The organism is Mammaliicoccus sp. J-M40, assembly GCF_022386395.1.
GTDB classification, from domain to species: Bacteria; Bacillota; Bacilli; order Staphylococcales; family Staphylococcaceae; genus Mammaliicoccus; species Mammaliicoccus lentus.
In genome coordinates this window covers 1-48,611 of the sequence record NZ_JAJNIQ010000015.1, presented here as the reverse complement: position 1 = coordinate 48,611, position 48,611 = coordinate 1, and the positions used below count along the sequence as shown (strand labels likewise).

The window sequence follows — 48,611 nt, the reverse complement described above, 5'->3', positions numbered from 1 at the left end:
CCTTGTTAAATTGTTTATATCTGAAATAGTTCATACAGAAGACTCCTTTTTGTTAAAATTATACTATAAATTCAACTTTGCAACAGAACCGATTTAATTATAGTAGATGAGATTGATCGTCTTAAAGTGCAACATTTAGAGCAATTAAGAGCTATTTATGATGAACATAATTTAGCAATGATATTTATTGGTATGCCAGGTATTGAGAAGAAATTATCTCGTTATCCTCAATTATATTCGCGCATAGGTTTTGCGCATGAATTTGATAATCTAAGCAAAGATGAAACGCATCATATATTAGAATATAAGTGGCAAGATTTAGGATTTGATTTAAAACTCGAAGATTTTACTGATTATGAGGCAATAACAACGATTATTAAAATTACAAAAGGGAATTTTAGGCTGATTCATCGTTTATTTGCGCAGATAGATAGAGTTATGGATATCAATGGCTTAGATAAAATCAGTACAGAAGTGGTAGAAACAGCTAGAGATAGTTTAGTCATAGGTATTCGTTAATAGAAAAAGCAATGTACTATATTAAAGTACATTGCTTTTTCTCATTTATTAGGTGAAATCAATCTCATATATCAAGTAAAGTGACAAAGAGGATTTTCTTTGTAATCTGAGTATCATAACTTGTATTATAATCAATGTGTCTTAAAAATTGAAGTTCATGAGTTTTTAGACTTGAATAAGACGTATCATTTGCCTCGAGAAGTATATTGTATGGATAAGATGTCATAAAACCATCCAAAAGGAGGAAATGAAATGGCGAAAATTGGTTATGCACGTGTATCAACACTAGATCAAAGTCTGGATGGACGAATTGATACACTTGAGGAATATGGTTGTGAACGTATCTTTAGCGAAAAAGCGAGTGGTCGCAAAAATATACGAACGGAACTTGATAAATGCTTAGATTATTTACGTGAAGGAGATATTTTAGTTATATACAACTAGATCGTCTTGGACGTACAACAAAACAGTTAATTGAACTATCGCAATGGTTAGATGAAAACGGCATTGATTTTCATATTATTGATATGAATGTATCAACCAAAGATGCAATGGGCAAGATGTTCTTTACAATGATGAGTGCATTCGCTGAACTTGAAGCTAACTTGTTAAGTGAACGAACTAAAAAAGGTTTGGAAGCTGTAAGAGCAAGAGGTCGAAAAGGTGGACATCCTTCATTACCTGATCATAAGAAAAGAGAGATTAAATTTTTATATGATGAGCAGAATCTCACAGGTGAAGAGATTGCGAAAAAAACAGGGGTTAGTCGTTCTACTGTATATAGAATAATAAAAATGAAGTAGTAAAAACAAATAATCACAGCAAGAAAACTAATAAAAGGAGAATCTCTAATTTGAAGATTCTCCTTTCATTAGTTTTTATAACCTTTATTATAATTTAACGAGAATTTTTGCTTGTGATTTATCGTTTACAAGTTGTTCAAATCCTGACTCTACAATATCATTTAACTCAATTTCATCAGTAACGACGTCTTTGACTTTTAAATTACCTTCGTTAATTAAGTCTATTGTTTGTTGAAATGTAGTAGGTGTATAAGCAATCGTCGAAGTAAGTTTTACACCTGTATTAGTTAATTGCATTGGATTCCATTCAATAGGATGACCGAATATAGAAACTATAACAACAATACCTCTTGCTTTAGTAACATCTATTGCAGATTTAAGTGTTGGCGCTACACCAGCTACCTCAAATGCTACATCAACGCCATTATCAGTGTATTTACTAATAACATCACTTGGATTTGATTCCCCAGAATTTATGTAATCAAAATAGACACACCCTTGTTGGATTATCTACTTCATTAATCCAACACATAACCCGAAGCATATATAAATAAAAGCTCCTAACCCGTTAGTTCAATAAACTAGGGGTTAGGAGCTTTATTTTGAGTTAATGGTTTATACCACGCGCTCTATTATTTATCTGAGTCTGAATCTTTAGTCCATTCTTTAACTTTATCTTGGTTGTCATCTACCCATTTAGCTGCTGCTTTTTTAGGTGATGTACCTTCTTGGATGTCTAACATAACTTCTTCCATGTCTTTTGTCTTCCAGTTAAAGTTGTCTAAAATTTCATAAGCTTTTGGACTATCTTTCTTCAAGTCTTTACGAGCCATTGTATTAATATGTTCTGCTTCACCGAATGAACCTTTAGGGTCTTTCAAGTATTTTAGATCATATTTTTGGAATTTCCAGTGTGGAGACCAACCAGTAACTACAATGTCGTCTTTTTTCTTCATTGCTTGACCTAATGTAGTAGCCATTGCACCTGAAGATGAAGTTTCAACTTCCCATCCATCTAAGTTGTAATCTTTAACTGCTTTTTCAGATGCTTTAACAACACCAGCACCTGGTTCAATTCCTACAATTTTCTTACCAGCTTGATCTTTCAAGTCTTCGATTGAATCACCATCGAAGTCTTCAGGAACTACTAAACCAATTTTAGCTCCTTTAAGGTTTGCACCTAAGTTATCAAGATCTTTTTTATGTTTTTTGTATAAATCACCATGAGTTCCTGGTAACCACGCACTAACTGTTGCGTCAGTTTCACCTGATGCTACAGATTCCCACATTACTGCGTTATCTAAAGGTGTAGCTTCTACGTTATAACCTTCATCTTCTAAAACTTTTTGTATTACATGTGTTGAGGCAACTTCTGAATCCCACTCAACGTAAGATAATTTAATATCTTTTTTACCTAAGTCTCCATCTTCACTTGAGCCGCCATTCCCGCAAGCCGCTAATACAAGTGCTAATGATAGCATAAGAACGAGTACACGCCATTTGTTATTCATTCTGAATCCTCCTAAGTTTATTTGTTTTTAGATGATTGAGTGAAGCGGTCAATGATGATAGCAAGAATAACGATACTTAGTCCTGCTACAAATCCTGTTCCTACTTCTGCACGTTGTAGAGAACTTAATACGTCTCTACCTAAACCTGGTGCCCCAATCATTGATGCTATAACAACCATTGATAAAGCTAACATGACAGTTTGGTTAACACCGGCCATGATTGATGCTTTAGCAAGAGGGAGTTGTACCTTAATTAATTTTTGCATTGAAGTCGTACCGAATGAGTCACTTGCTTCAATTAGTTCTGCAGATATTTGTCTAATACCTAAGTTTGTTAAACGGATAGTAGGTGGTGTCGCAAAAATAATAGAAGCGAATACACCTGGAACCATACCTATACCGAAAAATGCTACTGCTGGAATTAAATAAACAAATGCAGGCATTGTTTGCATAAAGTCTAATATTGGTTTCATAATTGCTTGGAAACGATCACTTCTAGACATTAGAATACCAAGTGGAACACCAATAATAACTGATAATAAACTACTGATAATAACTAACGTCATTGTATTCAGTAACTGATCCCATAATTCTTGGTTATAAATAAAGAGCAAGCCGATACCTACAAGAATAGGTGAGACGATTTTCTTATTCATAATGAAGTAAGCTAATATCATAACAATGATGATAAATACGAATGGATGTAACAAATCTAATAATGAAATGATGAACTGCATGAAGTTTCCTAAATACGTTTTAATAGGATCAAAAATAAAACTAAACGTATCAGTTAACCATTCAACAAACGAATCTGCCCATTCACCAAGAGGTAAGATAGGTAATAGATTAAGCATGATCCATCACCTCATTCCCTTGAGCTAACACATCGAATACTTCTTTGAAGTTTAATTTACCAACAATTTTGTCGTTCTCTTTAATCCAAAGTTCATGTGTTCCCGTTCTGAAATGTGGAAATGTTTCAAACAGTAGTGATTCTGCATCTATGAAAGTCTTATCGTCTGTCATTTCAACATTTTCTACTGAATCCATAATATGTTTAACTTTTAATACTTTAGAACGATCGATGTCTTTAACGAAATCTTTAACATAGTCGTTACCAGGGTTGATAACGATTTCTTCTGGTGTACCAACCTGAGCGATAGCACCATCTTTCATTAATGCGATACGATCCCCGATATGTAGTGCTTCGTCTAGGTCGTGTGTAATGAAAACAATTGTTTTTTTCATATCTTGTTGTAATTGTAATAGTTCATTCTGCATTTCTTTACGAATTAATGGGTCTAATGCTGAGAAAGCTTCATCCATTAATAGGATATCTGTGTCATTAGCTAAAGCTCTAGCTAAACCAACACGTTGTTGCATACCACCAGATAATTGATTTGGATATTGGTCTTTGTAACCATCAAGTCCAACCAATTTTAATGATTCTTCAGCTTTTGTTAATCGTTCTTTTTTCGGAACATCTTTAACTTCTAAACCAAAAGCAACATTCTCTACAACAGTTTTGAAGGGGAATAATGCGAAGCTTTGGAATACCATGCTTAAGTTATCTCTTCTGAAGTTTCTTAAATCTTCTTTGTTAAGAGAAGAAATATTATTTGAATTGATTAAGATATCGCCATCAGTTGGGTCTATTAATCGGTTAATCAAGCGAATTAGCGTTGATTTACCGCTCCCGGAAAGCCCCATGACTACGAATACCTCACCATCTTCAATAGTAAAGTTAGCGTTTTTAACGGCTACAGTAGAACCAGTTTCTTTAAGGATTTCGTCTTTTGACTTATTTTCCTTTAATAGTGATTTAACTTGGTCATTGTAATCGCCGAAAACTTTTGTAACGTCTTTGATTTGTATATTGCTCAAAATAACCAGTCCTTATCTATTTAATCGACTTATATTACACTAGCACAGTAAAATTTTATAGTCAAATTGATATTGCACAATTTATAACGTATTAAACTTAAATTCTTACGTGCAAAAATCATAAAAAGTTAATTAATTTTATAAGATATTAAATGCTCAAACCAGTATTAATAACAATAAAGAAAGCGCTTAATTTTTAGACATAAAGACGTGTTTCTTCATATTTAAAATAAGCGCTTTGAAAAAAGAATTTTTTTCTTTAAATTTTTTAAAAATTCAGTGTAATTATTAAGTTGTCATGAAGTCTCCACCGTTTACATGAATTACTTGTCCTGTTACATAAGTGGAATCTTGTGATGCTAAATATACATAGGCAGGTGCGTTTTCACTTGGCTGTCCTCTTCGACCTAGTGGCGTATCAGATCCAGCATTCTCAACTTTACTTTCATCGAATGTAGCTGGAATTAATGGTGTGTATATCGGACCAGGTGCAACAGCGTTCACTCGGATACCCTTATCAGCTAGTGTAGTTGCAAGCGATCTTGTGAATGATACGATAGCACCTTTAGTAGCTGAATAGTCAATAAGGTGAGCCGAACCTCGATATGCTGTTACGCTCGTTGTATTAACGATAGCATCACCTTTATTAAGGTGCGGTAAGACTGCCTGGGATAAATAGAACATTCCGAAAAAGTTTGTTTCGAATGTTTCTTGTAATTGTGATTTAGAAATATCCTCAAAATTATTTTGTGGATATTGAATACCACCGTTGTTAACGAGGATATTAATTTTGCCAAAGTCTTGTATCACATTATTTACTAATTCTTCTGCATGATTGTCTTTTTTTAGATCGTGTGAATAAGCTTTAGCTTTCGCACCGATTTCTTGTAATCTTTTTATAGCGTATTGCGCATCAGTATCTTCGTCATAATAAGATATCGCAACATCAGCGCCTTCTTTAGCAAATAAAATAGCTGTAGCTTCTCCAATGCCAGAATCTCCGCCGGTCACTAAAGCAACTTTACCTTTTAATTTGCCGCCAGCTTTATAATCTTCATCTTCTATAATAGGCTTCGGTTCCATTTCATGTTCAACGCCTGGTTGTACATCTTGTGTGTAACCTTCGATTTCTTCATGTTTCTTTTCAAATTTATCTTTCATGTAAAAATCATCACCTTTTCATTTAATGGTTATTATTTAACATACCCCGTCAATGAAAAATAAAACAGCTTAGACTTCTGGCTGAAATGTATTTAATATTGCATAACAGTTTTCTATTAGAGGTGTTGAAAGTTGATGTTTTTTACTTTGTTCTAGCAAATAACCTTGAATATATTCAATTTCAAGTGATTTATGATTGATGACATCATAGTACATACTTGTACCCATATCATCTGGGTATCCTGCATAAATATTCATGATACTGTCAATTAATTGCTCGTTAAAATGAATACCTTCAGCAGAAGCAATTCGTCTTCCTTCTATTAAAAGGTTACGACAAAGATTTTCTATACCATCTGATTTGAGTACTTTTGCTGTTTGGCGAGTTATAGCTGTTACAGTGTTAATACCTAAATTGACGAGTAGTTTATACCAGACTTGTTCGTAGTAGTCTTCGATACATTCAATATTTAAAATGCTATCTTTAGTTAAACTCTTTAGTAACAAAGTATCATTATTGATAGGTAACTTTAATGTCCAATCTCTAAAATGGGTAACTTGTTGATCTGTTTTTTGACCACTAATGTAAACAACCGCTTGATATACATGAGAATGGTTAATCTGTTTAAGCTGACCATAACCGTTCTGAGTTAGTATAATAACTGTTTTATCATGTGTGATATTTATTAAATGAGGTGTGATTTGATCGAGTTGAGTAGTCTTAACAGCTATAAATAAAATATCAAATGTTTCTGTTGAGGATTTAAGTGACGCTACGGGCAATGTATGAATTGCTTGCTCATTGTAATCTTGAAATTGAACTTCTGAATTTTCTCTGCCTAATAATGTAACATCAAGAGCGTTTTCTCGTAAGGCAAAAGCAATTGCTGTACCAACTGCACCTGGACCAATTATTCCAAACTTTTTCATTTATTATTTTCCTTTCGGTGTTATTATATATATAATAACAAAAATTTAAGGGTGGTACGGGATGAAAACAATTAAAGAATTGTTAGTCATGAAAGAACAAACAGAAAAAATTTCAATGATTACTGCGTATGATTATCCAAGTGCTAAGCAAGCAGAATCAGCACAAATTGATACGATATTAGTCGGTGATTCATTAGGCATGGTTGTACTAGGATACGATAGTACAGTTGAAGTAACGATGGACGATATGATTCATCATGCTAAGGCAGTAAGAAGAGGTGCACCAAATACTTTTGTAGTAGTTGATGTTCCATTTGGCGCTATCGGAATAGACGATGCAACAGATATCAAAAATGCTATTGATTTATACAAAGAAACAAAAGGGAATGCCGTCAAAATAGAAGGCATGCACACAAATTTAATCGAACGTTGCACGCAAATCGGCGTACCAGTCGTTTCCCATTTAGGATTAACACCACAAAGTGTTGGCATAACAGGATATAAGTTACAAGCAAGTTCTAAAGAAGATGCAGAACAGTTAATTAAACATGCACAAGAAGTAGAAGCTGCAGGAGCAGTTATGCTTGTATTAGAAGCAATACCGAGTGACTTAGCAGAAGTCATTAGTGAAAAGCTGACTATCCCTGTCATCGGTATCGGAGCAGGTAAAGGAACAGATGGCCAAGTATTGGTATATCACGATTTATTAAACTACGGTTCAGAACATGTTGCTAAGTTCGTTAAACAATATGGAAACTTTTCAACTGGAGTAGATGCGTTGAATAATTATCATAAAGAAGTTAAGAGTGGCGCTTTCCCTTCAGAAGAATTTACGTATAAAAAGAAAGTGATGGGAGAGACAGGTAAGTGACTCAAGTAATTGAATATATAAAAGAAATGATGAATATTTCTTCAAAATATAAAGTACAAAATAAGACTATTGGACTTGTACCAACGATGGGTGCTTTACATGACGGTCATTTAAAAATGATGAAACAATCTATTCAAGAAAATGACATAACAGTCGTGAGTATATTCGTAAATCCATTACAATTTGGGCCAAACGAAGACTTTGACGATTATCCAAGACCTTTTGAAGAAGACTTAAATAAACTGAAACAAATAGGTGTAGATTTTGTTTTTCATCCAACAGTAGAAGAGATGTATCCAGGAGAATTAAGTTTGTCTATTACAGTAGGATATTTAGCTACTGTGTTGGAAGGTAAGAAACGACCAGGACATTTTGACGGTGTAGTAACAGTTGTTAATAAATTATTTAATATAATAGAACCAACAAAAGCATACTTCGGGAAAAAAGATGCACAACAATTAGCCATTATCGAAAAAATGGTCCAAGACTTTAATCATAATATAGAAATTGTACCTATTGATATAGTCAGAGAAGAAGACGGTTTAGCCAAAAGCTCAAGAAATGTATATTTAACAGAAGAAGAAAGAACAGAAGCGGTACATTTATCTAAAAGCTTACAAAAAGCTAAAGAATTATATGAAGCAGGCGAAAGAAATAGCAAAGTGTTAATAGAAGCTATTACAACATATTTAGAAAAAAATGTGAGCGGAGAGATAGTAGAAGTCGCAGTATATAGCTACCCCGAACTCATAGAACAACAAACCATTAAGGGACAAATCTTCATATCATTAGCCGTTAAATTCTCACAAGCACGATTGATAGATAATGTGATTATATAAAATCTTAGTGGAGATAAGTATATAGGAAAATGAAAAGCAGTAGAAAATCATGGTCAAAACCATATTTCTACTGCTTTTTTGTATTTGCGGTTCGATAATTATATTTTATCGACCTGTATTTTGCATATATGGAAATATAATGACGAAAATACGTCCTTATTTATCAATAGCATGACTCAAATACAAAAAAGCTACATCCAACAAATCAACTTTTAGAGCGCACAACAATTTTTTAATAAAGAAAATGTTCATTTCATTAATGGTATCGGTGTTAATTTAAGTGAATATAATGCTGTTAATATTGATAATCATACGAGTATTAGAGAGGAATTAGGCTTAGATTCAAATGATATCATCATCAGTTACGTGGCAGAAATGAGTAAAAGAAAAAATCAGCTATACTTACTTAAAAATTGGAAAAAGATTATGTATAAATGTCCACGTGCAAAGTTAGTGCTCATCGGTAGTGGGGAAATGGGAGAAGTATATAAAGAATATGTGGCGAATCACAACCTTGAAGGCGTTATATTTGCAGGATATAGACAAGATATTAAAGAAATAATCTATCAGTCAGACATCGTTGCTTTATTATCAACTCAAGAAGGATTACCGAGATGTGTATTAGAAGGCATGGCATTGCATAAGCCATTAATAGTAAGTCATATACGTGGTAATACGGATTTAGTACAAAACGGAATTAATGGTTTCACAATCGAATTAGATAATGACGAAGAATTAATAGATAAGTTTATAACGTTAATTCAGAACAAAAAATTACGTCATAATATGGGCTTGAATAATGAACAAATAAAAGAAAGATATTCCGAAACTACTGTGCTAGAACAAATGAAATGTATATACGATAAAGTATTATCAAAATAAACAAAGGCGTGATTCAATGTTAAAAAGAACATTAGATATAACGGTCTCATTCTCTGCTTTAATAGTTTCAGCTCCTGTTATTTTAGGAACTGCAATAGTAATCAACAAAAAGATTGGCAAACCTATATTTTTTAAGCAAACGAGACCAGGTAAAGATGAAAAGCCATTTGAGATTTTAAAATTTAGAACAATGACAGATGAAAGAGACCTAAATGGTGAGCTATTACCTGATAAAGATAGAATGACAAAGACAGGGGATTTCATTCGTAAAACGAGTATAGACGAACTACCACAATTAATTAATGTATTAAAAGGTGATTTAAGTCTAGTAGGGCCAAGACCACTCTTGATGGACTACTTACCGTTATATACAGAAGAACAAAGAAAGCGACATCTCGTAAAACCTGGTATAACAGGATGGGCACAGGTGAATGGCCGTAACACTATATCTTGGGAAGAAAAATTCAAATTAGATGTGTGGTATGTGGAAAATCAATCATTTAAGTTAGATATGTTTATCTTATATAAGACGATTATGAATGTCATCAAAAGAAAAGATATTACAGCTGCTAACCATGTAACAATGGAGAAATTTAGAGGTAATCCACTATGAAACCTATACTGTTAATAGGAAATGGCGGCCAGGCGAAAGTAGTTAAAGAAATAATTGATTTAAGTGATGAATATGAGCTTAAAGGCTATTTAACGGATGACATAACAGAATATCACAAAGAAGAAAATTTAATATACGATAATCTGAAAAATATTCATTTATATAAAGCGGAATATGTATTCCATATTGCTATAGGTAATAATTATATAAGAAAGAGATTGTTTAATAGACTAGCAATTTCAATTGAACAATTTCCTGTTCTGACACATCCATCAGCGATTGTTAGTTCATCAGCGAAAATAGAGAACGGGACAGTCGTGATGGCAAATAGTGTTATAAACGCAGAAACATCAATTGGTAAACATAACATTATCAACACAGGATCCATCATCGAGCATGATAACGTCATTAAAGACTATGTCCATATCTCACCGAATTCAACGCTAACAGGAGGCGTAGAAGTTGGAGAAGCATCACAAATAGGTGCTAGCGCTACAGTATTACCAGCATTAAAAATTGGCGACGACGCAATTGTTGGGGCTGGCGCTACAGTGGTAAATCATGTCGAAAATCATCAAATAGTAGTTGGGACACCTGCAAAGCCTATTAGGAGGTAGGTAGAATGAATCAAACAATATATTTATCATCGCCTCACATGGGAGGAAATGAACAAAAATATATAGACAGTGCTTTCAAACAAAATTGGATTGCACCGCTTGGAGAAAATGTAACTGAATTCGAGAACACTGTTAAAAATTATGTCCAAGTAGAACATGCTTTAGCAGTTGGAAGCGGGACATTCGCTTTACATTTAGCATTAATAGAATGTGGAGTAAGTGAAGGAGATATTGTGCTTTGTTCTTCTTTAACATTTTGCGCAACTTCTAATCCTATTTTATATCAAAAAGCGACACCAGTATTTATCGACTCTGAAATGGATACATGGAATATGTCGCCACGTGCTTTACGCAAAGCTTTAGAAAAATATACTGAGGTAGGTAAACGACCTAAAGCTGTTATAGTTGTGAATTTATACGGACAGTCAGCCAAAATGGATGAAATTCAAGCGTTGTGTGACGAATACAACGTAAAGTTAATAGAAGACGCAGCAGAGTCGTTAGGGTCAGAATATAAAGGTAAGAAAAGTGGAAGTTTCGGAGATTACGCGATATTTTCATTCAACGGGAATAAAATTATTACAACGAGCGGTGGAGGTATGCTTGTCTCAAGCAATGGAGAGAGTATAGAACATGCATTATATTTAGCGACTCAAGCACGGGATAAAGCCATTCATTATCAACATAGTGAGTTAGGTTATAATTATCGACTAAGTAATATTTCAGCAGGTATAGGTAGAGGCCAAATGGAAGTATTAGAAGAACGTGTAAATCAAAGAAGAGCTATATTTGATACTTATTACGACGTATTAAATAAAATAGAAGGATTTCAATTCCAACCAGAATTAGAGAACAGTAAATCTAATAGATGGCTAACAGCTTTAACGATAGACTCAGAAAAGACAGGATTTACTGCTAAAACGTTAATAGAATACCTACATCAACATAATATTGAGGCGAGGCCAGTGTGGAAACCGATGCACTTGCAACCATTGTATGAGGGGTATGACTACATATTTGAAAAAGAAGATAGTTCGAAAAAACTATTTGAAACAGGGGTATGTCTTCCGTCAGGCTCAAATATGACAGAAGAACAATTGAATATTGTTATTGAACATATAAATAAACTTGCAAAACAATATAACTAAAAAGTAAAAGAGGAAGGGAAAATGAAAGTTTTAGTTCTAGGTGGTGCAGGATATATTGGATCTCATGCAGTAGATCAATTAATTGAGGAAGGGTTTGATGTAGTAGTAGTCGATAATTTAGAAACAGGACATAAAGAAGCCATACATCATAAAGCTAAATTTTATGAAGGGGACTGTAGAAATATAGCGTTTATGGAAAATGTATTTAAAAACGAGAAAGTTCATGCAGTCATGCACTTCTGTGCATACTCACTAGTTGGCGAATCTATGAAAAAGCCACTTAAATATTTTAATAATAATATGTATGGTATGCAGGTGTTACTCGAAACAATGAAAAAATACTCAATCGACAAATTAATATTTTCATCAACTGCAGCAGTGTATGGCGAAGTAGAGCAAGTACCTATTAAAGAAGAAACGATATTACAACCAACAAATCCATACGGTGAATCAAAATTAGTAATGGAAAAGATGGTTAAATGGGCAAACAAAGCATATGGATTAAATTATATAGCATTAAGATACTTTAACGTAGCCGGTGCAAAAGCTGGCGCAACAATAGGCGAAGACCATAACCCAGAAACACATTTAATACCGATAATATTAGAAGTAGCATTAGGAAAAAGAAAAGAAATTGCTATATACGGAAATGACTACCCAACAAAAGACGGAACATGTATAAGAGACTACTTACACGTATCAGACTTGGTGGACGCACATATAAAAGCGTTGAAATACTTAAATGATAGTGGCGAGAGCCAATCAATAAATTTAGGCAGTTCAAAAGGGTATTCCGTTCTAGAAATTATTGAAGCAGCAAGAAAAGTAACAGGTCATAACATTCCATGCAAAGTAGAACAAAGAAGAGCAGGCGATCCAAGTATACTTATTGCTTCAACAGAAAAAGCAGTCGAAAAATTAAACTTCAAACCAAAATATACAGATATAGAAGAAATTATAAAAACAGCATGGGCATTTCATAAGAAGTATCCAGAAGGGTATTTATAAACAAAAAAATTGTAGAGATGTAACATAAAATTAAAAAGTAAGAATTTAGTAAAATACAGAATTCTTACTTTTAATTCGTATATTATTAACTTATATTTTTATATTCCAAATTGTTTAATCATATGTTTCATTATTCTATCGCAGGCTTTTTTATCTTTAAATTTATACAAATGTGCTAAATCTAAATCACTATCTGCTTTAATATTTTTTAATTCATTAATAAGTTCATGGTCATTTTTAACAACTTTACCTGGTAACTCAATATTATTAATAGATTTTAATTGTTTTTCCATGATTTGTGGTGGCTGATAATATAATACTTTTTTGCCCATAATTGCAAAATCAAGTCCGACACTAGAATAGTCAGTGACAAGAACATTACTATTATATAATAAATCTTTAATGTCATGCTCTTCATTACTTAAAGTATTTACTATATTAGATTTAAATAAATGATTGTATTTTTGAAAATTACGATGTAAAAATAAATTAACTATATAATTATTTGAATTCACCATTTTTTTAAAATCACTATTATTAATAAGGTTATTAAATGTTTTATAAAAGTCAGTTTTCATAAAATCATCGTCAGATAAAACATCTTGTGCTGGGCGCCAAGTGGGCATTAATAGTATACTCTTCTTTTTTTTCAACTTTTTAATAATATTTCTTTTCTCTTTAATTAACATATCAAATCTTGGTAATCCCGTTAGAATTGCTTCATCATTAGAAAAACCATAACCATTTACAATTATTTTTTTTTCTCTCTCTGAAGATACAACAAACAAATCAGTAAATCTTTCATGTGGTTTTCTAGCATACATTCCACGTAAATTCCTAACACCAATAATCCCGTGTTGTAAAAATACTCTCTTTTTAGTTGATAATTCTCTCTCTAACTCATTTGCTCTAAAAGGTAAAGTGTAATAAGAAGTATGAGTATGACATATAACATCTGCTTCATATAATACTTTTAAATTGTCTGGTGATTTATAATACACTACATTATCTTTATATTTTTCTAAATTTTTTAAATCACTACTATTTTGATTAATTATATAGTAGATATTATATTTTTTAGAGTAATTCTTCATAAGATATTCAAAAAACACTAAGCCATTATCTTGTGCACTTGATGGATATTCTATACAAACTATAGTAGTTTTATTATTTTTTATATTTTTCTTTTTTATTTCATTTATATAATACAAATAAGTATCTTTTGGTAAAATAGTTATTTTAAATGATAAGTAACCATGAAAAGTCCGATAGAATCTAACTAACATTTGATTATCATTATCAAATGTTATCCAATTTTCATCATTATAATAAAGTTTATCTTTTTCAAAAAACTTTATCTTTGGAGTCAAATTGGTTAAAGGAAATTCATTTATTTTATAATTGAAGAACACATCATATACATTAAAATCATAATTTAATATATCGGCATCTTCACCTAATAATTTTGTAATATTCTGTACATCCAAAATTATAGTAGCATAAATTCTATATCTATTATTACTTTCTTTAAAACAGTCGAAATTATCCACTGGAATATTTATTTGTTTTTTTGTCTTTCTGATAACAATTGTAGATGACATAGATGTAGGTAAGAAGTATTTAGAGACGAATTCAAAATATAAATGGATTTCTTCACCAATAACTTTTGTCCCTTTATACTCAGCATCTCTATTATAAAGGTGATTTAAAGAGGGCTTCTTATTATAAATCAAAGATAAATTATTTCTAGAATTAATATAGATGTAATATCTATTTTTACCATTTTTTAGAAGTGAATTCTTCCCAAAATTCACTTCTTCTTGGTCAATGTCAATATTTATTATTTTATCGTTTTCATTATAGAGTAATAGTTGTTCATTGGGATCTGTTAAAAACTCTTGTAAGTCATTGTAAGATAATATAAATTTGTCATTTTCCTTTTTGAAATTGAGTTTATTATTTTTATGATAAACATAAATATTTTTATATTCAACATCACTCAAAATAAACTCATTGTTAATAACTCTTAATTTCATTTTATAACCCCGTTTTTATTATTATGCTAATAATTATATCAATCCTATAATTATATTCAATATACTTTTTAAAATATTTAATATTTTTTGTATTGTAATTTAAAGTTAAGTAATTTTTGGTTTTATGTTACTAGAATGTGATATTTATTAAAAAATCATGATTTCATTCAAAGAAGCTCTCTATAGTTGTATATCAATATTTTGTAGTTTAATATTAATGATAATAGAAACTAGAGAAAGAGGTATACAAATGAAAAATCTGATACCAGTTATATTAGTCATATGTTTCACAATATTTACGGGTTATTTAATGATAACGGGGGAAATGGGTACCGATGAAAAAGATGATAAAGCTACAGAACAAAAGAAAGATGCTAAATCATCTAAAGAAAAGAAAGAGAAAACGGAAGAAAAACAAGATTCAGAAATGAAAATAAATAATCAACAAGACTTAGCTGAAATTATCTATAGCAAAAAAGATGAAAAAACAAAAATGGATGCATATAACCAAGCAGTCGAAAAGAAAATATTACCGCGCAGTAATAATTACCAAGAAGCGGTGTACGCATATGAAGAATCAGTGCAAATTAAAGAAAGTAAAAGTGAATAGAAGGAATATTAAAAGCCCTACACACGCATTCAGAATAGAAGCGTGTGCAGGGCTTTTGTGTTGTGTTTAATCAACTATCTCCATATAATTCTTTTTTAATTTGAGTTGTTGAAATGCCTTCTGTTCGATTTAAATATATAACTTCGCATAGGTCTTTAAGGAAATCAAACTCACCTTCCCAATCATGACCCATTAAAAATGTATCTACATTGTATTCTTTAACGTCTTTTACTTTTTGTTCCCATTCATTTTCAGGAATAACAAGATCAACGAATTGAATAGATTCTAACATCATCTTTCTTTGTTCATAACTATAATAAGATTTTTTGTCTTTTAATTTATTAAAATTGTCAGTAGAAAGTGCCACAATCAAATAATCGCCATATTCTTTAGCTCTTCTAAGTAATTCTATATGTCCGTAATGTAGCAAATCATATGTACCATAAGTAATGACTCTTTTCATAATGAACCTCCTTATAACATTATATAAATGTTAATATATTGCAAACGTAATGTAAACGATTATCTAACAGAAAGTAAAAATAACAATTTTAAAAGCTCTGACCATTTTAAGGTTAGAGTTTTTTTATTAAGAAGTAGATGCCATTACATATTAAAAATATATAATTATTTTTAAATATAGATGAACCGAAAATATAATTGTAAATTAATAGTAAATATGTATAATTAAGTTAAGTTATTTGGATTATAAAGACATACACAACATGAAAAAACTATTATAGGATGGTTAATTAATGTGAAAGATGATTTAAAAATTTCAATTATAGTTACGGTATACAATGCTGAGGATACGATAAGAAACACAATTGAAAGTATTTTAAAGAGTTGTGAGAACGAACGTTCTGAGCTTGTTATTGTAAATGATGGTAGTACAGACCGTACAAAGGATATTTTAGATCGTTATGGAAAGTTAGATAATGTTATTGTTATTCACCAAGAAAATAAGGGTGTTAGTGTTGCTAGAAATAAAGGATTAGATTCTATTGATAAAGATACAGATTTGATTACTTTTATTGATGACTCTGATTTAATTAGCGAAAATTTTGTCAAAGTTGCTAAGCATTTCTTTAGTGAACATAGAGACATTAAAGTAGCTATTACACCAATTAAGGTTATGAGAAATGAACAGACATATGATCATGTACTGAATTATAGGTTTCAGAGGTCGCAGAACTTTATTGATATTATGCGAGATTATAAGTGTATTCATTTCCATATTGGTGGGATTGTTTTTAGTTCGGAGTTGTATGAGAGTGGTCAGTTAAAGTTTAATGAAACCTTATCTTATTGGGAAGATGCAGACATGTTTAACTCTATTATTTTAAGCGAGCTAAAGTATGGGGTGTTAAAGGACAGTCATTATTATTATGACCGTAATAATGAGACTTCGCTAAGTCGCAAAATATGGTCTTCAGAAAAGCGTTACACGTATCATATTAAAGAAAGTTATTTTTCTTTAATTAAAAAATCAATTGCTATACATGGTCGTGTAATACCATATATTCAATATTTAATTGCATTACATTATTTAGATTATTTAGTAGAGCATAATCAGAAATATATTAACGAAATGCACACAAATATTGATAGGTCTTTTGAATTTTATTCAAAAAAAGTGTTTAAGTATATAGATTTGAAAATAATAGATAATTTAAGCTGTTTGAATGTTTATAAAGCCTATTTATATTCTTTGAAAGGTGTGAAGTTTCCTTATTTTAACCATTATAAGGATATTCAATTAGTTATCAATGAATATAATTGGAGAACTCAAAGAATGGTATTTTCTTTCTCTAAAAACATGTGTGGTTTAGATTACCGGTCTTGTGTTTCCGTTTGTTTTGGTAAGAAAAAAGTTACGACTGCAACTGTTAAAGAATTACGAGATGTTACATTATTAGGCCATCCTCTAGAAGATATATGCATGGCTAAATATATAGCTAAAGTTCCTTTGAAATGCTTATTGTTTGGATGCAGATTCAAAGTTGAAGATATCGAAACAAATACAATAATTTGGGTAAAAAATGATGCGCTAGTGAAAAGGTTATACAGAAGAATTATGAAAAAGGGAGCAAAGAAATGAAAATCTCAGTAATTTTACCAATTTACAACGTTGAGGATTATATAGAAGAATGTCTAGATTCTTTGTTATTCCAAACCATTGGTGAAGAAAATTTAGAAATCATATTAGTAGATGACTGTTCTACAGATAATACTGCTAACATAATACAGGAAAATAAACACAAGTTTACTAATTTAATATATTATAAACTACCTGTAAATCAAGGTTCTCCTGGAAAACCTAGAAATATTGGAGTAGAAATGGCTACGGGAGATTATATTCATTTTATGGATCCTGATGATACGATTGAGGAAAATACATATGAAGTATTGTTAAGTATTATGGATGAAAAAGATGATTTTGCTATGGGGAGAATGGTTTCTGTAAACGAAGATGGTTCAGAATTTCTTCATCCTACTTTCAGAGAACATAAGTTAATGAAAACTTATAAATCAACAAATTTATTAGATACACCATTTTTTGCACAAGTGAAAATTGGTGTTGTCCTTAAATTAATAAGAACGTCATTTTACTTAGATAACGAAATTAAGTTTGTAGAAGATATGAAAAATGGAGAAGACAAAATTGTAGATACTTTGCTGTATGCAAAAGCTCAATCTTTCTCATATACGCCAGATATCGTTTATAGATATAGAAATAGAGAAGAAGACGCTAATAAATCATTAACTCACCAAGCTATAAAGCCCTCTATATACAATGATATAGAGGCATATAATACTTGTCGCTCTTATTATAACGATGAATGTTTAGAGTTTTTTAAAATTAATGCTCTGAGATCAATATTTTGGAAAGTGCTAGATGAAGATTTTAAAGAATTAGATGAAAATACGAAAATTACTATATTTAAAGAAATAAGAAATATTATTTTGAATTATAATAAAGCAGTTTTTAAGATGTATCTACAAAATGAAATACCAATTATTAATTTAATTCAAAAAGAAGAGTACCAATTAGCAATATCATATGCACAACTATTAACATCAAGAAGAAAATATTTTTATGAAGGAAAAAATCTAGAGAGAAATTATAGAATATATAATCAGTTTAAAAAAAGTAAAAGTATAAAGTTGTATAGAATACTAAGTAAAATGAGAAAGTTTAAATAGGAGATCAACATGAAATTACTACAAGTATTATTTGATATTAAGAACAAAGACGTAGATTTATTTAATGAACAATTAAATCATGAGATTTTTGAAAAAAATATAATTGTAGATACTATTCAAGATGAATTTGAAATTTTTGATGACGTTGAGCATTATGATTATATCGTGTATACAAATCCTAATTTTTCTATATCAAAACAATTAATTACGACAACAATCAGTGAAATGAAAGAAAAAAATATAAAAATATCCCAATTTACTTTAAGGGATAAATACGATATTGAAGAATATGAATACAATTTAAGTAATTATAGAGATGTATTTTCAACATTGATTATTGAGAGCAGTCTAGTGAAAAATAATTCATTAGTAGACACTTATTTAAATACAAAAATGAATTTATTTAACCAAGATTATATATTAGTTGAATCGCAGTATATGGGTAAAAGTGTAAGAAACGATGATTATAAAGAAAATCTCTTGAATTTATACATGATGTTGATGAATCATGTGAAATATCAAGACGTATTAAATGCATTCGAAAGTGATTTAGAATTTACTGGTTTTATTGATTTTGCTATAGATAATAAATATTTTGAGCAGAATGTTGAAAAAGATATGCAAAAAGCTTATTTAGACACGTTACGTAAGTTTCTGAAAAATGATAGGCTATTTCAAAATGAAAACTATACGCCATATTCTTTCTTTTATCAGCTTGTCATGAAAGGATATGATGAAGCGGCATTAAACGCATTAGTCCTAATTAAAAGCGAACGTTATTGGAAAGAAAAAACTGCACAATATTTAGATCAACCAGTTGATTTAACACAAGATATTAAACAAACAAATGCTTGGAGACAAACACAAAAATTTAGAGACACCCGAATAAAACTTAAAGAACACCTATTTAACTTTGAGAAAAATTTACTTAAGGTCTGCGCCAAAGTGTATAAATTTAAAAATAAAAAAGAAGTATGGTTAATAAGTGAAAGGATTAATAGTGCCTCTGATAATTCATACTATTTATACAAATATATCCAGGAAAATAGAACAGACTTAGTTGCTTATTATTTAATAGATAAAAAAGCAACATCAGCAATAAAAAAATTAAGAAAGTATAAAAATTCGATATATCTTAAATCATTTAAACATAAAATATTAATGCTTGTAGCTGATAAATACATTACATCCTTTACCTTTGAAGAAACAATGGCACCATTTAATCAGAGCCTCTATAAGAAAATATATAAACAAGAACTAATGAATAAAAAAGTTATTTCGATCCAGCATGGTATGATTATTCACAATATATCGCCATACTTAAGTAAAAACTGTTATAAAGTTGATTATATTACTGCAAATAGCAAATATGAGAAAGAAATTATAATGGAAACATTAGGATATAATGATGATGAAGTCCTTATAACAGGAATGGCACGTCATGATAATTTACTTGAAACTTCTAAAATGAGTAATGAAATATTATTTATGCCTACTTGGCAAAGAGGGTTACAAAATTTAAGTCAATCTCAATTTTTACAGACAGAATATTACAAGAAGTTAAATCACTTTATTAATCACCCGTTACTTTATAATTACTTAAAAGATAATAATTTAACATTAAATGTATTAATGCATCCTCAGTTTGAAAAATACTCAGAACAGCTAACAGGTAATGATGAAAATGTGAAATTTCAAAGTACAACTAAAGTAGAAATACCTGATTTAATTGCTAAGAGTAAATTTCTTATTACAGACTTTTCATCTGTAGCTGTGGACTTTCTGTTTCAAAAAAAGAATGTTGTGTTTTATCAGTACAATAAATATGCTTCTCATCATGTACCTTCAAAACAAATTAGATATGAAGAAATAGGGGAAGTAGTGGCGAATTTAGAAGAATTATTTGCGACGCTAAACAAGTTTAAAGATAATCAATTCGCATTATTACCTAAATATGAAAACTCTTATGAAAGACTGTATGAAGTGAAACAAAATATAAGAGAAACTATTGTAAATAAAATTAAAGAAATATAAATTTACAGGCTAATATAAAAATGCTATTAAAAACATTCAATGCATAGTAGATATTAAAGACAAATATAATTGAAAAGGTTAGAATAGAGTTACTTACATAGTGTAGAAAGGCGGCGAGATTGTGAAACAAACATGGGAAGATAAGCTTTCTGAGAGTTTAGTTGAATCATTTCATAATGAACTCACTGAACAAGAAATAGAAGAAGGGTTTCAAGATACATTAGCCTTCGGTACAGCCGGTATTAGAAGTACTTTCGGTATTGGGCCAGGTAGGTTAAATAAATTTACGATACAAAAATTTGCTTTAGGTTTCGCAAATTACTTAAAGGATATCTCGGATGAACCAAAAGTGATAATCCACTTTGATACAAGATATTTATCAAAGGAATTTTCAGAAGAAATCGCTAAAGTTCTCGGAACTCATGGTGTGAAAGTGGTATTACCTGATACTTATAAATCGACACCAGAATTATCATTTGCAGTTCGTCATTTAAATACAACCGCAGGTATTATGATAACAGCGAGTCATAATCCTAAAAACTATAATGGCATTAAAGTATACGGAGCCGATGGTGGACAATTATTAACAGAACCATCATTAAAGCTCAGTGAATACATTGATCAAATAACTGACCCATTAAATATTAAAGTGAATGACTTAAAGACACTGAAAGAAAACAATATCGTTATACCATTTGAAAATGAGACGACAGAAGCTTATAAGAAAGCAGTATGCGATTTAGTCGGCGCATTCAAAACTCAAAACTCAAAAACTGTATTATCAAGTTTACACGGTACAAGCTTGCCAATACTTTCTGATATATTACATGATTTATCTTATAATCATTTTGTAATTGAAACATCTCAGTCAGAGCCAGACAGCGATTTTCCAACGGTTAATGTTGCCAACCCAGAAATGGAAGATACATTTGATTTAGGGAAAGAATTAGCTGATAAAGAGAGTGCGAATTTAATCGTAGCTACGGATCCAGATGCAGATAGGTTAGGTATTGTAGAACGATATGAAGATGGTACAACCCGTTACTTTAATGGTAATGAAATTGGAGTGTTACTTCTGAAATTAAGGCATGATGAATTACAAAGTACAAAATCAAATATGATTAAATCAGTTGTAACAAGTGCTTTAAGTGAGAAATTAGCAGAACATTTACATATAGATGTAATTAATGTCTTAACTGGATTTAAATATATATCAGAACAACTTAAAGCATTAGAAAATGATGAAACTAAACTTGTATTAGCTTTCGAAGAAAGTCATGGTTATTTATTAAATGATTTTTCTAGAGATAAAGATGCCATTCAAACCGCTGCCTTATTAATTAAATATAAAGAACAGCTAACACAAGAGAATCAAACGTTTAAAGATGTATTAGAAACAATATATGAAACGCTTGGCTATTATCAAGATAAGACTTTATCACCTACCTTCAAGGGTATGGAAGGCAAAGCACAAATTAAACAAATAATGGAATACTTTAATAACCTTACAACAATTGAAGTAGGAGGATTAAAGCCTTTATTTATAGAGAACTATATCAAGCAAGAAAGAACTGAGGTTGAAACTGGTAAACAAAGTCCAATCAATTTGCCTCAAGCAGATTTAATTAAATTCATATTTGAAGAAGGATTCATCGCAGTCAGACCATCAGGGACAGAACCAAAAATGAAATTGTATTTCTCGCTTGATGTAGAAGATTTTGATGGTGTAGTTGAAGAGTTTTTACGAAATTACAATTTGAAATAAAATATTTTGAAAAGCCACATTGGGTTAAAAAATCCAATGTGGCTTTTTTATTTGAATACTACCAACTATAGGAATTAAAAATTAGATTTTGTTAACTAGAAAACGAAAATGACCTGAAGATAAAAATCAATAAAATTTATAAACACCCATATAATAAACTTAAGGTTAATTATAAGACACTAAAACTTATAGAAACTCCTGTATTGACAGAGATAACTCGTATTATTATGATAGTGTTTCAAAAAATGTAGACATTTGTAAACTATTTGTTAATATTGTTAATATTGAATTAAAAATTATATGAAATTAAATAAATGGAATGATACACTTTATTTTATTGATTATTTACATTGAAAATAATAGATAGAATTATAAACATTGAGTTTTTAATAAAATTTTTGGTTAACGAATTTAGTATTAAAATTCAAATAATAAATGAGGTAAATTAATGAGTACTTTATATAAAATGAAAAATTTGCTTGTAAGAAGGTTTGACAGTGTTTTTGTAGAAGATAATACGGATAAAATTATTATTGAGTACCAGTATAAGAACTATTTGTTATTTAATAAGGAAAAATTTGAGATAAGAATTCAAAATAAAACTGTGCCTGTGACAGTTAAAAAATCAGGGACTAACAGAATAAAAGTTGAAATAAATAAAGAATTATTAGTGTTTGAACCAATGGAGACGTTCATAAAAATAAATTGTTTTTATAATGGAAAAAAGTTATGGGTAAGAAATAATATTAAAGAAAATTTGTATTTGGTTTTAAATAATAAACTATGTGAATTTGAATGCTCTAAAAGTATGTATATTAAAATATTAAATGAGGATTATTCATTTGTTAGTGAGAAAGTGAAATTAAAACCCTCTATCAAAGAAACTAAAATAATCTTTGAAGCTATCAATGATAATAAATTTACTAAAATATTATTAATAAACGGACAAAATAAATCCGAAATATCTTTAGCAAATAGTGGTTGTTCTAATTATACAGTTCCTATTGAAAAAATAGAATTATTAGCGATGGAAAAGTATCAAGTAATGTACTTAATAAGTGATGATAATGCTTATAAAATCGAGTTTGATGAGAAGTATAGTTTTAATTTGGATCATTATTATATAAAGATTAATAGGCATAATTTCTTCGTATATCATAAGATTTTTAAAGCAGAAACTGTTATTTTAAATGAGTCACCTGATAAATTAGGTTTTATTATAAATTTAAAGAGTAAAGAAAATAGTCATATAAAAGAATATCTAAATTTTGTAATAATGAATAGTGAAAATGAAATTATTGGAAAGTATCCAATAAAAATTTATAAGAATGTGATTACTTCAAAAATATCTTTTGATACTTTTGTTGAGAATAAGTCTAATAAAAATATGTATATAGAAGCAATTGAACAAAACACTAATCGCAGAGTTTTATATAGTATTTCTGAATATGCTAAAAAGAGGAAAATTTATGAAACTGCTATAAAAGTTAATAATCAATATTATTATATGAAGTTTATATCTGATAATGGTATTTTTATAAAATATAAAAAGCCATTTTTAAAAACAGGAGTTAATTATTTTAATGAAAATAAAATTAATTTCTTTGTAAAAGCAGACGACATATATAGACACTGTACTTTCAGTTTATCTTTTGAAGAACGCTATAGTAAAGAAGTAATTGAATATTATATTGAGCCTGGTGAAACTGACTTAAATCTTGAATACCATGAAATGGAGAAGATTATATCCAAGCCTAAAACGATTGTGGATTTATTTATAACTGTTAGAGAACAAAATCACATTGTGAGAAGAGAAAAAATTAGATATAGAACAGCTACATACAAAAAAGATACATATTTTTCAAAAAAAATTATTCACGACAATAATCAAGAAATATATTATCTCAGTACTATAACTCCATTTAAGAACATTAAATTAGAAAGGTTTTCTATTACAAACAACCAATTGAAAGCCATGAATAATACAACTAAAGATTCTAATGTATGGTTAATAGGTGAAAGATTTGATACTGCTCAAGATAATGGCATTGTTTTCTTTAATTGGTTGAGAGCAAATACATCTATAAATGCTTATTATGTAATAGATGAAACTGCATTAGATTATCAAAATATAAAACATAATAAAAATGTAATTAAATTCGGTTCTATAGATCACTTTAAAGTAGCAAGTAAAGCTAAAGTTTTAGTAAGCACTCATGATTTTGAAAATATACTTCCATATAAACCAGCAAAAGGGTTCTTTGGTTATGAAAATACGTTAAAAGTATTCTTACAACATGGTGTTTTAGGTAGAAAGAATGTTGAGTATCATAAAGAGTTTTATGAGCAGCCTTTTGATATTTTTAATGTGAGAAGTATGAGTGAAAAGTACGATGTTGTTGTGAATGAAATGGGATATGACAAAGATAATGTGTTTATTTCTGGACTATCACGTTTTGATAACTTACCTATAGAAAAAGATAATAAAAAGATTAAAAAAATTCTTATAATGCCTACTTGGCGTGATTGGTTGAACAGTGATTTTGCATTTGAAAATAGTGAGTATTTAGAAAGGTATTTAGGTCTAATAAAAAATAGAAAATTAAATCAGCTTATAGAGCAAGAAGAGATTGAAATAAATTTCTACCCTCACTATAGAGCTCAAAGTTATTTTAAATTATTTTTAATGAATAATGATATAAAAGTGCAGTACATTGAACTGGGTCAAAAGACTGTTCAATCACTATTGATTGAGCATGACTTGTTAATCACTGATTATAGTAGTGTCAGCTTTGATTTTACGTATATGAATAAACCTGTTATTTTTTATCATTTCGATGTAGATAGATTCTTTAGAAAAGGTATTTTAAGACCAATTCATGAAACGTTTCTTGGAGAAATAATTTACGATGAAAAGAAATTAGTTGATCAAATATCCGACTATGTCGTTAATGATTCATTTAAAAAAATTGAACTTGAAAAAGATAGTATCTTTAAGCATATTGATAAAAATAACAATCATAGAATTTATGAAAGTATTGTTAATAGTTTAAAAGAATAATAGCAGATATTGGATTTAAAAGGAGAAGTTTATGAATAAGTTTATACCGGTAGTTTTCTGGATGAGGGCGATTTCTTGTTTAGGAATAGTAATGATACACTCTATTTCTATAACGTTATCGAACAATCCAAACCTTGTGAAAAATGAGTGGCCAACATATTTACAAGTTTATTTAATGTTTGCAACGCCAATGTTTGTATTCATTACTGAGTTTTTAACAGCCTATAAATATGGTGATACTTTAAAAGAAGGTTTTTTCAAAAAGAGATTAATAATTTTAGGAATTCCATATGTATTGTTTAATATATTTTGGACTTTTAGCAAATATGATAGTGCCAATTTTGTAGAATTTATAAATAATTTCATGCATGTTTCCATCCGTGGATATTCAGTAACATACTTCATTGTTATTACATTCCAGTTTTATATTCTACATTATCTATTTGCAAAATATTTAAAGAATATTAAGCCTTTACCTATAATTATAGGTTCGATTATATTAACTTCAATTTATTGGTCTATTCGTTTAAGATTTCCACCACCTGATAACATGTTTGGCCAATTAGTTTGGGGTAAAGAAGGGCAAACTATATTCTTAGGATGGTTAACTTATTTCTTATTAGGTTATTATATCGGCAAAAACTATACAGCATTTAAAAATAGTGTACAAAAATATACTGTTCCAATTATTTCATTATTAGTATTTAGTATTATATTTGTTTATTATATTCATACAAGTGGATTTAATAGCGCAATAGGTTCAAAACGAATAGATACACCTATTTACACTACATCTATAATATTAGTATTCTTTTTATTGAGTAGCTGGTTTACATATGTACCTAAATTTATATTATTTATCAGTAATTTCTCGTTTAGTATTTATTTAATGCATTTAATATTTTTAAATAAAATGACAATGCTTAGTGAAATCGTTTATTTAGACATATTATATAAATTTATTGTCGCAGTCTGTTTATCAGTAGCTGTATCTTACTTGTTTAATTTAAGTAAATACGGAAAATATTTCGTAGGAAATGTAAATTCTTTAACTCATTATGAATTACACAAATATAGAAATACAAACAATTCTACCAATAAGACGCTTGATTCAGTAGGATCAAGTAGCATTTAAAAACGGAAATCAATATAAAAAGCTCCCTTTATAACTCATAAAGGGAGCTTTTTATAAATATCTTATTTTATAACTTCTATTCTTCCATACCTAACTCTTTCAATGCCATTTTCTCATACGCCGCTTCTCCTGATTCCATAGCAAACTCAGCGATAAACATTGGGAACACTGCATTGAGTTCTAATATATGTTCTTTCATTCGTGGCCATGTTTCTCCTCCAGCTTTATCGTATGCTGTTATAAGTTGCTCTAATCCTTCGTCGCCGAATACACGATGATGTCCCATAAAGTCCATTGAAGGATCGGAGTGGGTTGCTTCGGTCCAATCTATGAGTCCTGTGACGTTTGCTTCATTATCTACCATTATATGTCCTGGATGTAAGTCTCCATGTATCATGGTTGCATGTTGTGGCCAAAGTTCATCGTTTTCTAACCATTGTTGCCATCTGTTCCATAACTCATCTGCTACGCCATAAGTTTCTTTGACTTTATTCATCCTTCTTTGAAAGTCATTTCTTATTTCTTGTATAGTTTTGATATTTATATGATGTGCGGTAATGTTTTCTTCTGGTATGTTGTGCAAGTCTACGAGTGTTTCAGCTAATGTGTTAACAAAGTTTTCTGGTACTGGTTTGTGTTCAATTTCCCATACATAGTTTTGTATTTGCGGATCTATTGTTGCTGCAGGTTTACCGGTAAGTTTTGGATAAGCGATAAGGTCTTTTTCGTGTACTTTCCACTTTGGTACTTCAAATGAAACGTTCTTTTGTAAGAAATCTACCGTTTGTTTTTCAGGTTTTGTTCGCTTATAAACGTCAGGTCTTCTTGGTAGTCTTAAAACCCATTCTACGCCTTGTTCATCTTCTCCAAATGCAACTTGGAAATCTAGTCCTGATTCATTCAACGAGATTGTTTGAGGTTGGATATGCAATTGATATTTTTCTGCGCATTTAATAATTTCATTATGTTGAGTCATTTTATTGGCTCCTTATTTCTATTGTATTTTTCTTATGAAAGTATTTTGTTTTATCTTGATATAAATATAACTGATATGCAAACGATAACTGCAAGAGATTGTGCTATAACGTATGAAAGTATTTTATGTTATGATGTTATAAATGATAATATTTCTCAATTGATAATATTGAGAATGATAGGAGTGGATGGGTTTGCAAGAGGTACAAAAAATTTTATGGAATGGTCGTTTATTAACGATTGCTCTTCCTGAACATTATGAAGATAATAATTCTAATCCTGTGCCTTTTCACACTGTTATTGTACAGGATGGTTCATATCTTTTTGATAAGCTTGTCGAAGAATATCCAAGTAATGTCATGTTTGTTGGTGTTGAACCAGTAGAGCGTAATAGGGAATATACGCCTTGGATTGAGGATGTTAGTGGACAGCATTATGGTGGGGAAGCTGAGCAGTATTTAGATTTACTGGAATTTGAATTAATCCCTTACTTAAAGGAAAGGTATCATATTTTTGATGAGTCGGAGTATTTAATTATTGGTGGCGGTTCGTTTGGTGCGTTACTATCTATTTATGCTTTAGTTACAAGATCCCATTTGTTTGGTAAGTATTTAGTAATGTCTGCTTCAATGTGGTATCCGGGTTTTATTGATTTTCTTAAAAAGGCTGATAATATTGAATATCCTCGGGATGTTTATTGGTATGTCGGTGAGTTAGAGGGTGCTGAGTATCCAAATATATTAAAGAATATGGTTCCTTGTACTAAAGAGGGTGTAGAAATTCTTAAAGAGAAGTTAGTTAACCCTAATTCTCGTTTAACTTTTGTAACACATCCTGAAGGTATACATCGTCACCACTTTTTTGAAACGTATTTTGCAGAGGGTATTAATAAAATATTGTATTAATCGGCTAATGCCAATGTGATGAAACAAGCTGAGACAATTTTTATTTGTCTCAGCTTTTTTGTTTGTGTAAATAAGATAACGAATGTTGCAAGAGAAGGTCCACGTGCAACATAATCATCCAATCCACTACTGCCAATACAAAAATAGAGTCCGGAACAATTATTTATCTCTTGCTTTTTTATTGTTTCGACAAGATGACTAACCAACCTTTTATAAAAATTTCATAACTTTAAAATACTGATATAATGGGAATATTGCAGTATTATGAGAGTAAATATACATAAAATTGATTGACAAATAACATGGTAAGTATTATAGTTGATTACACAACTAATAAACCAATCATGTTATAGGATAAGGAGAATGAATATGAAACCTACATTGAATGATGAAACACCTATATTTTTGCAAATTGCAGATATGATTAAAGATGATTTAGTTGAAGGACTTTTGTCAGAAGGTGAACAAATACCTTCTACAACAGAACTTTCGAATTTTTATAATATCAATAGGGCGACGGCTCAAAAAGGTATTACACTGTTGGTTGATGAAGGTATTGTTGTTAAGAAGAGAGGTATTGGTGTATTTATAGCTGAAGACGCGCGCGACAAGCTCGTAAATACAAGAATGCAAGCATTCTCTAATTCTTATATCCAGAATATGGTTAAAGAAGCTAAAAGACTAAATATAAGTAAAGAAGAACTCATAAGAAGGGTGGAACAAGATTATGACAATCATTGATATTCAAGATATGTCATTTAAGTATAAGGATGAAAACATTCTAGAGCATTTATCACTCCAAGAAGACGAACCTATGATTGTTGGATTATGGGGACGTAATGGTTCTGGTAAAACAACTTTAATGAAATTAATTTCTGGGCAAGAGCGTCCTGACGCAGGTCATCTATCTGTATTGGATAAGAAGCCATTTAACAACACGAGTGCAACGGAAGAAATCACTTATTTGCGAGAGAATCATTATTTTGGGAAATCATGGACAGTAAATGAGGCGATGAAGTTTGCAGCGATGTTTAATACGAATTGGGATCAAGAAGAAGCGGATTATTTAATTGATTTATTTGAATTACCAAGAAAGAAGAAAATTAAGACTTTCTCTAAAGGTATGCAGTCTATGGTACAAGGTGTGATTGGTATTGCGAGCCATGCACCTGTGACAATGTTAGATGAACCTACGAATGGTTTAGATGCATATATGAGAAAGGTATTCGTTAAAGCATTAATAAAGTCATATGATGAAGACCCAAGATATATAATGATTGCTTCTCATCATATTAAAGAAATAGAAAAAATTTGTGAAAAGCTAATTATCATTTCTAATCGTGAGGTTAAGTTACATGAACCTATTGAGTATTTCCAATCAAGAGGTGCAGTATTACTTGGCAAATTAGAAGATATTAAACAAGTTGTATCAGACAAAGATATTATCGAACAATCTACAATACTCAGTCAGCATAAAGTAATGGTGGATGTTTCGTATAGTGATTCACTGATAGAGCAATGTAAAGCTTTAAATATTAAAGTGGATAAAGCGAATATACAAGATTATTTAGTTAATATAACGATGACGAAGGAGGCCCATCATGAATAATTTTAAAGGTTCATTTTCAATTGTATTTAGGGAACTGAAACTTCAACTTTATATATTCACGGTTGTGCTTATACTTCTAGCAGCGCTTTATGTGGCTATTGGTTATTTTGGAGAACCAGAAGACTTTAGACCACTATTATCAGGTCCTGTGTTTGGTATATTAGGATTCTTACCATTGTTCTTATTTCACGATCCGTTTAAAGCATCTATTGAACTAGGTGCAACGAGAAAACAATATATTTTTAGCGTATGGTCTAGTTACCTAATATTCATGGTTGCATTGCTTATCGTACAAGAAGTTGTTAGCTATATCGTTCGATTAATTACAGACTCTTCAAAAAGTACAGTAGTATTATTGAGAGCAGGTGACTTAGTACCAAATGCGAGTGTGTTAGATAACTTTTGGATTGATTTTCTAGCTATACTATTTATCGCAGGAGTATGTTTCTTACTAGCAGCTATTATGTATCGAATTGGTATGATTCCAACTGCATTAGGTGTATTTGCTCTTGGCGTAATTGTATTCATTTGGTCTGTTTTAGGTGATATTATGCCACTTGTAGAATGGATAATGAATCATATTTATGAAACATTTCATATATTAGGAGCAGTTGGTGTAATAGCAGCACTCTTGATATACCCTATAATGATAAAAGCTAGAATGAAAGAGTGAATATTTATAATAGTAGAAAATAAAAACTATGACGATTTTGTAAGGTGCTGATGACTAGGGAGAGCATGTACTTACAAAAATTCTGAAGAGCTTGGGACATAAATCCTGAGCTCTTTTTTTTGGGGATGGAACTGATGAAAAGTAAGAGTAGATACTGTTATTGGATTAATTATTACATAAACACACAAACTAACTTTTCTTCTGACCCAAATCTAAAAATAAAGCTGAGACATTTAAACATCTCAGGCTCCCTTAAGTAATTTCCATCATAATCTTCGTAATATATTCTTTTTCATTATTTTTAATCACTGAGTCGAATACATATTCTTCAAAAACGTATTGACCGATCTCTAAATTCAATTCTTCTATTTTGTTAAACATCTTTTGATAAGTTTCATAAATTGTTTGATCTAAACCGACATGATACCCGACTAAGTACTGTCCGTTTAGGGTAATGGTATTTGTATAGTCACTTTTATTTGATGGGATTTCAACATAAAGGTAGCTATATTGATTATATTGTTTATTTAAAATTTCATTTTTCTTTGTTACAACGCCTATTGGCTGACTAGAGAATAAATTGTGATGCTTGAGCTCATCTACAAATTGGTTTATTGACATTAGAAAATCTAGCTCGGAAACATTATTGATGTTGTCACTAATATAAAATGTAGTGTTTTCTATATCGTGAAGTTCAATTTTATCGAATTCTGTATGGATAGCATCTTTGATAGATTTGATTTTATCGTTTATTACGAGCTCATTAAAATTTAATTGTTGTTTCTGTGCTTGTATGACTTTCTTTTGTTGTTGCATGAGATCTAGGAAAAGTTCTGGTGATTTGTCTTGTGTATATTGTTTAATTTCTTTTAAGGACATACCTAATTCTTTCAATAATGTGATGACACTAATAAACTCGATTTGTTTAACTGAGTAATAACGATAGCCACTTTCATTTTTAAAATCCGGCTTAAATAAGCCTATTTTGTCATAGTAAATCAATGTTTGTCTGCTAACATTTGTTAGACTTGCAAACTCGCTTATAGGTATATGATTAATTTTTTGCATAAATTGAGTTCCTCCACTTGACTATATAGTTACTATACACTTTAAATTTAATATATTAAAGGTGTTTTTTGATATGAAAATGAAAACAAATAGATTAGAATATAGTGAAAATCACTTAATATTTAATAAAGTAATGAATAAGGAGGTCTAATATGAAGAATAAGTTAAACATTTTATATTTTAATATATTTCTTATGTTTTTAGGTATTAGTATTGTTATCCCAGTACTACCAACAATATTGTACGATTTAGATTTGAACGGTAGTGATTTAGGATTATTAGTAGCAGTGTTTGCGTTGTTTCAAATGATTGCTTCTCCATTTGGAGGAAGATTTGCAGATAAGTTTGGTAAGAAAATCATTATCATTATTGGACTTTTATTATTCTCCATATCAGAATTTATTTTTGCGGTAGGGAATACTTTTTCAATACTTTTATTATCAAGAGTGTTAGGTGGTATTAGTGCAGCGTTTGTAATGCCTGGTGTTAATGGTATGATCGGTGACTTATCAACCGCGGAAAATAGAGCAAGAAACTTTAGTTACATGTCAGCAGTTATTAACACAGGATTTATTATTGGACCAGGAGTGGGAGGATTCTTAGCAGAAATATCGCATAGAATGCCTTTTTATTTTGCCGGTGTATTAGGTATCATTGCGCTACTCTTCTCTATTATTTTGTTAAAAGAAGAAAAAGAAGTAGAAGATGTCGACAAACCGAAAGTAAAAGAACCATTCCCATATAAATTGTTCGTCGTTCCTGTCGTTGTGATGTTGATTTTATCTTACGGTTTATCTTCAACTGAGACGATGTTCTCATTATATACAGCAGAAAAAGTAGGATTCGAACCGAAAGATATTTCTATTGCGATTACAGGTGGAGCTATTGTAGGGGTTATATTCCAACTATTCCTATTTGAAAGAATCGTAGGAAGAATTGGAGAAATAAGACTTACATTGTTCTCACTTATATATTCAGTAATCGTGTTATTCGCATTTATTTTCGCTTCGAGTTATTTATCCGTTATGCTTGTAAGTTTTATTATATTTATAGGATTTGATTTAATAAGACCGTCAATGACGAATTACTTCTCGAAATTGGCCGGAAAAAATCAAGGAACAGCGGGTGGCTTAAACTCTGCCGCAACAAGCGTCGGTAACTTAGTTGGCCCGTTAGTAGCAGGGGTAGTGTTCGATATAGATATCAACTTCCCGATGTACGTTGCGATAGGTTTCTTCGTATTTGCGGCGGTTATATTAGTGTTCTATAGACCAGATAAATTAAAGTTTTAAAATAAGCGAAGTAGGACTAGGTATGAAAAAAGTTTGATATAAGTGCAACTTCATACCAGGCAGCTACTGCCATTATATTGAATCAGCCTGAGACGTGTACTATGTCTCAGGCTTTTATTTTTCATCATTTTTATACTTAGTATAATTAATATACTCAAAACTGTTGACTTACATCTAAAATCGCGTTACAATTATCTCGAAATCGAAATAATATGTGGATAGGTGATGACATGAATAGAACAGATGAATCTTTAAAGGCATTGGTCGGTATTAAACGCTCGAATGATACGATTGATCGTATTGTTAAGCAAGATATGAAGAACTATGGTTTGAATATTACTGAATTTGCCGTAATGGAACTGTTATTTCATAAAGGTGATCAGCCTATTCAAAAGGTTAAACAACGTATTTTAATAGCAAGTAGTAGTACAACATATGTCATTGATCAATTAGTTAAGAAAGGTTATGTGAGACGTCGTCAAGATACGAAAGATAAACGAATCACGTATGCAGTATTAACTGATGAAGGGCAAGAGTTAATAGAAAATATTTTTCCAAAGCATGCTGAAACAATTGCGAATGCTTTTTCTATCTTAGACGATGAAGAACTTGCTATATTAAGAAGAGCATTAAAAAAAATTAGCGCAATGTCTAATGAGTAAGTCGCGCAAATTTTTTTCAGTGTTATTATTTCGAATTCGAAATAAAAAATAAAGAAAGAAGGAATCTATAATGAGTAATAACGAACTTATCGGAATCCATCACGTAACTGCTATAACAGATGATGCAGTAAGAAACTATGAATTCTTTACAGAAGTATTAGGAATGCGTTTAGTTAAAAAAACAGTAAACCAAGATGATATATATACGTACCATACATTTTTCGCAGATGATCAAGGATCACCAGGGACAGACATGACATTCTTTGATTTCCCAAATAGTCCTAAAGGTCAAAGAGGTACAAATTCTATTAGCCGTGCAGGCTTCAGAGTCCCAAACGATGCAGCTTTAGAATATTATTTAGAGAGATTTGAAGAATTTGGTGTTAAAAATGACGGTATTCAAGAACTGTTTGGTAAAAAAGTTTTACCATTTGAAGAGAAAGACGGTCAAAGATATCAATTATTCTCAGATGAATTAAATAAAGGTGTTGAACCAGGCATACCATGGAAAAACGGACCAGTTCCTGAAGATAAAGCGATATATGGATTAGGACCAATTGAAATTACAGTTAGTTATTATGACGATTTCAAATCAGTATTGAAACAAATATATGGTATGAAACCAATTGTTGAAGAAGGAGATGTAACATTATTTGAAGTTGGCGAAGGTGGCAACGGTGGTCAAGTTATTTTAAGAAAAGATGACAAAACACCTGAAGCTAGGCAAGGGTACGGCGAAGTTCATCACGTATCATTTAGAGTGAAAGATCACGAAGCTATCAAAGCATGGGAAGAAAAATATAAAGAACTACGCATTGGTAACTCTGGAAATGTTAATCGTTTCTACTTTGAAGCATTATATGCCAGAATTGGACATATACTAATAGAAATTTCTACAGATGGTCCAGGATTTATGGGAGACGAGCCTTATGAAACATTAGGGGAAAGTCTTGCGTTACCACCATTCTTAGAGTCTCAGCGTGAATATATTGAATCTGAAATTAAACATTTTGATACGACAAGAAAGCATGACTAATTAAATAGAAAAGGAGTGGTTCTGATGAAAGTGTTACGTCCAGAACAATTAACGCAAAAAGAAAACTATAAATTATTAATAGGGTCTGTTATACCTAGACCAATTGCATTAGTTACGACACAATCTGAAGACGGTATATTAAACATTGCACCCTTTAGTTTCTTTAACGTTGTTTCTTCAGAACCTCCTATACTATCTATAGCGGTACAAAGAGTAAATGGAGAATCGAAAGACACGGCTCGAAATATATTGGAGCAAAAAGAAGCGGTCGTACACATTGTAGATACAGAAAATGTTGAAAATACAAATGAAACCGCTGCGCTTTTAAATAGAAATGAAAGTGAACTTACGCGTACAACATTTGATACTGTAGAATCGTTAAGTGTCTCAGTACCAGGATTGAAACAAAGTAAGGTACGCTTTGAAGCTGTATTACACGATACAATGGCTATTAAAAAAGATGATAAACCTGTATCTGATTTAATATTATTAGAAATAAAACATTATCATTTTGATGATGCTATTTATAACGATGGCTATATTAATAAAGATGAATTAAGTGCAGTAAGTAGATTAGCAGGTAATGATTACGCTGAAATAGGGCGCACATTTACAATAGAAAGACCATAAAGTGAATGGAGTTGACTAGAAGTGAAACATATATTTAAACAAGGTGAACAAGGCAAACCTGTATTTCTTTTATTACACGGAACAGGTGGAGACGAGAGAGATTTACTACCTTTAGCAGAAATGCTTGATCCAAGTTATAATGTGTTAAGTGTAAAAGGTGAAATATCCGAAAATGGTATGGCGCGTTACTTCAAGAGACGTGCAGAAGGCGATTATGACTTAGAAGATTTAGAGTATAGAGGTCAAGAATTATATGACTTTATTAAAGAATCATCAAAAGAATATGAATTTAATTTAGAAGACGTTATACCAGTAGGCTTTTCAAACGGGTCGAATATGGCGATTAACTTAATACTAAGAGAAAGTACACCTTTCCAAAAAGCGTTATTATTCGCACCATTATATCCTTTAGACTTACAAGATAATCAAAAAGATTTATCAAACTTTAAAGTATTCCTATCAATGGGTAAACAAGATCCAATCGTTACACAAGAACAAAGTGAACGAGTGATTGAAATATTTAAAGAACGCGATGCAGAAGTACATGAAACTTGGGTGAACAGTCATGAAATTACACAAGAAGCAGTACTAGCAGCAAAAGAAATATTATAAGGGAGTGGAACAGCAATATTATTTTGCTAAAAAGATTTCGTAGTCCCACTCGAGCAAGGATGACTAGAATTGAAAAGCTTGATATAAGCATATTTTCAGTCCAGTCAGCTACTGCCATACAAAAGTAGAGTCCAGGACAATTATCTATGTCCTGGACTCTTTCTTTGTTAATATACAATCTGTTGATTAATTATAATCGTGTTGATTATAATGATATTTAACAAATAAACTTTTCTATGGAAGGAATTAATGAAATGGCTGAAGACCGTCGAGTAAGAAAAAGTAAAGCGGCTATAAAGAAAGCTTTTATACAATTATTAGAAGATAGCCAAATAGAACGTATTACAATACGTCAGATTTCTGATAAAGCCGACATTAATAGAGGTACCTTTTACTTAAATTATGATGATAAATACGCACTCCTTGAAGAAATGGAAGACGAACAAATTGCAGATTTAAAAAAATTAGTCGACATCCGAAAAGTAAATCTTGCTCAAAAAACTGCAGAAGAATTCATTGAAATATTCTCTAATGAAGTTATTAAAAAAGTGATTATACACATTAGCGAAAATATAGAATTTTATCATGCTATTTTAAACTTAGATAGAACTAGTAAAATCGAAGAACGTATTACAGATATGATTCTCTCAAATATTAATTATTTAATTGGAGAAAATAACACAGTTTATGGTGTACCAGACGATTATTACTTAAGATATGTATCAGGTGCTTTAATGTCTATGGTTAAATATTGGGTGCACGACGAAAATCGTGTTTCTATAGAAGAACTTGTACAATATATCGTAACGATTTCAACTAGAGGGCCACTTTCCATTTTGAAACAATTGATAGATTCGAAGAAATAAGTTTATAAAATCTATAAAAATCTCTCCATCAGACTTAAACCTAATGGAGAGATTCTTATTTAATAACAATATATTTATTTATCGATTTCATCGCGTGATTTAATAATTTTATTGATAAAGCCGTAATCATAAGCTTCTTTTGTGCTTAACCAGTAGTCGCGCCCTGTATCTTTTTCGACTCTTTCCATAGGCTGTCCTGTTTCTTTCGCGATTAATTCATTGATTTTTTGACGTGTGCGTATAATTTCTTTAGCTGTAATTTCCATTTCTACAGATTGTCCTTGTACGCCACCTGAAGGTTGGTGAATCATGAATCTCGTGTTTGGCAGGCTATATCTGTTTTCTTTTTTACTAGCTAGATAAATAATTACGCCTGCGCTTACTACCCAACCAGAACCGATAATATTTACTTCTGGTTTCACGAAATTAATCATGTCATGAATATAATAACCTGAATCGACATGACCACCTTGACTGGAAATGAATAAAGTAATTGGTTCATCGCCCATTGCTTCTAGTAATAAAAGTTGGTTACCGACTTCTTTTGCAACTTTATCATTAATTTCACCAGTTATAATGATCGTACGTGTTTCTAATAGTTTTTCAGTTAGTATGTCTTTTTCTTGTTGTTTTTCTTCAGACATGAAATCACTCCTATCATAATATTTAACTTTATTGTGAATGATATATAAGTGCATTTCAAATAATTTGACCTTTATTGACCAAAAGTTTTTTATTATATATCAAATAAATCGTTAAATGCTTCGACCATAGTAGGATGCGTATAAATATTATCTCTTAATCTTGTATAAGGCACATCCATATCCATAGCGAGTTTAAGAACGTTAATAATTTCTTCAGATCCTGTGCCGTACAAACTAGCGCCTAATATTTGTTGTGAATCTACATCAACTACCGCTTTAAATATACCTCTATCATCGTTATTAACTTTGTGACGAGGAATATTTTTAACTTCAATCATACCTTCTTTTACATTGAAGCCTTCTTTTCTAGCTTTACTAGCTGTCATTCCTATACGTCCTAAAGGTGGGTCTAAGAATACTGTATATGGAACATGACCTCTATTTTTAGTTGAACGTTTTTTATTGCCTGAAATTTGATCTTTAACGATTCGATAATCATCTAAAGAAATGTAAGTGAATTGTGGGCCACCTTTAACATCACCAACTGCATAAATGTTATCTACAGCAGTTTCTAATGAAGAATTCACTTTAATTTCACCTTTATCGCCTAGATTAATATCAGTATTTTCTAATGCGAGGTCAGTGTTTGGTATGCGTCCAGTCGCAAGTAGGACAGCATCACCAGAAATATCACCTTGGTTAGTATGAACGACAGGATGATTATCTTCAGTTGAAAAAGCGTGAACTTCCGCTTCATCTATAAATTCTATACCTTGGTTCAACAACTGGTCGTAAATATGAGATGCTACATCTTTATCTTCAGTACCTAATATATGTTTACGATTATGAATCATCGAAACTTTACTACCGAGACTTGAGAAAATCGTCGCAAATTCTAAAGCGATATAACCTGCACCAACGATCACGAGATGTTCTGGTAAATGTCTCAATTCCATAATACCTTTAGAATCATAAATGTTCTCAGTTTGCTCAATTCCTTCTATTTCAGGTATATTTGAGCGACTACCTGTATTTATAATGATATGGTCTGCTTGAATAGATTCAACAATTTCATTTGATTTATTTAACAAATCGACAGTTTCATTATCCTTAAACTGTGCTTTATAAGTATAAACTTTAATATTTTCATCAGAATCTAGATTATCAAAATTTTTCTTATTTAATGCCGATACGACATCTTTTTTACGATTAATTGCTTCAGTGAAGGTGTGATTTTCATTACCTTCATGTAATAACGTTTTAGAAGGTATACATCCGACATTAATGCACGTGCCACCATACATATTTGAATCTTGCTCAACTACAGCAACCTGGTTTCCTTGACCAGCAAAATCTTTAGCAAGCGTCTTACCAGCTTTTCCAAAACCAATCACTAACATGTCATAATGCTTCATAGTATAAAACCTCCATCTCATAATCTCTATAACCAATTATAGTACTTTATAAAAATATTATGAAATTTTTGAATTTAAGGTATTATTTTCTTAATTTCTTATAAGTGCACAAAAGACAAAATTAATTATGTAAGCGTTTGAAGCTATAATGAATATACAACATTCATTAGGAGGAAAAGTCATGGCTCAAAATTGGTTAGAAATAAATGAAAAAGTAATCATCGTAACAGGTGGTACTTCTGGTATCGGTAGACAAATTGTAAATTCATTATTAGAAAATGGTGCAGTTGTATATAATATAGATTTAAAAGACGATCCAATTGATTACGGGAATTATCATTTTATAGAGACTGATGTGACGAATAAAGAAGCTGTTGAAAAGACAGTGAATACAATATTTGAAGAACAATCTCGCATAGACGTATTAATTAATAATGCTGGCATTAATTTACCAAGATTATTAGTAGATGTTAAAGGCGAAAAGCCAGAGTATGAAATTAATATGAAAGATTTAGATTTAATGTTCGGTGTAAACTTGAAAGGGCCAATTCTATTCAGCCAAGAAGTAAGTAGACATTTTGTGAAACAAAATAAAGGGATTATCGTAAATATTGCTAGTGAAGCTGGCCAAGAAGGATCAGAAGGGCAAAGTATTTATTCTGCTACAAAAGCAGCTTTAATCGGATTTACGAGAAGTTGGGCTAAAGAGCTAGGGAAACATAAGATTAAGGTTGTGGCTATAGCACCAGGAATTTTAGAAGAAACTGGTCTAAGAACTAAACAATATGAAGAAGCACTAGCTTATAGTAGAAATACGACAGTAGATAAATTGAATGGTGATTATTCAAAATCTATTCCTTTAGGTAGAGTTGGTAAGTTGTCAGAAGTAGCTGATTTAGTTTGTTATTTAAGCTCAGACAAATCAAGTTATATTACTGGTACAACGATTAATATCTCAGGTGGTAAATCACGAGGATAACTTTAAATAGAGGAAGGAGGGAAAGTATTGATATTAAATAAAAAACATTTATTAATTGTTGAAACGCTTAAAAAGCAAAGTATCTCAATTGATAAACTTTCCCATAAACTTTCTATTTCTCAAAGAACTTTAACGAATTACATTAATCAACTTCAAACTTATTTTGAAGGTTCTATTAGTATATTTAAGCAAAATCAATCGATTTCAATGATAGTAGCAGATAAAAAGAAATTTTTTAATTTACTCAAAGATTTAGAATCTCATATTCATTATCATTTTGATGAATTAGAGGAACGTGAAGAAAACATATTCCATTATTTGCTTTATAACGGCGTTTGTACAATAGATGATATAGCTGAAGATTTATTTCTAAGTAAAAGTGTTGTCAATAATACCATTAATTGTATTAAAACTAAATTAGAACATTATAGAGTTAGTATTAAAGGTACTCAAAATGTTGGTTTACGTATAGAAGGTAATGAACTAGAAGTGAGAAAAGTTTTAATAGAACTGTTCAATAGAAAGTATAGTTCTTACACATTACCAGATTCCATATATGCAATTCTCGATAAGACGAAAACACAATATAACTTAGACCACGCAACGTTTAACCGACTTATCACTGCAACTAAAGTTGTTTTATCAAGAATAGAAAATGATTATAAAATAAGACAAAATGTACAAATCGATGAAAGAGTGTTTGAGTCTGAAGACTTTATAGCTTTAAGCGAAATTAAAGAATATTTAAGTCATCAGTACTCAATAACATTTCCAAATTTAGAAATTTTGCTAATCGTATTTCAAATTATAGGTAGAAGAGCTTCATTGTTAGATGAAATCATTTCAGAAGATGATCAATCTATTTTAAATCGCATTATTCAAAAAACGATTGATGATATTGATTTTTATTACACTATCAAAATAGATGAAGAATTATTTAGCACGGATATACAACTTCACATTAAATACCTTATAAATAGGTTGATATTTGATATTAGAATACAAAATGACTTTATTAATGAAGTTGAGTACAGATATCCGTTTGCATATGAGCTTTCTAAAGTGTTAGCTACAAATATTGAAAAAGAAATCAATATTAAAGTGCCTTTAAATGAACTTGGATTTTTATCAATTTATTTCAGTGTCTATTTACAGCAGTTAGAACAAAAATTTAAAGAAATTCATTCAGTAGCATTTATAACAAACCAAGGTTTGAGTAGTGCGAAATTAATGAGAGTTCAATTAGAAAAAATATTTGGTAATCAAATAACGATTGATGTAATTAGTGAAAATGAGTTAAATCAATTTCAAATTGATGATTATGACTTAACGGTATCAACCATTAAAACAAATAGATTGTTTAACAGAATAATTTATATAGATAACATATTAGATGAACAAGCGTTAAAACTTAAAATCGAACAATTCATGATTTATAAAGACGTCAACAATAAAAAGCTGTTTAACAAAAGTATTATAGTAGATTTTTTAAGTGAACAAGATGTTTATCAAATTAATGAAAGTATGACGTATGAAGAAGTAATCGCGTATTTATCAAATGAACTGATTAATGAGAATAAAGTTGATCATACTTTTATTTCTAAAATTTTAGAGAGAGAAGAGCATAAATCAACAGTAACAGGATTTCTGGGATTCCCACACACTAGTCACCATTTTCATGGTATTTGGTTGAAATTAGCAATTATTAACCAACCATTGAATGATTGTGAAAAGGTAAAACTAGTTGTGCTCGTTGCGACACCAGAAACTGAAGTGAATGAAGCGATACTAATCCGATTATATGAAGAGATTTTAGCTATTACGACCAATAGTTATATTATCAATCAGATAAATAAAGATACGGATTACATAGCGCTTGCACATATATTAAATAAGGAAATGAGGGGTTAGCTATGTTTTTCATAATATTGATTGTCATATTAGCTGTTGGATTTATAATTCAATACTTGCTAGGTTTGCTTCAAATTAAAAATTTCACTAAACACTATACGGAATTGCGAGAAAATGGTCGCGTTGCTATTGGAAGAAGACCCGCTATATTTAAATCGGGAACGTTGGTACTTCTTCAAATTAATAACCGTAATGAAATAGAAGAGGCACGCTATATGCAAGGTGTCACAGTATTTTCTAAATTCAAGAAATTAAAAGGTTTAGAAGGATATAAGATTCAAAAATTAAGAGATACAGATTTAAAAAAGTATAACAAATTATTAATAAAAGCTATTTTAGACGCTCAACACACATTTAATGTTATTCAATCTGGAGGAGAAATTGAAAAGATACCTTCTCCAATGATGAAAGCAGTTAAAAAAATTAATGGAATGTTTAAAAAAGAAGGGAGTAAATCAACATGGACTTCATAGTTAAGTTAGCAGAAGGTTTTATCAATTTATTTCAAACAGGCGCAGATACATTTATAGACTGGATGACAACAATTGTACCTTTAGTACTAATGTTATTAATTGCGATGAACACATTAATCCAATTAATAGGTGAAAAAAGAATTAATATAATCGCACAAAAATCATCTAAAAACCCATTTTTAAGATATTTAGTATTACCGTTTTTAGGTTCATTTATGTTAGCAAATCCGATGGTCCACTCTCTAGGAAGATTTATGCCAGAGAAGTATAAACCAAGTTATTTTGCATCAGCAGCTCAGTTCGCACATACGAGTAACGGTCTGTTTCCGCACATTAACCCAGCAGAATTATTTATATTCTTAGGTATCGCAAATGGGGTTCAACAATTAGGATTACCGATGACAGATTTAGCAGTAAGATATTTACTTGTTGGTTTAGTTATGAACTTTATTGGTGGATGGGTTACTGACTTTACAACTAGTTACGTAGAAAAACAACAAAAAGTAAAATTAAGTACAGAAGTTAAATTAGAAGGATGAGGTGAGCAACATGAGTAAAAAAGCTAGAATTGTTAAAGGTTCAGGTGGCTTTGGTGGCCCTTTAGAAATTGGAATAGAAGGCAAGAAAGACAAAGTTATGTATGTTACAGGTGGTCACAGACCTGAAATAGTAGATAAAATTTGTGAAATTACTGGTGGCTCACCTGTTAACGGTTTCGAAACATCAGTACCTGAAGATGAAATTATGGTTGCTGTTATAGATTGCGGTGGTACTTTGAGATGTGGTATTTACCCTCAAAAAGGTATCCCGACTGTAAACATTATGGCAACAGGTAAAAGTGGTCCTTTGAGACAACATATTACAGAAGATATTTATGTTTCAAATGTGGATGTAGAGCAAGTAAGCGTAGCAGGAGAAAGTAGTTCTAATGAAACAACAGCGGAATCAACTGCGTCAACTGAAGAAACAAAAAGTAATGAAACAGCTTCATATTCTAAAGATAAAAAAATTATGGAAACAAGAGCAGAACAGGAAAATAAATCTATATTAACGAAAATTGGTCTAGCAGCAGGTAAAGTTATTAATACTTTCTATCAAGCTGCACGTGATGCAGTAGATACAATGTTGCATACAATCTTACCATTCATGGGATTTGTAGCATTATTGATTGGTATTATTCAAGGATCTGGAATTGGAGATGTATTTGCTAAGGTTATGTCACCATTAGCGGGTAACATTTGGGGTCTTCTTATAATTGGGTTTATATGCTCACTTCCATTTTTAAGTCCATTGTTAGGACCTGGTGGCGTAATTGGACAAGTATTAGGTACTTTAATTGGTGTAGAAATTGGTAAAGGGAATATACCGCCAAACTTAGCATTACCGGCATTATTTGCAATCAATACTCAAAATGCTGCTGACTTTATTCCAGTAGGGCTAGGTTTAGCAGAAGCAGAAACGAAAACAATCGAAGTCGGTGTGCCATCCGTACTGTATTCACGCTTCTTAAACGGTGTACCGCGGGTATTTGTAGCATGGCTGGCAAGCTTTGGATTATATAAATAAATAAAAAGGAGTGCATAAATAATGTACAAGACAGAAATAAAGCGTATAGGAAAAGATGCATCAGCATTCGAAGCTGAAAAGATGGTTATATTATTTGGTGATAATGCACCTGATGAGTTAGTCGATTTTTGTTATATAATCGATATAAATGAGATAGACGGAGAAATAACTGAATCACAAACGCTATTTTTAGATGATAATGAATATAAAATTACAAAAGTAGGCTCTGCTGTTAATAAAAACTTAAATGATTTAGGTCATATTACTTTAAAGTTTGATGGGAGCACAGAAGCTGAACAATCTGGAACATTATATTTAGAAGATAAGCCTCTTGCTAATATAGAAGAAGGTACAAAAATAGAAATTAAATAGTTTTATAAAATTTATCCCTTTAAAAGTTAAGTGAAATTTAACTTTTAAAGGGACTTTTTTATGTTCAAAGAAGATGATTTTACGGTTTGATTTATTCCTTTCATCATACAAATTTTAGGAAAGATAACATTTGTTTACTATATAAATAAAGTAACTTTCTATAGGAAATCAATGCAAATTTTAAGAAAATTAATATAATTTTACACCATTGGTCGACCAGTTTCAATCGGTATAAGTTATAACGTTTGTGGCGGTTTTCACAATTTACGACAAGGTATATAAGTGTAATATTACAGTTGTGTTAATTTGTCGATATGCTAAGATACATAACTATATCGAAAGGGTGTTTAATCAAACATGAAATTTAACAAAAACAAAATTAATGTTGTTGATATGAAACAAACTAAGAAAAGTGTTTACGCAACAGGTATAGGTAATGCTATGGAATGGTTTGACTTCGGTCTATATTCTTATTTAGCAATTATTATTAGCCAAAACTTTTTTACTGGCGTACAGAACGATGAATTAAAATTAGTATTTACATTCGCAACATTTGCGATTGCATTTTTAATGAGACCGTTAGGTGGGGTTATATTTGGTAGAATCGGTGATCGTCTTGGTCGTAAGACAGTATTGACGACAACTATTATATTAATGGCTGCTTCAACTTTATTAATCGGTCTTTTACCTACATATGATCAAATTGGTATATGGGCTCCTATTCTTTTGTTAATTGCTAGAATTATTCAAGGGTTTTCAACGGGGGGAGAATATGCAGGTGCAATGGTATATATTGCTGAATTATCTCCTGATAACAGAAGAAGTGTACTAGGCAGTGGATTAGAAATTGGAACTTTAGCAGGTTACATACTTGCTTCTTTATTAGCGAGTGGTATGTTTATTGCTTTATCTGATGCACAAATGCTAGCGTGGGGCTGGAGAATTCCATTTATTCTTGGCGCACCACTTGGATTAATCGGTCTTTATTTAAGAAGACATTTAGACGAAACACCTATATTTGAAAATGAAATCGAAGAAAATGAAGAAGAGCCTGAATCATTTGTATCGATTATTAAAAATCATAAAAAAGATATTATCTTATGCTTTATTACAGTGGCATTCTTTAATATCACGAACTACATGTTACTTTCATACATGCCATCATATTTAGACGAAGTTATTGGCATCTCAACGACTGTAAGTACAATTCTCATTACGAGTGTTATGGTTGTAATGGTTCCACTAGCATTCTTATTCGGACGTCTAAGTGACAAGATTGGTAATAAGAAAGTTGTCTTATTCGGTTCATTTGGGTTAACTGCATTTTCATTACTAGCCTTTTACTTTATGGGCATGAATCAGTTAATGTTTGTATCGTTTGGTATTTTAATACTTGGATTCTTCCTTTCAACTTATGAAGGTTCTATGCCAAGTTTATTACCGAGTATTTTCTTTACAGACGTACGTTACCGCACACTAGCTGTTACATTTAACGTATCAGTATCAATATTTGGTGGTACAACACCATTAGTGTCAACATGGTTAGTGCACGTTACTCAAAACCCACTAGCACCAGCATATTACTTAACAGCTGTCAGCCTTATCGGTTTCATAACGATTCTTGTATTATTTGAAACAACTTCAGGAAAAGCTTTAAAAGGCTCATATCCTACTGTATCAAATGAAAAAGAATTTAATCACGTTGTTAAAAATGCTGAAGAAGCATTATGGTGGAAAGAACAAGAATTACAAATAAAAGAGAAATAAGGACTGAGACATATCCTTTTCTTATAAATAATCTCCTAATCCGTTGTATATTCAGCAGTGGGTTAGGAGATTTTTTTTTATGATTTTTATACTTTATTTTCAATTGTTTGTATTGTCACGTCTAACCCGAAGTATTTTTGCAAGATGGATTTGTAATTTTGTGGTGTTACTGGTGATTGTTCTTTACCATCAGCTTTAGTTATCGTTAGTTGATCTTGTGACATTGTAACGCGACCATAGGTTTTAGCCATTGTGATGAGCAATGTTTGTACGAATATAGATTCTGGGTTATGCTCATTAAATTCTAAATGTTCTTCAAAATATGACCATGGTCTGGATATATTTTTAGCTTTATATGAAGTTCTCCAAGAATTATCGTCTTGTAGTTTTTGAACAAGAATTTCTTCGTTTTCTCCGTAGATTGCGCGATAGCTACCTGATACAGTAGTGACAGTCATATTATCAGATTCATAGTGAACGGGTAACGCATTAATAGGTAAGTCTCCAAATCCCACGTCAGCTATATATGGTCTATCTAATTGCACGATAGTTGTCATGTGTGAACCATCGTTACTCCATCCATCATCAGGTGTGTGTATAGTAGCGGATGCGCAAGTAATACTAAAACCTTTTTGTTCTAAGTAAAACTGAAATATAGTGTTCATTTCATAACAAAATCCTCCACGATGATTTATAACAATCTTTTCATATAAGTCATCGATATTAACGGAAATAGATTTTTGATTTTGTACGCTAATATTTTCGAAAGGAACAGTGTACATAAAGCGTGTTATATAATGATTTAAAGTTTCTAAATTAAGTTGATTATAATTTTTAGAATCTATTTTTAAATATTCTTCAAACTTTTGAATATCCATTTATATGCCTCCAATAATTATTATTAATTCTATTATAAAGGATAGTTTACATTTATATGTTAATATAAGATTGAAGTTAAAGGGTATACAATAGAAAGTAAGGTAATAAGTATGAAAATTGGTGCGATTTCTGACTTGCATATCGATCGAAGTAATCATTATTTTCCGAAAGATTTTGAAGATGTTTTAATTGATGAAGTGAAGCGATTGAGACTAGATATGTTACTCATAGCAGGCGATATTTCTAACCATTATCAACAAACAATGCCATTTATACAAAATGTTAAACATCAAACAAATATAGAAGTGTTATTTATTCCTGGCAATCATGATTATTGGAAAAATGAAGCGGAAGAAAAGACTTCTTATGAAATATTTGAGTATTATAAATCACAACCAGAAAGTATAATTGCAGACCCATATATAATCAATGATGAATGGGCGATTGTAGGTCATAGCGGTTGGTATGATTACAGCTTTGCTGATAGTGAAAAATTTAGCCTAGAGCGTTTAGAAAGAAGAAAATATTACGGATCTACTTGGCTAGATAAAGAAAGAATAGATTGGGGTAAGTCTGATCTAGAAATGTCTAAACTAGCAGCAGATTCAGTAAGACGAGATTTAGAAAAAGTTAAAGACAAAAATATTATTTTGATGACGCACATCGTCACACACAAACAATTTGCTGTACCTATGCCACATAGAATATTTGATTATTTTAATGCGTTTATAGGAACATCAGATTTTGATTTATTTTATGAAAAGTATCCGATAAAATATAGCATAATGGGACACGTACATTTTCGTAATAATATAGAAGAAAAAGGTGTCAATTTTATTTGTCCATGCTTAGGGTATCAAAGAGAATGGCGTTCTAAAGATTTAAAACAAGAAATACAAAATACAATTCAAATTATTGAAATTTAGAAAGCAAGTCGCTTAGCAAATAAGACGATATTTGTTCAAAATAGGTGATAAAGTGAAAAAATTTATTTCAATTTTCGTTGTAAGTGGGCTGGTACATACATTATTCTCGTTGTATTGGGCATTTGGAGGAACAGCTGGATTATTATCAGTCGGTTCTTGGGTTTTTACATTTAATGCACAGTGGGGAATATGGATGAACCTCATGTTAATTGTGGTCGGTTTATTTAAAGGAATAGCAACATTAGGACCTTTGTATTTAATGAAAACATATAATAAAATTTTATTTTATATATCATGTATAGGTTCAGTATTTTTAATGATATATGGGGGGTTAAATACAGTTGTAGGATGGTTAAAGTTGTTGCAAGTTATCCAGTATCATGATTTTTATACTACATTTGGCCAAGCGATGGTGTGGGACCCTCTATTTTTATTGTGGGGTATAGGACTATTCGGATTCTTAATGAAAATAAAAAAACAAAACACAAAGCAAAAATTAATCTAAATAAATAGTGGAGTCTGGATTTGAATCCTTGCTCATAATTAAGAGGCTGAGGCAGTTAAATTGTCTCAGTTTTTTGTTTGAGTAAATATGGTATAAAGTTGCAAGACGAGGTCCACGTGCAAGTCAAGTCCATATTTATGTGTAATATCTTTAGAAGTAATCAACCATTGGTTTTTTAGAATGTATTAACAAAATAAATCTGTTTGATTTTT

Annotated in this window: 45 protein-coding genes and 3 pseudogenes; 35 read left to right on the top strand and 13 right to left on the bottom strand. The window is 30.7% G+C overall.

All coding sequences use genetic code 11. The features are described from left to right. Positions 1 to 90: 90 nt before the first annotated feature. Positions 91 to 519, top strand: a pseudogene (locus tag LQ688_RS13000) (AAA family ATPase); the annotation flags it as partial. A gap of 252 nt (positions 520 to 771) precedes the next feature. Next, a pseudogene (locus LQ688_RS12995) lies at positions 772 to 1,322 on the top strand (recombinase family protein). Between the two features lie 87 nt (positions 1,323 to 1,409). On the opposite strand, the pseudogene LQ688_RS12990 reads toward LQ688_RS12995, so the two are convergent. From LQ688_RS12990 to LQ688_RS12965, 6 genes and pseudogenes are all read right to left on the bottom strand, one after another. Then, positions 1,410 to 1,799 (bottom strand): annotated as a pseudogene (locus LQ688_RS12990) (zinc-binding dehydrogenase); the annotation flags it as partial. Positions 1,800 to 1,954: 155 nt separating this feature from the next. Further along, positions 1,955 to 2,833: a glycine betaine ABC transporter substrate-binding protein gene (locus LQ688_RS12985; protein ID WP_017000277.1), complete on the bottom strand. Its 879-nt coding sequence runs from the start codon at positions 2,831 to 2,833 to the stop codon at positions 1,955 to 1,957. A 17-nt stretch (positions 2,834 to 2,850) separates the two neighbouring features. Beyond that, positions 2,851 to 3,687: an ABC transporter permease gene (locus LQ688_RS12980; RefSeq protein WP_239732604.1), complete on the bottom strand. Its 837-nt coding sequence runs from the start codon at positions 3,685 to 3,687 to the stop codon at positions 2,851 to 2,853. Then, positions 3,680 to 4,717: a quaternary amine ABC transporter ATP-binding protein gene (locus LQ688_RS12975; RefSeq protein WP_064205267.1), complete on the bottom strand. Its 1,038-nt coding sequence runs from the start codon at positions 4,715 to 4,717 to the stop codon at positions 3,680 to 3,682. Before LQ688_RS12975 ends, LQ688_RS12980 begins: the two co-directional genes overlap by 8 nt. A 288-nt stretch (positions 4,718 to 5,005) precedes the next feature. Further along, positions 5,006 to 5,878, bottom strand: a complete 873-nt coding sequence (locus LQ688_RS12970) for an SDR family oxidoreductase (protein ID WP_064205268.1) — start codon at positions 5,876 to 5,878, stop codon at positions 5,006 to 5,008. Positions 5,879 to 5,947: 69 nt separating this feature from the next. Continuing rightward, positions 5,948 to 6,808, bottom strand: a complete 861-nt coding sequence (locus LQ688_RS12965) for an oxidoreductase (RefSeq protein WP_239732605.1) — start codon at positions 6,806 to 6,808, stop codon at positions 5,948 to 5,950. 61 nt (positions 6,809 to 6,869) lie between these two features. Between LQ688_RS12965 and panB the strand changes: the two genes are divergently transcribed. The 7 genes from panB (at position 6,870) to galE (ending at position 12,786) form a co-directional block, all read left to right on the top strand. Further along, positions 6,870 to 7,679, top strand: coding sequence for a 3-methyl-2-oxobutanoate hydroxymethyltransferase (panB, locus tag LQ688_RS12960; protein ID WP_218729845.1), 810 nt, complete (start codon positions 6,870 to 6,872; stop codon positions 7,677 to 7,679). Next, positions 7,676 to 8,518 carry a pantoate--beta-alanine ligase gene (gene panC, locus LQ688_RS12955; protein ID WP_239752860.1) on the top strand — a complete coding sequence of 281 codons (843 nt, stop codon included), beginning with the start codon at positions 7,676 to 7,678 and terminating at the stop codon, positions 8,516 to 8,518. Before panB ends, panC begins: the two co-directional genes overlap by 4 nt. A 255-nt stretch (positions 8,519 to 8,773) precedes the next feature. Further along, the gene (locus tag LQ688_RS12950; protein WP_345773185.1) at positions 8,774 to 9,400 is read left to right on the top strand and encodes a glycosyltransferase; all 627 of its coding nucleotides are present in this window, start codon (positions 8,774 to 8,776) and stop codon (positions 9,398 to 9,400) included. A 16-nt stretch (positions 9,401 to 9,416) separates the two neighbouring features. Next, positions 9,417 to 10,013 carry a sugar transferase gene (locus LQ688_RS12945; protein ID WP_064205273.1) on the top strand — a complete coding sequence of 199 codons (597 nt, stop codon included), beginning with the start codon at positions 9,417 to 9,419 and terminating at the stop codon, positions 10,011 to 10,013. Then, entirely contained in the window at positions 10,010 to 10,630 is a 621-nt protein-coding gene (locus LQ688_RS12940; protein WP_239724428.1) for an acetyltransferase, read from the top strand. Before LQ688_RS12945 ends, LQ688_RS12940 begins: the two co-directional genes overlap by 4 nt. A gap of 5 nt (positions 10,631 to 10,635) precedes the next feature. Beyond that, a complete protein-coding gene (locus tag LQ688_RS12935) occupies positions 10,636 to 11,778 on the top strand; it encodes an aminotransferase class I/II-fold pyridoxal phosphate-dependent enzyme (RefSeq protein ID WP_239752858.1) in 1,143 nt (380 codons plus the stop codon). Positions 11,779 to 11,799: 21 nt separating this feature from the next. Next, the gene (gene galE / locus LQ688_RS12930) at positions 11,800 to 12,786 is read left to right on the top strand and encodes a UDP-glucose 4-epimerase GalE (RefSeq protein WP_239752857.1); all 987 of its coding nucleotides are present in this window, start codon (positions 11,800 to 11,802) and stop codon (positions 12,784 to 12,786) included. Positions 12,787 to 12,884: 98 nt separating this feature from the next. On the opposite strand, the gene LQ688_RS12925 is transcribed toward galE, so the two are convergent. Then, positions 12,885 to 14,822 (bottom strand): CDP-glycerol glycerophosphotransferase family protein, encoded by a 1,938-nt coding sequence (locus tag LQ688_RS12925; RefSeq protein WP_070045306.1) that lies wholly within the window; start codon positions 14,820 to 14,822, stop codon positions 12,885 to 12,887. 250 nt (positions 14,823 to 15,072) lie between these two features. Here LQ688_RS12925 and LQ688_RS12920 point away from each other — a divergent pair, with 250 nt between their 5' ends. Then, positions 15,073 to 15,432, top strand: a complete 360-nt coding sequence (locus LQ688_RS12920; protein ID WP_070045304.1) for a hypothetical protein — start codon at positions 15,073 to 15,075, stop codon at positions 15,430 to 15,432. Positions 15,433 to 15,502: 70 nt separating this feature from the next. On the opposite strand, the gene tagD is transcribed toward LQ688_RS12920, so the two are convergent. Next, on the bottom strand, positions 15,503 to 15,895 hold the full coding sequence (tagD, locus tag LQ688_RS12915; RefSeq protein WP_070045303.1) for a glycerol-3-phosphate cytidylyltransferase: 393 nt from the start codon (positions 15,893 to 15,895) through the stop codon (positions 15,503 to 15,505). A gap of 294 nt (positions 15,896 to 16,189) precedes the next feature. Here tagD and LQ688_RS12910 point away from each other — a divergent pair, with 294 nt between their 5' ends. The 6 genes from LQ688_RS12910 to LQ688_RS12885 all read left to right on the top strand — a co-directional run bounded on the left by LQ688_RS12910 (position 16,190) and on the right by LQ688_RS12885 (position 26,634). Next, the gene (locus tag LQ688_RS12910) at positions 16,190 to 17,533 is read left to right on the top strand and encodes a glycosyltransferase family 2 protein (RefSeq protein ID WP_239752856.1); all 1,344 of its coding nucleotides are present in this window, start codon (positions 16,190 to 16,192) and stop codon (positions 17,531 to 17,533) included. Continuing rightward, positions 17,530 to 18,639 (top strand): glycosyltransferase family 2 protein, encoded by a 1,110-nt coding sequence (locus tag LQ688_RS12905; protein WP_070045299.1) that lies wholly within the window; start codon positions 17,530 to 17,532, stop codon positions 18,637 to 18,639. Before LQ688_RS12910 ends, LQ688_RS12905 begins: the two co-directional genes overlap by 4 nt. Before the next feature lie 9 nt (positions 18,640 to 18,648). Then, entirely contained in the window at positions 18,649 to 20,673 is a 2,025-nt protein-coding gene (locus tag LQ688_RS12900; protein ID WP_239752855.1) for a CDP-glycerol glycerophosphotransferase family protein, read from the top strand. A 121-nt stretch (positions 20,674 to 20,794) separates the two neighbouring features. Then, positions 20,795 to 22,438: a phospho-sugar mutase gene (locus LQ688_RS12895; protein ID WP_239752854.1), complete on the top strand. Its 1,644-nt coding sequence runs from the start codon at positions 20,795 to 20,797 to the stop codon at positions 22,436 to 22,438. Between the two features lie 448 nt (positions 22,439 to 22,886). Beyond that, on the top strand, positions 22,887 to 25,499 hold the full coding sequence (locus tag LQ688_RS12890) for a CDP-glycerol glycerophosphotransferase family protein (protein ID WP_239752853.1): 2,613 nt from the start codon (positions 22,887 to 22,889) through the stop codon (positions 25,497 to 25,499). Between the two features lie 31 nt (positions 25,500 to 25,530). After that, the gene (locus tag LQ688_RS12885; protein WP_239752852.1) at positions 25,531 to 26,634 is read left to right on the top strand and encodes an acyltransferase family protein; all 1,104 of its coding nucleotides are present in this window, start codon (positions 25,531 to 25,533) and stop codon (positions 26,632 to 26,634) included. 76 nt (positions 26,635 to 26,710) lie between these two features. On the opposite strand, the gene LQ688_RS12880 is transcribed toward LQ688_RS12885, so the two are convergent. Next, positions 26,711 to 27,610, bottom strand: a complete 900-nt coding sequence (locus LQ688_RS12880; RefSeq protein WP_239752851.1) for an Mph(C) family macrolide 2'-phosphotransferase — start codon at positions 27,608 to 27,610, stop codon at positions 26,711 to 26,713. A gap of 193 nt (positions 27,611 to 27,803) precedes the next feature. On the opposite strand from LQ688_RS12880, the gene LQ688_RS12875 reads away from it, so the two are divergent. From LQ688_RS12875 to LQ688_RS12860, 4 genes are all read left to right on the top strand, one after another. After that, positions 27,804 to 28,514 (top strand): alpha/beta hydrolase, encoded by a 711-nt coding sequence (locus tag LQ688_RS12875; protein WP_239752850.1) that lies wholly within the window; start codon positions 27,804 to 27,806, stop codon positions 28,512 to 28,514. Between the two features lie 369 nt (positions 28,515 to 28,883). After that, entirely contained in the window at positions 28,884 to 29,255 is a 372-nt protein-coding gene (locus LQ688_RS12870) for a GntR family transcriptional regulator (RefSeq protein WP_017000320.1), read from the top strand. Then, on the top strand, positions 29,242 to 30,123 hold the full coding sequence (locus LQ688_RS12865; RefSeq protein ID WP_103269507.1) for an ATP-binding cassette domain-containing protein: 882 nt from the start codon (positions 29,242 to 29,244) through the stop codon (positions 30,121 to 30,123). Before LQ688_RS12870 ends, LQ688_RS12865 begins: the two co-directional genes overlap by 14 nt. Beyond that, complete coding sequence (locus LQ688_RS12860) at positions 30,116 to 30,796, top strand: hypothetical protein (RefSeq protein ID WP_239752849.1); 681 nt, start codon at positions 30,116 to 30,118, stop codon at positions 30,794 to 30,796. Before LQ688_RS12865 ends, LQ688_RS12860 begins: the two co-directional genes overlap by 8 nt. A gap of 252 nt (positions 30,797 to 31,048) precedes the next feature. On the opposite strand, the gene LQ688_RS12855 is transcribed toward LQ688_RS12860, so the two are convergent. Continuing rightward, entirely contained in the window at positions 31,049 to 31,864 is an 816-nt protein-coding gene (locus LQ688_RS12855; protein WP_070045279.1) for a MerR family transcriptional regulator, read from the bottom strand. A 152-nt stretch (positions 31,865 to 32,016) separates the two neighbouring features. Between LQ688_RS12855 and norA the strand changes: the two genes are divergently transcribed. The 6 genes from norA to LQ688_RS12825 all read left to right on the top strand — a co-directional run bounded on the left by norA (position 32,017) and on the right by LQ688_RS12825 (position 36,962). Further along, a complete protein-coding gene (gene norA / locus LQ688_RS12850) occupies positions 32,017 to 33,156 on the top strand; it encodes a multidrug efflux MFS transporter NorA (RefSeq protein ID WP_017000324.1) in 1,140 nt (379 codons plus the stop codon). Positions 33,157 to 33,386: 230 nt separating this feature from the next. Next, positions 33,387 to 33,818, top strand: a complete 432-nt coding sequence (locus LQ688_RS12845; RefSeq protein WP_214269728.1) for a MarR family winged helix-turn-helix transcriptional regulator — start codon at positions 33,387 to 33,389, stop codon at positions 33,816 to 33,818. 70 nt (positions 33,819 to 33,888) lie between these two features. Beyond that, positions 33,889 to 34,854, top strand: coding sequence for a ring-cleaving dioxygenase MhqE (mhqE, locus tag LQ688_RS12840; protein ID WP_239752848.1), 966 nt, complete (start codon positions 33,889 to 33,891; stop codon positions 34,852 to 34,854). 24 nt (positions 34,855 to 34,878) lie between these two features. Then, on the top strand, positions 34,879 to 35,484 hold the full coding sequence (locus tag LQ688_RS12835; protein WP_239752847.1) for a flavin reductase family protein: 606 nt from the start codon (positions 34,879 to 34,881) through the stop codon (positions 35,482 to 35,484). A gap of 21 nt (positions 35,485 to 35,505) precedes the next feature. Then, positions 35,506 to 36,096, top strand: a complete 591-nt coding sequence (gene mhqD / locus LQ688_RS12830; RefSeq protein WP_239752846.1) for a methylhydroquinone degradation carboxylesterase MhqD — start codon at positions 35,506 to 35,508, stop codon at positions 36,094 to 36,096. Positions 36,097 to 36,350: 254 nt separating this feature from the next. Next, positions 36,351 to 36,962, top strand: coding sequence for a TetR/AcrR family transcriptional regulator (locus LQ688_RS12825; protein WP_064211199.1), 612 nt, complete (start codon positions 36,351 to 36,353; stop codon positions 36,960 to 36,962). Positions 36,963 to 37,036: 74 nt separating this feature from the next. Here LQ688_RS12825 and LQ688_RS12820 read toward each other — a convergent pair whose 3' ends face one another. Beyond that, entirely contained in the window at positions 37,037 to 37,606 is a 570-nt protein-coding gene (locus LQ688_RS12820) for an ATP-dependent Clp protease proteolytic subunit (protein WP_017000329.1), read from the bottom strand. A 92-nt stretch (positions 37,607 to 37,698) separates the two neighbouring features. Continuing rightward, positions 37,699 to 39,021: a hypothiocyanous acid reductase MerA gene (gene merA / locus LQ688_RS12815; RefSeq protein ID WP_239752844.1), complete on the bottom strand. Its 1,323-nt coding sequence runs from the start codon at positions 39,019 to 39,021 to the stop codon at positions 37,699 to 37,701. Positions 39,022 to 39,202: 181 nt separating this feature from the next. Between merA and LQ688_RS12810 the strand changes: the two genes are divergently transcribed. From LQ688_RS12810 to LQ688_RS12780, 7 genes are all read left to right on the top strand, one after another. Further along, positions 39,203 to 40,000 (top strand): SDR family oxidoreductase, encoded by a 798-nt coding sequence (locus LQ688_RS12810; RefSeq protein WP_239752842.1) that lies wholly within the window; start codon positions 39,203 to 39,205, stop codon positions 39,998 to 40,000. Positions 40,001 to 40,027: 27 nt separating this feature from the next. Beyond that, positions 40,028 to 41,911 (top strand): BglG family transcription antiterminator, encoded by a 1,884-nt coding sequence (locus LQ688_RS12805; RefSeq protein WP_239752841.1) that lies wholly within the window; start codon positions 40,028 to 40,030, stop codon positions 41,909 to 41,911. Between the two features lie 2 nt (positions 41,912 to 41,913). Then, positions 41,914 to 42,384 carry a transcriptional regulator GutM gene (locus LQ688_RS12800; protein ID WP_064211194.1) on the top strand — a complete coding sequence of 157 codons (471 nt, stop codon included), beginning with the start codon at positions 41,914 to 41,916 and terminating at the stop codon, positions 42,382 to 42,384. Then, positions 42,372 to 42,923 (top strand): PTS glucitol/sorbitol transporter subunit IIC, encoded by a 552-nt coding sequence (srlA, locus tag LQ688_RS12795; protein WP_064204763.1) that lies wholly within the window; start codon positions 42,372 to 42,374, stop codon positions 42,921 to 42,923. The genes LQ688_RS12800 and srlA overlap by 13 nt, the downstream gene beginning before the upstream one ends. 10 nt (positions 42,924 to 42,933) lie before the next feature. Further along, entirely contained in the window at positions 42,934 to 43,950 is a 1,017-nt protein-coding gene (srlE, locus tag LQ688_RS12790) for a PTS glucitol/sorbitol transporter subunit IIB (RefSeq protein ID WP_064211193.1), read from the top strand. Positions 43,951 to 43,971: 21 nt separating this feature from the next. Further along, positions 43,972 to 44,322 (top strand): PTS glucitol/sorbitol transporter subunit IIA, encoded by a 351-nt coding sequence (locus LQ688_RS12785; protein ID WP_064204765.1) that lies wholly within the window; start codon positions 43,972 to 43,974, stop codon positions 44,320 to 44,322. A gap of 357 nt (positions 44,323 to 44,679) precedes the next feature. Then, complete coding sequence (locus tag LQ688_RS12780; RefSeq protein ID WP_064204766.1) at positions 44,680 to 46,089, top strand: MFS transporter; 1,410 nt, start codon at positions 44,680 to 44,682, stop codon at positions 46,087 to 46,089. 86 nt (positions 46,090 to 46,175) lie between these two features. On the opposite strand, the gene LQ688_RS12775 is transcribed toward LQ688_RS12780, so the two are convergent. After that, positions 46,176 to 46,967, bottom strand: coding sequence for an arylamine N-acetyltransferase family protein (locus LQ688_RS12775; protein ID WP_103269500.1), 792 nt, complete (start codon positions 46,965 to 46,967; stop codon positions 46,176 to 46,178). 111 nt (positions 46,968 to 47,078) lie between these two features. Between LQ688_RS12775 and LQ688_RS12770 the strand changes: the two genes are divergently transcribed. After that, positions 47,079 to 47,894 (top strand): metallophosphoesterase, encoded by an 816-nt coding sequence (locus LQ688_RS12770; protein WP_064211189.1) that lies wholly within the window; start codon positions 47,079 to 47,081, stop codon positions 47,892 to 47,894. Positions 47,895 to 47,946: 52 nt separating this feature from the next. Continuing rightward, entirely contained in the window at positions 47,947 to 48,399 is a 453-nt protein-coding gene (locus LQ688_RS12765; RefSeq protein ID WP_103269498.1) for a DUF3995 domain-containing protein, read from the top strand. Positions 48,400 to 48,611 lie beyond the last annotated feature (212 nt).

What these genes read in the sequence shown, in the direction of transcription:
- LQ688_RS12985 (WP_017000277.1), bottom strand. Translation starts at nt 2,833, where the DNA reads ATGAATAACAAATGGCGTGTACTCGTTCTTATGCTATCATTAGCACTT.
- LQ688_RS12980 (WP_239732604.1), bottom strand. Translation starts at nt 3,687, where the DNA reads ATGCTTAATCTATTACCTATCTTACCTCTTGGTGAATGGGCAGATTCG.
- LQ688_RS12970 (WP_064205268.1), bottom strand. Translation starts at nt 5,878, where the DNA reads ATGAAAGATAAATTTGAAAAGAAACATGAAGAAATCGAAGGTTACACA.
- LQ688_RS12965 (WP_239732605.1), bottom strand. Translation starts at nt 6,808, where the DNA reads ATGAAAAAGTTTGGAATAATTGGTCCAGGTGCAGTTGGTACAGCAATT.
- panB (WP_218729845.1), top strand. Translation starts at nt 6,870, where the DNA reads ATGAAAACAATTAAAGAATTGTTAGTCATGAAAGAACAAACAGAAAAA.
- LQ688_RS12945 (WP_064205273.1), top strand. Translation starts at nt 9,417, where the DNA reads ATGTTAAAAAGAACATTAGATATAACGGTCTCATTCTCTGCTTTAATA.
- LQ688_RS12940 (WP_239724428.1), top strand. Translation starts at nt 10,010, where the DNA reads ATGAAACCTATACTGTTAATAGGAAATGGCGGCCAGGCGAAAGTAGTT.
- LQ688_RS12935 (WP_239752858.1), top strand. Translation starts at nt 10,636, where the DNA reads ATGAATCAAACAATATATTTATCATCGCCTCACATGGGAGGAAATGAA.
- galE (WP_239752857.1), top strand. Translation starts at nt 11,800, where the DNA reads ATGAAAGTTTTAGTTCTAGGTGGTGCAGGATATATTGGATCTCATGCA.
- LQ688_RS12925 (WP_070045306.1), bottom strand. Translation starts at nt 14,822, where the DNA reads ATGAAATTAAGAGTTATTAACAATGAGTTTATTTTGAGTGATGTTGAA.
- LQ688_RS12920 (WP_070045304.1), top strand. Translation starts at nt 15,073, where the DNA reads ATGAAAAATCTGATACCAGTTATATTAGTCATATGTTTCACAATATTT.
- tagD (WP_070045303.1), bottom strand. Translation starts at nt 15,895, where the DNA reads ATGAAAAGAGTCATTACTTATGGTACATATGATTTGCTACATTACGGA.
- LQ688_RS12905 (WP_070045299.1), top strand. Translation starts at nt 17,530, where the DNA reads ATGAAAATCTCAGTAATTTTACCAATTTACAACGTTGAGGATTATATA.
- LQ688_RS12900 (WP_239752855.1), top strand. Translation starts at nt 18,649, where the DNA reads ATGAAATTACTACAAGTATTATTTGATATTAAGAACAAAGACGTAGAT.
- LQ688_RS12890 (WP_239752853.1), top strand. Translation starts at nt 22,887, where the DNA reads ATGAGTACTTTATATAAAATGAAAAATTTGCTTGTAAGAAGGTTTGAC.
- LQ688_RS12885 (WP_239752852.1), top strand. Translation starts at nt 25,531, where the DNA reads ATGAATAAGTTTATACCGGTAGTTTTCTGGATGAGGGCGATTTCTTGT.
- LQ688_RS12880 (WP_239752851.1), bottom strand. Translation starts at nt 27,610, where the DNA reads ATGACTCAACATAATGAAATTATTAAATGCGCAGAAAAATATCAATTG.
- LQ688_RS12870 (WP_017000320.1), top strand. Translation starts at nt 28,884, where the DNA reads ATGAAACCTACATTGAATGATGAAACACCTATATTTTTGCAAATTGCA.
- LQ688_RS12865 (WP_103269507.1), top strand. Translation starts at nt 29,242, where the DNA reads ATGACAATCATTGATATTCAAGATATGTCATTTAAGTATAAGGATGAA.
- LQ688_RS12860 (WP_239752849.1), top strand. Translation starts at nt 30,116, where the DNA reads ATGAATAATTTTAAAGGTTCATTTTCAATTGTATTTAGGGAACTGAAA.
- LQ688_RS12855 (WP_070045279.1), bottom strand. Translation starts at nt 31,864, where the DNA reads ATGCAAAAAATTAATCATATACCTATAAGCGAGTTTGCAAGTCTAACA.
- norA (WP_017000324.1), top strand. Translation starts at nt 32,017, where the DNA reads ATGAAGAATAAGTTAAACATTTTATATTTTAATATATTTCTTATGTTT.
- LQ688_RS12845 (WP_214269728.1), top strand. Translation starts at nt 33,387, where the DNA reads ATGAATAGAACAGATGAATCTTTAAAGGCATTGGTCGGTATTAAACGC.
- mhqE (WP_239752848.1), top strand. Translation starts at nt 33,889, where the DNA reads ATGAGTAATAACGAACTTATCGGAATCCATCACGTAACTGCTATAACA.
- LQ688_RS12835 (WP_239752847.1), top strand. Translation starts at nt 34,879, where the DNA reads ATGAAAGTGTTACGTCCAGAACAATTAACGCAAAAAGAAAACTATAAA.
- LQ688_RS12825 (WP_064211199.1), top strand. Translation starts at nt 36,351, where the DNA reads ATGGCTGAAGACCGTCGAGTAAGAAAAAGTAAAGCGGCTATAAAGAAA.
- LQ688_RS12820 (WP_017000329.1), bottom strand. Translation starts at nt 37,606, where the DNA reads ATGTCTGAAGAAAAACAACAAGAAAAAGACATACTAACTGAAAAACTA.
- merA (WP_239752844.1), bottom strand. Translation starts at nt 39,021, where the DNA reads ATGAAGCATTATGACATGTTAGTGATTGGTTTTGGAAAAGCTGGTAAG.
- LQ688_RS12810 (WP_239752842.1), top strand. Translation starts at nt 39,203, where the DNA reads ATGGCTCAAAATTGGTTAGAAATAAATGAAAAAGTAATCATCGTAACA.
- LQ688_RS12800 (WP_064211194.1), top strand. Translation starts at nt 41,914, where the DNA reads ATGTTTTTCATAATATTGATTGTCATATTAGCTGTTGGATTTATAATT.
- srlA (WP_064204763.1), top strand. Translation starts at nt 42,372, where the DNA reads ATGGACTTCATAGTTAAGTTAGCAGAAGGTTTTATCAATTTATTTCAA.
- srlE (WP_064211193.1), top strand. Translation starts at nt 42,934, where the DNA reads ATGAGTAAAAAAGCTAGAATTGTTAAAGGTTCAGGTGGCTTTGGTGGC.
- LQ688_RS12785 (WP_064204765.1), top strand. Translation starts at nt 43,972, where the DNA reads ATGTACAAGACAGAAATAAAGCGTATAGGAAAAGATGCATCAGCATTC.
- LQ688_RS12780 (WP_064204766.1), top strand. Translation starts at nt 44,680, where the DNA reads ATGAAATTTAACAAAAACAAAATTAATGTTGTTGATATGAAACAAACT.
- LQ688_RS12775 (WP_103269500.1), bottom strand. Translation starts at nt 46,967, where the DNA reads ATGGATATTCAAAAGTTTGAAGAATATTTAAAAATAGATTCTAAAAAT.
- LQ688_RS12770 (WP_064211189.1), top strand. Translation starts at nt 47,079, where the DNA reads ATGAAAATTGGTGCGATTTCTGACTTGCATATCGATCGAAGTAATCAT.